This is a genomic window from Candidatus Omnitrophota bacterium (genome assembly GCA_030695905.1).
GTDB lineage: Bacteria > Omnitrophota > Gorgyraeia > 2-01-FULL-45-10 > 2-01-FULL-45-10 > CAZHPY01.
Genome location: JAUYOL010000011.1, coordinates 1 through 57671, shown reverse-complemented (window position 1 = coordinate 57671; position 57671 = coordinate 1). Strand labels below are relative to the sequence as shown.

The following is a 57671-nucleotide window of genomic DNA, read 5'->3' as shown; positions in this document are numbered from 1 at the left end:
GTTTGTCAAAGGCCATAATCTTAAACTGGATAGAGAACCGACATTGACAGAGGTGCTGAAAGCGGTAGGGTCTGATCCGAAAAAGTACAAGGAGATAGTATTTTGTGGCTATGGAGAACCTACGGCAAGGCTCGATATTGTTAAAGCAGTTGCGGATGATTTAAAGGCCAAAGGCGCTGTTATAAGGCTTGTCACAAACGGCCACGGCGACCTTATAAACGGCAGGCCGATAGCGAAAGAACTCGCGGGATTGATAGACAGGGTATCGATAAGCTTAAACACGGATAATGAAAAATTATACAATAAAATCTGTAAACCTGAATTTGGCGAAAAGACATACAAGGCGGTGGTAAAGTTTATCAAAGATTGTGTGGAAAATAAGATCGAGACAGAAATCACATGCCTTAGTCTGCCGGAAGTGGATATAAAAGGGTGCCAGGCCGCTGCCCAGGCGCTTGGAGCGTCTTTTAGAATGAGAACATACGGCGTGACCGGATGAATAAAGTATTAAACTTTGTCAATAAAGAGCGCCTCTATCTGCTTATACTGGTGTTTGTTCTTTTATTTAACGCTATCATGTTCTTAAGCCCCGAAAAGGCGGAGAAGGTTAAAAAGGCTAAGGCCGGGCAGGAGTTAAGCCAGGATCTTTTTGCCCGCAGGCCGGATATAGAAGAATCCCTGCGCAAGAATGGGCCGCTTATGCTTTTGTTCGGCATGGCAACGATGCTGATACTGGCCATGCTGATGCTCGGTACGTCTTTGGATTTTATCATCTTCTCGTCGTTATTGAGTAAAAAGTTTGACATACGCAGTTTAAGCCCGCCCGCCGCGAAATGGACGATATGGGATCTTTGCAAGGTTATCATTCTTTTTTTATTTTTCGGCTATATATTAATCATAGCGGAAGCGTTCTGGGCAAGAATTTTTCCCATATTGAAATCGGATAACATCAGGATGATAATCAATACGACGATCCTTGATATATTGGCCGTAGTCTTTATAATAAATCTTTCTATCGTTCAATATAAGGAGAATTTAGAGGCGTTAGGGCTTTCGGTCAAGAATTTTTTTAAAAATGTGTTTTATGGTATAGTCGGATATATTGCGCTATTGCCGGTTTTAGCGGTAATATTGGCCGTCACCGCGATAATAATCAGCATAACAAAATATGTGCCCGAAAGACAGCCTGTGGTAGAGATGTTTTTAAAAGAAAAAGATGTGGCATTCCTTACGTATTCGAGTTTTTTCGCGGCTGTACTCGGACCCATAGTAGAAGAGCTATTCTTCAGGGGCTTCATGTACAATGCCTTAAAAAAATATACAGGCGTACTATGGTCTGTGGTGATAACGGCGGCTATATTCGCTACACTACACTCGCATGTAGTGGGATTTCTGCCCATAATGGCGCTGGGCATCTTGTTGGCGTTCCTATATGAAAAAACAGGTACACTGGTATCTTCTATGACGGTGCATATAACTCATAACCTGAGTATGGTATTTCTGGTTTTTCTGATAAAACAGGCCGGAGTAGTTTGAGAATGGTAAAAGTAGCGATATCTCGATGCGAAAGTTACGATACTAACAATGTACGTGACGCGGTACAGCGGGCGATAGGCCTTGTAGGCGGCATAGAAGCCTTCATAAAGCCCGGCATGAAGGTATTATTGAAACCAAACCTTCTTTCGCCGCATGTGCCCGAAGACGCGGTTACGACGCATCCGGAAGTTGTGAGAGCGGTTGCCCGGCTCGTTAAGGGCGCGGGCGGTATAGTATCTTTAGGCGACGCGCCGGGAGGTTATGGCCATAATATAGATGAGATATTGGAGACTTCCGGCATCAAGAGTGTCGCGGATCAGGAAGGGATCGAGATAAAAAAATTTACATTATCAAGATCAGTTAACGGGATACCATTATCGCAGCATGTTTTGGACGCGGATTTTATTATATCGATACCGAAATTCAAAACGCACAGCATTACGGTAATAACCGCGGCGGTAAAGAATATGTTTGGGGCTGTTGTCGGGCTGTATAAGGCCCAATGCCATTCGCGCGCGCCGAAAGAAGAGGACTTCTCTAAGATAATGGCAAAAGTGTATTCAGTGGCCAGGCCCGGTCTCACAGTTTTGGATGGAATACTGGCCATGGAGGGGGATGGCCCCTCCGCCGGCACGCCCAGGAAGATGAACCTTGTGATGGCGGGAACGGACGCGGTGGCCATAGATGCCTGTATCGCGAAGACAATAGGGTTAAAATCTTTAGATGTGCTCGTTACAAAGGAAGTTTATAAAATGGAGCTTGGAGAAGCCGATCTTTCGCGCATAGAACTTGTCGGCGACGATATCAACGATTTTATAACTAAAGATTTTAAACTGCCGCAGACAACGCCATTGAAGATATTGCCCAAGAGCGTACTGAACGCGTTGGCGTCGCTTGTAAGATTCAAGCCATACATAGATAAAGACATATGCAGAAGGTGCAATCTGTGTAAAGTTACTTGCCCCGCTGACTGTATAACCATAGAAGAAGGCCATTGCGAAATCGATTATAAAAAGTGTATCAGATGCCTGTGTTGTCACGAGGTATGTCCGTATAAGGCTATATCTATTAAGCGGAATATTTTGACAAAGATGATCTGGGGATAGGGGAGGAAGGATGCCGGTAGAGACGATTACATTTAAGAACGGTAAAATCAGATTTATAGACCAGACGCTATTGCCGCATAAGTTTAAAGTTGTTTCGACAGATGATGTCCGCAGGCTCTGGCGCGCGATAAAGCGCCTGGAGATCCGCGGGGCTCCGGCAATCGGCATAGCGGGGGCATTAGGCGTGATTATCGGAATTAAAGATTCCGGGGCGGGAAATTTTAACGCATTTTTTAAAGAGATGAGAAGACACGTTTTGTATTTGGGCTCCTCGCGTCCGACAGCGGTAAATCTATTTTGGGCGCTTGAGAGGATGGAAAAGGCCGCTTATGAGCACAGAAAAAATACCATTCCGCAGATAAAGAATATATTATTGAAAGAGGCGCTTAAAATTATCGATGAAGATAAGTCAGCCTGCCGGCGCATGGCACGCCATGGCGCGAGCCTTGTAAAGAAGGGCTCGAGAATACTCACGCATTGCAATGCGGGAGGGCTCGCCACGGCGGATTATGGGACAGCTTTGGGAGTGCTCTTTAAGGCGAATAAACAGGGCAAGAATATAAAAGCGTATGTAGATGAGACCAGGCCATTGTTACAGGGAGCGCGTCTTACCACATGGGAATTGATGCGTGAAGGCATAGATACGACATTGATCTGTGACAACATGGCGGCGAGCCTTATGGAGAAGGGCAAGATAGATATGATATTCGTCGGGGCGGACCGCATAGCCGCAAACGGCGACGCGGCAAATAAGATAGGCACATACAGCCTTGCTGTATCAGCCGGTTATCACAAGATCCCTTTCTATGTCGTGGCACCCATATCGACTTTTGATTTTAGGCTGAAGACAGGCAAGGAGATTCCCATAGAAGAGCGAGACGGCAATGAAGTAAGGGGCGTAGTCGGCAAGATGATGGCGCCGCGCAATGTTAAAGTCTATAACCCGGCCTTTGATGTTACACCGGCCAAATTGATAACAGCCATAATAACCGAAAAAGGAATATTTAAAAGATGCGGATCAAAAATATCGGTGAAATAGAACTAATAAAGCGCCTGGCGAAGAATTTTCGTCTCGACAACTCTGTTGTAAAGGGCAGCGGGGACGATACGGCTGTTTTAAAATGGGACAAGAATAATTATCTTCTCTTTACCTGTGACATGACAATTGAGGATGTGCATTTTAAGTTAACTAAGGCAACGCCTTTTCAGATAGGATGGAAGGCGCTCGCGCGCAATATCAGCGACATTGCCGCCATGGGCGGCGTGCCAAAACACGCCGTGGTCTCTCTTGGAATACACTCCGGACTCGATGTGTCAATAGCGGACGGTATATGCAAGGGCCTCAAGGCCGCGGCAGATGGATTCGGCGTAAATATAGTCGGCGGCGATATGTCCGAATCCAAAAAAATAGTTATCGACGTTTCTTTGATAGGGCAGGCTAAGAAGAAAAACCTGGCCTTGCGCAGCGGCGCAAAACCGGGCGATCTTATATTGGTAACGGGCTCGTTTGGCGGCTCAATAAGAGGAAAGCACCTTAATTTTATGCCCCGTGTCCGGGAATCTCAAGACATAGTGAATAATTTTAAGGTGAATTCAATGATAGATGTGTCCGACGGTCTTGCTCTGGATCTTTACAGGATAATGAAAGCAAGCCGCGTGGGCTCGTGCATATATGAAGAGAGTATACCCCTCTCCAGAGACGCGGTGAGTTTAAAGAACGCGCTATACGACGGTGAGGATTATGAATTGTTATTTACGATGGGCGCGAAAGAAGCGGAAAAACTGCTGCGGCGTAATTTCTCGAAGGCGGGAACGCGCATCTCATTGATAGGCGAGATAACGGATAAAAAGTACGGATATAAAATTATCAGGGAGAAGGGCAAAGAGGAAGGCATAAAAGTAAAAGGATATACGCACTTTTGAAGATAATATCCAAAAGTATAGGCCAGACGATCGCGCTTGGCGAAAAATTAGGAGCAAAGCTTAAGAAAGGCTCGGTCGTGGCATTAGTGGGAGATTTAGGATCCGGCAAGACCGTCTTTACAAAAGGCATAGCTCAAGGCCTTGGCGTGAAGAACGCCCGTTATGTGAATAGCCCCACATTTGTTATTATAAAAGAGTATAAAGGAAAGATGCCCTTGTATCACTTCGACCTATACCGGCTTGACCACTATTCTTCATTTGACGCGATGAACTACGAAGAATATTTTTATAGCGACGGCGTGACCGTTATAGAATGGGCTGATAAGATACGGCAGCTTTTGCCAAAAAAATATACTGAAGTGAGATTCTCCGTGGCCGGAGAAGAGAAGCGGAAGATAGAGATATTATGATAATACTTGCTATAGATACATCCACGGATTATTTAAGCCTGGCGGTGCTTAAGGCCGATAAGGTGATAGCGAAATTTCATAAGAAGGCCGATATGAGGCACTCCATTTTACTGGTGCCTACGATAGATAAGCTCTTAAAAAAAGCGAAGATCAGAATAAAAGAGATAGATTGTTTCGCGATAAGCGTAGGCCCGGGTTCGTTTACGGGATTGCGCATAGGAGTTACAGTTGTGAAAGGGCTTGCCTTTGCTTTAAATAAACCTGTAATAGCCGTGCCAACGCTCGATGTTATAGCTATGAACGCCAGGAAGTTTAAAGGCATAATATGCCCCGTGTTGGACGCGCGAAAAAATAAAGTTTATGCCTGCCTGTATAGATCGGACGGGTCTATAATAAAGAGATTATCAAAATATCTGCTTTTGCCGCTCGATGATCTATTGAGAAAATTGGAAAAATATGATAAAGTTTTGTTTTTAGGTGACGCCATTTCCCCTCCCGGAGGGGAAAACCATTTCCCCTCCGGGAGGGGAGGTAAGGTTCTCAAAGATTATCATCCGAAAGCGGAAATTGTGGCGCGTTTGGCGGCAGAAGATTTTAAGAAGAAAAAATTTATTAAGGCACAGGACCTTGAGCCTATGTATATATATTCTAAAGAATGCGATGTGACCGGCCGATGAACGCAATTCCCGTAAAAACAAGAAACGGAGTTACCAGGGCGCGTTATCGTCCCACATGGGCCGATGTAGACTTAGGCGCCATAGAGCATAACTATACGCAGGTAAAACGCCTTGTCGGCAAAGATGTAATGTTAATGGCCGTGGTAAAAGCAAACGCCTATGGGCATGGCACCGTGGAGATTGCCAGGGTGCTTGAGAATATAGGCGTTAATTATTTGGGCGTTGCCACTACGGATGAGGCGGTGCGCATTAGAGACCATGGTATAAAGACGCCCATATTGATATTGGGCTCTATATTGCCCGAGGAAGTAAAGATAGCCAAATACCGCGATATAGCTATAACTCTTTGCAATGACGAAATATTTAATGAAATAAAGAGACTGGCAAAACAGGAAGAGCCTGGCGACCCAAAGATCAAAGTGCACATAAAGGTAGATACGGGCATGGGCCGTATCGGTATATGGCATGAAGACGCGCTTGCATTCGTAAAAGAGATAGCGGCTGAAAAGACCGTAGCGATGGAAGGGATTTACACGCATTTTTCGAGCGCCGGCCGCGACGAATTTTTTACAAGTTACCAGATAGAGTCCTTCGAAAGGCTGCTGGCCTCGATAGAGAAGAGCTGGATAAAGATACCTTTAAAGCACGCGGCCAACTCTATCGCTACAGTCGATTTTAAAAGATCACACCTTAATCTTGTCCGCCCGGGCCTTATCATATACGGCATGTATCCTAAGCACACATTCCCAAAACTCATTAAATTAAAGCCGGCCATGTCTTTAAAGACAAAAATTGTGTTTATAAAAGATATACCTCCCGGACGCTCAATAAGTTATGGCAGGACATTCATCAGCCAGAGGCCCACAAAGGTGGCCACTGTGCCTATAGGCTATGCCGATGGCTATAATAGGGGAGTTTCAAATAAAGCCCAAGTCCTTGTCCGCGGACAATTTGCGCCTGTTGTGGGCAAGGTTACCATGGACCAGACCATGATAGATGTGGGCCATGTAAGAGGCGTTAAGGTAGGTGACGAAGTGGTTTTAATAGGGAAACAGGGCAGGCACGAAATACGCATAGAACAATTGGCCCGTCTTGCCGGCACAATAGCCTATGATTTTATCTGCGGCATATCAAATCGCGTCCCGCGTATCTACTCGGAATAAAGCCATTTTCTTACATTTAATTCATTTGACACCCCATAAAGATATAGTATATAATTTTATGCTTATACGAGGAGAACATACATGAAGAGCGATAAGATAAAAAAGGGTATTGAGAGGGCGGGAGCAAGAAGCCTTTTATACGCCACGGGTATATCCAAAGATGACATGGCTAAGCCGTTTATAGCGGTTGCTACGTCAAAGACAGATATTATCCCCGGCCACATACACATGGACAGGTTAGAGAGGTTTATTGAGCGCGGAATATGCGCGGCAGGCGGCGTTCCTTTCTTCTTCGGTATTCCGGGAATCTGCGATGGTATCGCGATGGGCCACGGAGGCATGAAATACTCCCTTGCTTCGCGAGAGCTCATAGCGGACATGGTCGAGACTATCTGCAAAGCGCACTCTTTTGACGGGCTCGTTTGTCTGACCAATTGCGATAAGATCACTCCCGGTATGCTTATGGGTGTGGGCCGTTTGAATATTCCATCTATTGTTGTTACCGCGGGGCCTATGATGAGCGGAAATTACAGGGGCAGGCGACTATCGCTCGTTAAAGATACTTTTGAAGCGGTAGGCAAGTTCAAAAAAGGCGATATTTCACAGGAAGAGATGTGTAATCTTGAGATGTGCGCGTGCCCAGGGGCGGGCGCGTGCCAGGGGTTGTATACCGCGAATTCGATGTCATGTATAACCGAGGCGCTGGGCATGAGCGTTCCGGGTTGCGCTACGGCTATGGCCGTCTCCGCTAAAAAAGACAGGATAGCGCAGGAGTCCGGCGAGAAGATAGTTAATTTAGTCAGGCGCAATATTTTGCCGCGGACCATAATGAGAAAAGAGGCGTTTGAGAACGCGATAAAGATCGATATGGCGCTTGGCGGGTCAACAAATACAGTTTTACATCTATTGGCAATAGCGCGCGAATTCGATATAAGCCTTAACATAGACGAATTCGATAAGATTTCACGCACCACACCGCATATCACAAACATTCTACCCGGCGGAGAGCATTTCATGGAAGATTTGGAATATGCCGGTGGGATACCCGCTATTATGAAGAGGATGAAGAATGTCCTCAATGATGTTATGACTTGCAGTGGTAAACAGATTAGCCAGATAGCTAATGATGCCCAGGTTCTGGATGAGAATGTGATACGCGATATAAAGAACCCATATCACGCCGAAGGCGGTATAGCCGTCTTAAAAGGCAACTTAGCCCCGGAAGGAGCAGTTGTAAAACAGACCGCGGTGTCGGCGAAGATGATGAATTTTACAGGTAAGGCGCGGGTCTTTGAATCTGAAGAGACGTGTATGCAGGCTATCATGGCCGGTAAGATCAAAAAAGGCGATTGTATAGTCATACGCTATGAAGGGCCCAAGGGCGGCCCCGGCATGAGAGAGATGCTATCTCCGACTGCCGCTATAGTCGGGATGGGTTTAGCGGATGATGTGGCATTGATTACCGACGGAAGATTTTCGGGCGGAACACAGGGGCCGTGCATCGGCCATATTTCACCCGAAGCTCAAATAGGAGGGATTATCGCTATCGTGCAGGACGGCGATGAGATAGTTATAGATATTCCAAAAAGAAAATTGGAGCTAAAATTGAGCGAATCCGAGATAAAATCGCGCATGGCTAAATGGCATGCTCCGGAGATTAAAGAGAAAGAAGGATACCTGGCGCGATACGCTAAATTCGTTTCGTCCGCGTCAGAAGGCGCAATACTTAAGGTTTAAAAAATGAAACTTACAGGCGCAAAAATATTAATAGAGTGTTTGAAGAAAGAGGGCGTCGAGGTATTATTCGGCTACCCCGGCGGACAGGTATTGCCGATATTCGACCAACTATACGACGCGCCGATTAAATTTATCCTGACACGGCATGAGCAGGCGGCAGCGCATGCCGCCGATGGTTACGCGCGAGCTACCGGCAGGGTTGGCGTATGCCTCGCGACGTCGGGCCCGGGCGCGACCAACCTTGTTACGGGAATCGCCACCGCATATATGGACTCTATCCCTATGGTGGCGTTGACAGGGCAGGTCAAAAGCTTTCTTATAGGCAATGACGCGTTTCAGGAAGCCGACATCACCGGTATAACGAGGCCTATAACCAAACACAATTATCTGGTCGAAGATGTTAAGGATCTTGCCAGGACCATAAAAGAGGCATTTCATATCGCTTCTACCGGCAGGCCAGGTCCGGTGCTCGTTGATATACCCAGTGATATACAGATGCAGGAGACGGAGTTTGTCTATCCTGATAAGGTCGATATACGCGGATATAATCCTACATACAAAGGCCATCCGGGGCAGATAAAGAAGATGGCGAAGGCTATCGCCGATTCAAAGAGGCCGGTGCTATATGTGGGCGGCGGCGCGATGTCTTCGGACGCGTCCGAAGAAGTGAGATCTCTCGCTATTAAAAATGAGATACCGGTAACGATGACACTTTTGGGATTGGGCGCGTTCCCGCAGGACCACAAACTTTCATTGGGGATGCCCGGCATGCATGGCACGGCTTACGCTAACCACGCGATAATGGAATCGGACCTTATTGTTGCCATCGGAGCCAGGTTTGACGACAGGGTCACCGGAAAGATAGACGCGTTTGCGCCTCATGCGAAGATAGTGCATATAGACATAGATCCGGCGAGTGTTTCAAAGACCGTCGATGTCGATATACCCGTAGTCGGAGACGCCAAAGAAGTTTTGAAACAGCTCAACAAAATAGTTAAAAAGCCGGATACGAAAGATTGGCTTAAGCAAATAGACGGATGGAAGAAGAATTTTCCGCTCAAGTATAAAAATGACGATAAGTTACGTCCGCAGTATGTTGTAGAGCAGATATATGAAATTACCAAGGGCAAAGCGATAATCGCGACCGAAGTCGGGCAGCATCAGATGTGGGCCGCCCAGTTCTACAAATTTTTACTGCCCAGGACAATACTCTCTTCCGGCGGACTGGGTACTATGGGGTATGGTTTTCCGGCCGCTATAGGCGCGAAGATAGGAAGGCCCGAAATGCCCGTTTTTGATATAGCGGGTGATGGGTCTATACAGATGAATATACAGGAACTCGCGACAGCGGTTATAAACAAAGTGCCGGTTAAGGTCGCGATATTGAATAATTGCTATCTTGGAATGGTCAGGCAGTGGCAGGAGTTATTCTATAAAAAAAGATATTCATATACGACCCTTTGCGGGACGTGCCCTGATTTTGTAAAACTCGCCGAAAGCTACGGCGCTGTCGGCATACGTGTTACCAAAAAAAGCGAAGTCAAATCGGCGATCGAGAAAGCATTAAAGACGGACAATGTAGTCTTTATTGATTTTCGCGTCGAACAGGAAGAGAATGTTTTTCCTATGGTGCCGGCAGGCGAAGCCATAAATAAGATGATAGACGGTGGTTTAGCATGAAGCATACTATTTCAGTGTTGGTTGAGAATAAGTTCGGAGTCCTGGCGCGCGTAGCGGGCTTGTTTAGCGCGCGCGGATTTAATATAAACTCTCTGGCGGTCGGAGAGACGGAAGATCCGAGTATTTCAAGGATGACCATAGTGTCTGAGGGCGATGACAAGACGCTTGAGCAGATAAAAAAGCAGCTGAATAAGCTTATAGATGTAATAAAGGTAGTCGACTTCAAAGAGGGCGAATTCGTGGACAGGGAACTTATGCTGATAAAAGTGTCGGTAAGCCCCAAGACCAGAAGTCAGATACTCGAAGTGGTAGAATCTGTTGACGCGAGGATAGTTAACGCAGGTTCAAAATCTGTAAGCATAGAAGCGACGGGTGATTCAACAAAAATAAAGGGTTTATTGGCGCTGCTGAAGCCGTTTGGGATAATAGAGGTTGTCCGGACGGGCAGGATAGCTATGGATACGACCGAAAAAGGTTTGAGCGGGCTTTCGGGTAAGCCGGAAGTAAATGAGTAAATAAAAGGAGGAAGCAATGGCAAAGATTTATTATGACAACGATGCTGATCTGAATATTCTGAAGGGGAAAAAGATAGCCGTAATAGGATATGGTATCCAGGGCCGTGGACAGAGCCTTAACTTAAGAGATTCGGGGCTTGAGGTAATAGTAAGCGAGCTGCCCGGAACAAAAAATTACGAGCAAGCGAAAGCCGATGGTTTTAATCCCGTATCCGCTAAAGAGGCTTCTGCGGCGGCGGATCTCATCCAGATATTGACAGAAGATCACGTACAGGCAAAGGTTTACAAGGAACAGATCGCCGAGAATATGACAAAAGGCAAGGTATTGATATTTTCGCATGGTTTCAATATAAGGTTTAAACAGATAAAGCCCTCAAAAAAGATAGACGTCGTTATGATAGCCCCTAAAGGGCCGGGCGCTTTAGTAAGAAAGATGTATGAAGAAGGCAAAGGCGTGCCGTGCCTGGTCGCTATTCATCAAGACGCCACCGGCAACGCGCTGAAGGTAGCGCTTGCATACGCTAAAGGCATCGGCGGGACAAAGGCCGGAGTCATCGAGACTACATTTAACGAAGAGACCGAGACGGATCTATTCGGCGAACAGGCCGTTCTTTGCGGCGGAGTGAGTGAACTTATCATGGCCGGCTTTGATACACTTGTCGACGCCGGATACCAGCCGGAGATAGCGTATTTTGAAGTATTGCATGAACTGAAACTTATCACAGACCTTATCCAGGAAAGAGGCGTAAGCGGAATGAGGCGCGGAGTTTCGAACACAGCTTGTTACGGCGATATTACGCGCGGACCGAGAATCATTACCGAGAGAACGCGCAAAGAGATGAAGAAGATTCTTAAAGAGATCACAAGCGGCAAATTTGCCCGCGAATGGATAAATGAGAATGAGACTGGCAGGCCTAATTGGACAGCGCTTTTAAAGAAGGGCGATGAGCACAAGATAGAAAAGGTCGGTCAGGATCTTCGCAAAATGATGCCATGGATGAAAAAATAATAATATTTGATACGACGCTGCGCGATGGGGAGCAGTGTCCGGGCGCCAGCCTGAATATCAACGAGAAGATCGAGATAGCGAGACAGCTCGCTGTTCTCGGCGTCGATGTAATTGAGGCAGGCTTTCCTATTTCCAGCCCCGGAGACTTCGAATCAGTAAAGCGTGTAGCTAAAGAAGTGAAGGGCCCTGTTGTCTGCGGCCTGGCGCGCGCCATAGAAAAAGATATAGATGCGTCTTATAACGCGGTAAAATATTCATCTCATCCGCGCATTCATGTATTTCTCGCGACTTCAAAGATACATATGAAATATAAGCTCAAGAAGGCGGAAGACGAGATACTGCGCCTTGCGGCGGCTGCTGTAAAATATGCCAGAAATAAGTGTAACGACATTGAATTTTCACCCGAGGACGCTTCGCGCACCGATAGAGACTTCCTATATAAGGTAGTCGAGGCTGTTATAAATGCCGGCGCCAAAACTGTAAACATTCCCGATACAGTTGGGTACTCCACGCCATTCGAATTTGCCAGCATAATAAAAGGCATAAAAGAGAACGTACCGAATATCGACAAGGCCGTAATAAGTGTGCATTGCCACAACGACCTTGGTCTTGGCGTAGCGAACTCTTTAGCCGCGGTGCTCAATGGCGCGAGGCAGGTAGAATGCACGATAAATGGGCTGGGTGAGCGCGCGGGTAACGCGTCTTTGGAAGAGATAGTTATGACGATAAGAACTCGTAATGATATATTCAAAAATATAAGCACCGGTATAAACACAAAAGAGATATTCAAGACGAGCCGCCTCGTATCGAAGCTGACCGGCATGCCGGTACAACCAAACAAAGCTATAGTAGGCGCCAATGCCTTCGCGCATGAATCCGGAATACATCAGGATGGAGTGCTTAAGGAGAGGATAACCTACGAAATAATGAAGCCAGAGGATGTAGGTGTCACCGAAACAAAACTCGTCTTAGGGAAACATTCCGGCAGGCACGCATTTAAAGCGAGGCTGTTGAGTCTTGGGTTTACCTTAAAAGAAGATCAGGTTGAAAAGGCTTTTAACCGTTTTAAGGAACTGGCCGATAAGAAGAAAGAGATATTTGACGAAGACCTTGAAACTATAGTAGATGAAGAGATATCAAAGATACCCGAAGCGTTAAGGTTAGAGCATTTCCATATTACCTCGGGTGACAGCATAAAGCCATCCGCGACGATAGAGATTAAATATAAGGGCAAGGCCTTTGAAAGCTCATCCAGTGGCGACGGTCCGGTCGATGCCTGTTATAAGGCCATCGATAAAGTGATCAAGATAGGCGGAAAGCTTCTTGATTATCAGATAAAGTCTGTCACGAGCGGCAAAGACGCTCTTGGTGAAGTATCGGTCAAGATAGGATCAAAAAGCGCTGTTGTCTCCGGCAGAGGCGCGTCTACCGATATCATAGAGGCAAGTATAAAGGCGTATATCAACGCCGTAAATAAGCTTCTACATAAAAAATAATGGCAAAACTCACTTACGGGCTTATCGGTCATCCGGTTGGGCATTCTCTTTCTCCCGCCATGCATAATGCCGCGTTCAAGGCGCTTAAGATCGATGCCGAATATAAATTATTCGATATTCTCCCCGAAGACTTGGAAGCATTCCTAAAAGACCTGTCCAAAAATGGCATATCCGGCGTAAATGTAACTATTCCCCATAAGGTAAAGGCTAAAGGGTACATCGAAAAAAACGGTATTCTGGATGAGCACGCCTCAAGGCTGGGCGCGGTAAATACTATTAAAGTAGACGCGAAAAAATTGCACGGTTTTAATACCGACGGACCGGGTTTTTACAAATCACTGATAGAGGACCTTAAATTTAAGCCGGAAGATAAGACCGTATTTGTGCTTGGCGCCGGAGGCGCGGCCAGGGCGGTGGTGATGTATCTGGGAGAAAAGCCTAAGAAGATATATATTACCGACATAGACAACTATATGACGGGCGAGCTTAAGAAGCATTTCGAAAAATATTATAGCTGGCGTAAGCTTGAAGTGATGAAAAGAGGCGATTTTGAAAAAGATCTTGAGAATGCGGACCTATTCGTCCAGGCCACTCCTATAGGGATGAAGGACGACGATCCGTCTCCTATAGATTCGAATTTTTTACACCCAGACTTATACATCTATGATTTAGTTTATAATAGGCCTGTTACCAAGCTTGTTGGGGAGGCATTGAAAAAGAATCTGAAGGCTACGACTGGATTAGGGATGCTATTATATCAGGGCGCTATAGCATTTGAGTTATGGACAGGCAAGAAAGCGCCTGTCGAGGTGATGAGAAAAGCTTTGCAGGAAGCGATGGAGAATAATGGATAAGGCCTTTGTATTTATTTTTGGCGCGATAGTGGGCAGTTTCTTGAACGTGTGCATATACCGCCTTCCAAAAGGGCGCTCCGTGATCATTCCGGGATCGCATTGCCCTAATTGCGCGGCTAAGATACGCTGGTTTGACAACATACCTATACTGGCCTACATATTTCTGGGTGGTAAAGCAAGATGCTGTAAGGCAAAAATTTCTTTCAGGTATTTTATAGTAGAGGTCATTACCGCGCTGGCGTTTTTGGCGCTTTTCGTATCTTTCGGTATCAGCGCGAAATTTTTCGCGTACATTATCATGGTCTGTGGCCTGGTAATAGCTACATTTGTGGATTTTGAGATACAAGAGATACCCGATGAGATATCCGTGGGCGGCCTCATAGTCGGGTTGGCTCTATCGGCAGCGTTTCCGTCGGTATTGAACGAACCTACAAGGCTGGGTGGAGTCTTAAATTCATTTTTGGGGGCAATGGCAGGCGGCATGATGATCTATGCGATGGGCATGTTGGGCGAGTTTGCTTTTAAAAAAGAGGCGATGGGCGGAGGAGATGTTAAACTGCTTGCGATGATAGGATCTTTTATAGGGTGGAAGCTGACGATATTGACTTTTTTTACAGCGCCGATATTCGGCTCTGTGGTGGGCATAATATTGAAGATAAGAGAAGGTAAGGATATAATTCCCTACGGGCCGTATCTATCTATGGCGGCCGTATCTTCTATTTTTTTCGGAGAAAAAGTTTTAAAATTTCTATTTCAGGGAACTTTTTAAGGAGGGCCATATGCTTCGATACTTGACAGGCGGTGAATCGCACGGAAGATGCATGCTTACTATCATTGACGGTATGCCTGCGGGGGTGTATATCGACAAGACAATAGTGGATGATGAGCTGGCAAAACGCATGCTCGGATACGGCCGCGGCAAGCGTATGCAGATAGAGACAGACAAGGTAGAGATCCTTTCGGGGTTAAGAGCCGGCAAGACGATAGGCAGCCCCATATCACTTCTCGTAAAGAACATAGATCAGTCTATCGACAGGCTTCCAAAAGTTTATGAACCGCGTCCCGGACATGCGGACTTAACCGGAGTGCTGAAATATAATCTCGATGATATCCGCAGCGTCCTTGAAAGAGCCAGCGCCAGAGAAACAGTGGCCAGAGTCGCAGCGGGAGCGGTATCGAAGATATTCTTGGCGCAATTCGGCGTAAAAATAGCAAGCCATGTTGTTGCCATAGGCGCGGCGCAGTCCAGGGCAAAGGGCCTGACTGTCGAAAAGATAGTTTCAATATCAGGCAAGTCTCCGGTAATGTGCGCCGATCCGCACGCGTCGTCACTTATGTGCGAGCAGATAGACAAAGCGGCAAGAGCGGGCGATACATTGGGCGGAGTGTTTGAAGTCGTTATACACGGTGTTGTGCCGGGGCTGGGCAGCTATGTTCAATGGGACAGGAAGATAGACGCGAATCTCGCGAGAGCGATAATGTCCATTCAGGCGATAAAGGGAGTAAGTTTCGGCATGGGTTTCGAAGCCGCCGCGGCAAAAGGTTCGGGAGTCCACGATGAAATATTCCATGCCAAAAAGGACGGATTCTACAGAAAGACCAATAATGCCGGAGGAATAGAGGGCGGCATGACGACAGGCGAAGATATAATTATAAAGGCGGCCATGAAGCCTATATCCACGCTTATAAGGCCGCTATCTACCATAAATATCAGGACGAAGAAGAAAGTTAAGGCCACCGTGGAAAGATCCGATGTGTGCGCCGTTCCCGCGGCCGCAGTAATCGGCGAGGCCGTATCGGCTATAGAGATCGCAAACTCATTTATAGAGAAATTCGGCGGGGATTCCATTACCGAGATGAAGAGAAATTACAGCGGATATTTGGCGCAAATAAGGAAGTTCTAATATTAATGATCAAGAAAAATATTATTCTCGTTGGATTTATGGGAAGCGGTAAGACTACCATAGCGATTAAGCTGTCGCACCGGCTTGGCATGAATTACATCTCTATAGATGACATGATCGAAAAGAGGGAAAAGGCGACGATAAACGAGATCTTTACCAAAAAGGGAGAAGATTATTTCAGGAATGTCGAAAGCGAGGTATTAAGCGAAGCCTGTGCTACTGATAATGCTATCATAGATGCCGGAGGCGGGGCGGTATTGAGGGATGAGAATTGGGCCAATATGAAAGCGAGCGGTGTCACTATATGTTTGATGGCGGACGAAGAGACTATAATGGCGAGAACGAAAAAATATAAACACAGGCCATTGCTTAATGTGGAAGACCCGAAACAGAAGATACGCAGCTTACTCGCTAAGCGCGCACCGTTTTACGCGAAGGCCGATCATTGTATCGATACAGGCATTTTCACAGTGAATCAGGTTGTGGACAAGATAGTTAGCATAGCAGAGTCCGCTAAGGAGAAAAATGCTTAAAAAGGCAAGAGTCTGGGTAGGAGTAACGCTTTTAGCGGTAATAGTGTTCAACTATATTGTTATAGGCCTGCCTTTATACAGAAAGATGGGTTCGCTTGAAAATAAGATAAAAGCGATCATGGTAGAGCAGGTTAAATCCGGACAGATTCTAAAGGATTCTGAAAACAACTACATAATGGATGTGCTAAAAAAAGAGACGATAAAATTGGATAGAGGTATAGTCATATTGAATTGTATCGCGGTAAGCGTATCCATAATCATAATAAGCTGGATCGTATTCGGCCTGATCGTCAGCAGGCAGGACAGGATAAAGCTGTGAGGTTCGCTGCAGCAGTTATCTGAGTGATGCGGCTTTATCTTTAGTGAGGCTATCCTCAAGCTTCTTAAGTCTGTTTTTAATATCTTCCTGTCCGGTTTCTATTTTTTTCAGGCGTGCTTCAACTGCTTTAAATTTTCTGCCGACATACTCATAAATATCTTCCATATATACAGTTTTCCCGTCGGTTGTTACGTCCGCGTCTTCGGCGGAGACTACGGAAAAATTTCCAACCTGTTTCTGGGTCAGGCCGGCTCCCACGGTCAAGCTTCCGGTTTGTGTTTGCATGATGCCCGGTTCAACGCCACTGTCGCCATCATCCTGCGCATACAGTATTCCCGCGCCAATCATTAAAGCAATTATCGGTAAGATCGCGTATCTCATAAGATTAGATTATACACTACATATCAATATAATTCAAATTACCTTGCAAAAGGGATAAAAGTCGGATAAAATTAACTTAAATATACAAATAGGGAGGCGAGCGCAAAATGACTTTATATGACTTATTACGTAAGCAGCCGAGGCCGCTACTCGTAGCGATAGGCCTGATAATTGTAGCCGCCGCCGGCCTTGCCGATCGCATCACGGGTGACAACCTGTCTTTTTTGGTATTCTATCTTATCCCAGTGCATTTTTTTGTATGGTTCACTACCAGAAGACTCGGCGTTATAGCGGCGGTAATATGTGCTTTAATTTGGGTCGTGGAAAGTATAAATGACAGGATGTACTCTTCTCACGCGTCCATATCTTACCTGAATATGTCCATGGAGCTTGTATTCTTCTTTCTCGTGGTTTATCTATTGTGCATACTTAAAGACGCTTTGGGCATAAATGAAGAGCTCTCGAGGACAGACGCGTTAACAGGCGCTATGAATAGAAAAGCTTTTTATGATATTGCCTTCATGGAGATAGAGCGCCTTGGCAGATATAAGCATCCATTTACGGTAGCGTATGTAGATATAGACAGCCTTAAAGTGATAAACTATCGTTTTGGCCACCACACAGGAGACAAGCTTTTGCGCTGTGTCGTGGATACAATAGGGAAAAATTTGCGCAAAATAGATCTTATCTCCAGGTTCGGGGGGGATGAGTTTGCAATATTGCTTCCGGAGACGGGGGCCGAGGCCGCGCAGGTAGTTTTAAGCAGGATCCGCAACGTCCTTTTAAATACGATGGAGAAGAATGAGTGGCCGGTAACTTTTACATTTGGCACCGTGACATTCTTAAAAGCTCCGTCCTCCGTAGAAGAGATGATGAAAAAAGTAGGCAGCGTTATGTACAGCGGAAAAGACAGCGGGATGAATACAATAGAACACGAAGTTGTAAGTGCGTAATGTAAGGCTTAGCATAAGTTATGACGGCACGCGTTACGCCGGCTGGCAGTTTCAAAAGAACGCAAAGTCCATCCAGCAGGTCCTGGAATCTCTCCTCAAAAAAATAATGGGACACACCGTGAAATTAAGAGGCTCCGGCAGGACCGATTCCGGCGTGCATGCCAGGTATCAGGTGGCTAATTTTCGGACAAATTCAAAACTTCCTATAAATAAAATCAAGGCGGCGCTGAATAGCGCTTTGCCCGACGATATATTAGTGAACTCCATAGAACAGGTATCTTCGGGATTTGACGCCCAGAGATGCGCAAAGTCGAAGCACTACCGTTATACCGTAACGACCTCACATTTTGTAGACCCATTTATAAGACATTTTGTCGCGAGGTTTTCCTATCCGCTGAATATAAGCCGCATGAGAAGATCGGCGGCAACGCTTGTGGGCAGGCACGATTTTAAGGCGTTTCAAGCCTCCGGGTCAAAAGAGAAAAATACTATCCGTACGATAAAGAATATTAAAGTTGAAAGATGCGGCGATTTGGTATATATTGATGTATGTGCCGACGGGTTCTTGTACAACATGGTCAGGACAATCTCCGGAACACTATTGGAGATAGGCCGCGGAAAGTTATCCGAATCCATAGTGAATGAAATTTTAAAGACGAAGACCAGGGCTCTTGTAGGGCCGACAGCGCCGGCAAAAGGGCTCTGTTTGATGAAGGTGGAGTACTAAAGCCTGCCTAAGGGCAGGGAAGGAGGGGGAAGATGTATTTAATGAAGGGCGCGTTCATGTTGTTTATGTCGCTCGGTATCGGTTATGTCCTCTGTGTACTTGCCCAAAAGCAAGAAGGGTTATTAAAGACGCTTGGTTATACTCTCGGCATAGCTATTATAGCGTTGAGCCTTATGGCCACCGCCGTTGAGAGCAGTGTAAAATTTGCGTCTCATGGCAAGTCGTTTTGTAATCCAAAGGCAATGAAGTGTTATCACGGAACAAATCTGTCAAAGTAATAATATTTGACTTAGGTAATACCTTAATCAGGTTTGACCACAGGATATCGGCAAAGAAGATAGCGAGTCTTTTTCATTTAGATTCCGAAAAGGTTCGCAGTCTTTTTTTTGACTCAGAAATCACGAGGGACTTTGAAAAAGGCCTTATATCGCCGAAGGTATTTTATTCACGCGTAACAGAGTTTCTTAATATAAAGATACCATTTAATGACTTTGTTTCGATATGGAACGATATATTCTGGGAGGATAAAGAGTCTTGCAATCTGGCAAGGCAGTTGAAGTCAAAATATAAATTGTTTTTGCTTTCCAATGTTAATAGGCTGCATTTTGAGTATATAGAGAAAAAATTTGATATAATAAAGATATTTGACGAGGTTATCCTGTCTTTTGCCGTGGGCGCTATGAAGCCCGAAAAGAAGATATTTGAGGACGCCGTAAGTAAGGCAGGCGGTGATAAGTCGCAGGTTATATATATAGATGACCGCGAGGATCTGATAAGAGAGGCCAGCGATTTTGGCATAGAGTCCATAAGATACGAGGGTGCCGATAAGCTGAAAGAAGACTTAAGTCAGCGGGGCGTTCTTTAATTATATATTTTAGTTGACAATGCATAGTGTGTATGGTATCATTTACCGCCTCTTGAATAATAAGAGGCGGTTCTATTTAATAAGGACAAAGAAGGGGTTATGACGACTTATATAGCGAAAACAAAGGATATACAAAAAGCTTGGTACATTGTCGACGCAAAAGACAAGGTGCTGGGCAGGCTTGCGTCCAAGATAGCCGCTGTATTGATAGGTAAAAACAAAGTTATATATTCACCTCACCAGGATACGGGCGATGAGGTTATCGTAATAAACGCGAGCAAGATCAAAGTTACGGGTAATAAGATCGAAGATAAGATGTATCTGAGATATTCTGCCTATCCAGGCGGTTTGCATAAGGAAAATCTCGCTACTAAGATGAAGAAGCATCCGGACTACGTTATAAGGCACGCGGTTAAGGGGATGCTTCCCAAAAGTAAGCTTGGGGCTAAGTTGCTGAAAAAGCTTAGGGTATATGCAGATGAGAACCATCCGCATAAGGCTCAGATGCCAAAGCCGCTGGCTGTGTAAAGCACTAAGGAGTATATAAGATAATGACAGAGAAAGTCCAATATTTTGCAACCGGAAGACGCAAAGAGGCTACCGCGCGTGTCCGCATGATTCCAGGAAGCGGAAAGATGACGGTAAATAAAAGGCCGTTCAATGACTATTTCATCAGGGAAAGTCATCGCCTTATTATTATGCAGCCGCTCGAACTGGTTAAATTACCGGACCAATACGACATATTTGCGATGGTGGCAGGCGGCGGGGCCAGCGGGCAGGCCGGTGCGATGAAATTAGGCATAGCAAGAGCTCTTGTTAAAATACAGGAGAGCTTAAAGTCTACCCTCAAAAAGGCCAAGTTCCTTACGCGCGACGCGCGCGCCAGGGAGCGCAAAAAGTATGGCCGTAAGCGAGCAAGAAGGAGATTCCAATATACTAAGAGGTAATTAAAAACCTCGACGACAATTTAAAACCTATCTTGTCAACTTCCGACGATATTTTAGTTGACAGGATAGGTTTTTTAATTTAATATAAATACTTTACTCGACGGAAGGGCCTACTTCGCCGTTCAAATATTGAGAATTCAGGTATGGCTTCGTAGGGCCTTACAAGAAATTCCTGCGAAGCCCAACTGGATACTACAAGTTGAAGGGCGAAGCAGAAAAGGAGAGGGATATGTTAAAGGTTGGAGTTGTCGGCGCGACAGGTTACGCCGGCGAAGAAGTCATAAAAATTTTGATCAATCACAAGGGCGTGAAGATAACGGAACTGTCCGCCGTTATTGATAAGGAAGAGCCCATATCTTCGATATTTCCGGCATTCAAAGGAAGATGTGATCTTGTGTGTCATAAGCCGGATGCCGAAAAGATGGCTAAAAATATTGATCTGGTATTTCTGGCGCTTCCTCATAAAATTTCGATGCAGATAGCGCCCGTGTTCCTGAAGGCGGGCAAGATAGTCATAGATTTAAGCGCCGACTATAGGCTTGACGCCGATGTATATAAAACCTGGTATGGCACAGATCATAGCGATAAGGCTAATCTGCCTGTTGCGGTATACGGTTTACCGGAAATCTATTCGGAGAAGATAAAGAAGGCCAAGTTAATAGCGAATCCGGGATGTTATCCCACCAGCGCTATTTTAGGTATTTCGCCAATGGTCAAGGAGAAAGCGATAGACGACGGTTCTGTCATAATAGATTCAAAAAGCGGAGTTACCGGCGCGGGCAGAAAGCCCGATCTCGCGCTATCATTCAGTGAGGTAAATGAGAATCTTAAGGCATACAAGGTCAATGACCACCAGCATAAGCCCGAGATAAACAAGATACTGTCGGAAATCGGAGGCAAAAAGATGGAGGTTGTATTTACACCCCATCTTATACCTATGAATAGAGGCATACTCTCTACTATATATATGAAGCTGACGAAGAAGCTCGACACGGAAAGTGCGATAGATATTTACAAGAAGTTTTACAGCGGCAAGCCTTTTGTAAGGGTATATGATGAAGGGAAGCTGCCGCAGATAAGAGACATAGTCGGTTCGAATTACTGCGATATAGGCTTGAAGGTTACCGGTGATATGCTGATAGCCGTCGCGTGCATAGATAATCTTAAAAAGGGCGCGGCGGGCCAGGCAGTACAGAATATGAATATAATAGCCGGATTCGACGAGACGGAAGGGCTTGTTTAATAGATGAATATTATCAAAGGCGGGGTAACGGCGCCGAAAGGTTTCTTGGCAAGCGGTGTAAAAGCCGGCATAAAGAAGTCGGGGCGGCTTGACTTTGGGCTTCTATATTCCGAAGTGCCCGCTTTCGCCGCGGCGAGTTTTACTAAAAATAGATTTCAGGCGTCTCCGGTAAAGGTAAGCAAGAAATATTTGGGCAATAAGACGCATCAGGCGGTGGTTGTAAATAGCGGGAACGCCAACTGCGCTAACGGTAAAATTGGAGATAAGGACGCGGCCAACATGGCCAAGCTCGTAGGTGAGGGGCTGCTGCTGGGGGATAAAGAGGTTTTAGTCGCGTCAACAGGCATCATAGGCCACTATCTGCCGATAGAAAAGATAGAGTCCGCCGTGCCCGAGCTTGTCGCATGCTTATCCGCGGCAAATGGAAGCATATTCGCTCAGGCGATAATGACGACGGACACGGTTAAAAAAGAATTGGCCGTCAGGGTAAAGCTGGGTTCGGCTACAGTTACTATAGGCGGCGCGTGTAAAGGTGTCGGTATGCTGTATCCCGATATGAAGACACAAATGCACGCTACGATGCTATCATTTATTTCTACCGACGCTTTGATAACTAAAAAGATGCTGGCCCGAAGCCTTGATGAGGCAATAGCCGATTCATTTAATATGGTATCCGTTGACGGGGACATGAGCACGAACGATTCATGCTTTATACTGGCTAACGGCCTTGCGAAGAATAGATGTATAAAGTCTAACGGCAAAGACTATGATAAATTTACCACGGCTCTGAAATATTTATGCAAAGAACTTGCTAAGTTGCTTGCCGTGGACGGAGAAGGGGCTACAAAATTTATTGAGATACGGGTTGTGGGAGCGAAGAGCGTGGATGACGCGCGAAAGATAGCGAGAAAAATATCCACATCGAACCTGTTAAAATGCGCTGTATGCGGAGAGGATCCTAACTGGGGCAGGGTGGTGGCGGCGGCCGGCGCCGGCGGAGTAGATTTTGATCCGGATAAAGCTGATGTATATCTTGGAAATATGAAAGCGCTTTTAAACGGCCAGAGTATAAAGAATTTCGATAGGGCAAAAGCGCAAAAGATATTTCAGAAGAAGAAGGTTTATATAACGGTAGATCTGAAAAGCGGCAAAGCAGGCGCGACGGCATGGACCTGCGACTTTTCCAAAGAATACGTAGTCATAAACTCGGAGTATAGCACATAAATACACCGCCCCGGTGTGGCGGAGTAAACCACATGTCACCGGGGCGATGAAATAGGTGAAATACATATGAAAGAGGCAATTAAAAAGAGCGAAGTATTGATTGAGGCGCTTCCTTATATAAAAAATTTCTTTGAGAAAGTCGTCGTGATCAAGTATGGCGGTGCCGCCGTGGACGAGAAGGGTATCGATCCGTCGGTGCTCGAGGATATCGTATTCATGAACTACGCCGGTATGAGGCCGATACTTGTGCACGGCGGAGGTCCTCTTATATCGAAGTTTATGAAGAAGGCGGGCATAGAGCCGAAATTTATATGCGGCAGACGTGTTACCGATAAGGAGTCGATATACATTATCGATAAGGCGCTGCATACTATAAATAAGCAGATTGTAAATACGCTCAAAGGCCTTGGTACTAAAGCTTTTGGTTTGAGCGGGCGGGAGAATGACCTTATTAAAGTGAAGAAACTCAAATCCCAAATCGATCTTGGTTTTGTAGGAGAAGTTACTTCGGTCGATACCACTGTAGTTAAGCAGCTGATAGAAGACAATATAATACCCGTCATATATCCTCTGGGAACCGGACGGGATAGAAATTTGTATAACGTGAATGCCGATGATGTGGCCAGCGAGATAGCAGTTGCTTTAAAAGCTGAGAAATTTGTACTTTTGACAAATGTGCGGGGCGTCATGAAAGACAAGGACGACCCAAGAACGTTATATAATACGCTTACTGTGAAAGAGATTAACAGTTTGATGAAGAAGAATATCATATATGGCGGCATGATTCCAAAGGTGGCATCATGTGTAAATGCCATTAAGGGCGGAGTAAAGAAGGCTCATATACTCGACGCCAGTATTCCGCATGCTCTTTTATTAGAGATGTTTACCGATAAAGGTATCGGTACTCAGATCGTAAAATAGGAGAATTTTTATGTGCGGTACATGCGGTTGCCAGAAGAAGAAGCCTAAGAAATAGTGAAGGACGAAAGAAACAGATGAATAAGACTGATAAGGTGGTAGAGATGTACGATAAGTACGTCATGTGCACTTATAAAAGGGTGCCATTTTGCCTTGAGAAGGCAAAGGGTAGCAAGGTTTGGGATATAGATGGCAGGGAATACCTGGATTTTTTTCCGGGATGGGCGGTATCGGGCATAGGACATTGCCATCCGATGGTTTCGAATGCGGTGGCAAAACAGGCTAAAAAACTGATGCATGTGTCGAATAATTATTATTCACAACTGCAGGGACTTTTGGCAAAGAGAATAATAGAAGAGTCTTTTTCGGGTAAGGTATTTTTCGCGAATTCCGGCGCGGAAGCGAACGAGGGCGCTGTAAAGCTTGCGAGAAAGTATGGCCACGACAATGGCAGGTACCAGATCATCACGATGACGAAGTCTTTCCACGGGAGAACTCTTGGGATGATATCGGCTACGGGCCAGGATAAGGTTAAAAAGGGATTCGAGCCGCTTATAAAAGGCTTTATCCATATTCCTTTTAATGATATAGAAGCATTGAAAGAAGCGATAAACGAAAAGACTATCGCCGTGATGTTTGAACCTATACAATGTGAGGGCGGTATAAATATAGCCAGCAAAGAATATATGCAGGCAGTCAGAAAGCTCTGCGATGAAAAAGATATCGTAATGATACTCGACGAAGTTCAGACAGGCATGGGCAGGACCGGCAAATTCTTCTGCTATCAGCAGTATGGTATCGAGCCTGACATTATGACTCTCGCGAAGTCTTTAGGCGGCGGAGTGCCTATAGGAGCTTGCGTGGCGAGAGGGAAGTTCGCTAGTGTGCTCACTCCGGGGACGCATGCGTCTACATTCGGCGGCTCACCCATTGTTTGCGCGGCGGCACTTGCGGTATTTGAGGCGATAAAAAAAGAGAAGTTATTGCAAAATACGAATAAGATGGGCGCCTACCTGGTAAAGAAGCTTAAGGCCCTGAAGAAGAAGTATCATTTTATAAGCCAGATTAGATCGGTGGGGTTAGTTATAGGCGTGGAGTTAAATATTAAAGGCGAGGATATTTATCAGAAGTGTCTCGAAGCGGGTCTTCTGTTAAATTGCACGCAGGATACGGTATTGAGGATAATGCCGCCTATGACAGTTAGCGCGAAGGAGATCGATAAAGCGGTTTCTATATTAGATAAAGTCCTGGCAAAATTGTAGAAAAAAGGTGATCGAAATGAAGAAGAACCTGTTATCGGTAACTGACCTTTCGGTTGAAGAGATTATTGATATACTGGATACCGGCAAGGCCTTAAAAAAATATAAGGCCAAATATGCCGATGCGCTTAAAGGCAAATCGATAGGGCTTATATTTCAGAAACCGTCGAATAGAACGAGGGTTTCTTTCGAGATAGGCATGGTGCAGCTGGGAGGATACGCAATATATCTTGGCCCTTCGGAGATAGGTATGGGCGGAAGGGAATCGGTCAAAGATGTCGCCAAAGTCTTATCAAGATATCTCGATGGCCTTGTAGCGAGAACATATAAACATGAGGACGCCGAGGACCTGGCTAAATATGCCACCGTACCCGTAGTGAATGGTTTAAGCGACTTCGCGCATCCTTGCCAGGCGCTTAGCGATATATTCACCATAAAAGAGAAATTCGGCACATTCAAAGGCATAACCCTGTCCTATATAGGGGATGCCAATAATGTATTAAATTCTCTTATGTGCGCCGCGGCCAAGGTAGGGCTTAATATTAAGATAGCGACTCCGAAAGGTTATGAGCCGTTAAAGAAAGCGGTCGATACGGCTAAAAAGTGCGCTTTAGAATCACAGTCTACGATAGAATTTACGCACGACCCGAAAGTTGCGGCCAAGGGGGCCGATATAGTCTATACGGATGTATGGGTAAGCATGGGCCAGGAGAAAGAAGCCGATAAGAGAATGAAAGATTTTGAGGGATTTCAGATTAACGACGGCATAATGAAACTGACTAATAAAAATTGCCTGGTAATGCATTGTCTGCCAGCGCATAGAGGCGACGAGATAACAGATTCCGTGATAGACTCAAAGAATTCCGTAGTCTATGATCAAGCGGAGAACAGAATGCATATACAAAAGGCGATTCTTTTGAAACTATTAGGATAACGGGAGAACTTTTATGGGCAAAAAAGTAGTATTAGCGTATTCAGGCGGGCTTGATACATCGGTTGCCATAACATGGCTAAAAAATAAGGGCTATGAAGTTATCGCTTATATGGCTGACGTTGGGCAAGGGTCTGATTTTCAGACTTATAAGGCCAGAGCCTTAAAGACCGGCGCTATAAAAGCTATTGTTGGTGATCTTAAGAGTGAATTTGTTGACGATTTTGTGTTTAAAGCGTTGAAGGCAAACGCTATATACGAAGGTTCGTACCTGCTGGCAACGGCGCTTTCAAGGCCGGTTATAGCGAAGGGCCTGGTCGAGACGGCCCAGAAGGAAGGCGCGCAATATGTAGCGCACGGATGCACAGGAAAAGGTAATGACCAGGTAAGATTTGAAGTTACTACGATGGCGCTCGATCCTAAATTGAAGATAATAGCGCCTGTAAGAGAATGGGAATTAAAGACAAGAAGCGAAGAGATAGAATATGCGAAGAATCATAATATCCCCATCGACACAACAAAAAAGAAGCCTTACTCGATTGATGTTAATCTTTGGGGAATATCGATTGAAAGTGGGAAGCTGGAAGATCCTTATTACGAGCCTGACGAAGATATCTATTGTCTTACGAAAGGAGTAGATAAGGCAAAGGCGCAGCCTTGTTATGTAGGGGTGGAGTTTAAAAAAGGCATTCCCGTAAAGCTTGATGGCAAAACTATGGACGGCGTGAGCCTTATCATAAAACTGGGAAAGATCGCGGGCGATGCCGGCGTCGGCAGAAGCGATATGATCGAAAATAGGCTCGTCGGGATAAAGTCCAGAGAGATATATGAGGCTCCGGCGGGATGGGTTTTATATACCGCGCACAAAGCTCTCGAAAGTCTTGTGCTCGATAGAGAGCTTATGCACTTTAAGGATATCGTATCCTTAAAGTATTCAGAGCTTGTTTATTACGGGCTCTGGTATTCGCCTTTGAGAGAGGCGCTTGATAAATTTGTGGATGACACTCAAAAATATGTCAATGGCACAGTAAGACTCAAACTTCATAAAGGCAACTGCTCGGTAGTGGGCAGAAAATCTCCCGACTCTTTATACAAGAAGGAGCTTGCCACTTATGAGGAGGGCGATAAGTTCGATCAATCTCTTGCCAAAGGCTTTATCGAGCTCTGGGGATTGCCATACAAAGGAAGAGGCAAATAATGGCTAAAAAATTATGGGGTGGAAGATTCTCAAAACCGACGGACCAGTCAGTGGAAGAATTCACCAAATCCATACAGTATGACTATAAGCTGGCGAAATACGATATCTTGGGCTCTATGGTCCATGTTGAAGTTCTGGGTAAGGCCGGATATCTGAAGCCGCAGGAAGCGTCGAGGCTCCAGGCGGCCCTTTTGAAGATAGGCAATGGTAAATTTTCACCGGACCTATCCTATGAGGATGTACACAGCCAGATACAGGATATGCTTTCAGAGCAGATTGGCGACCTTGCTCTTAAGCTGCACACTGCCCGGTCGAGAAACGACCAGGTTGTATTTGCCACAAAAGTATATTGCAAAGACAAGCTGGCCCAAGTCGTTATGTTATGCGCAGGCGTTATAGACGCGTTAAAATCTTTAGCTAAGGCCAATAACGATGTTATAATTCCGGGCTTTACGCATATGCAACACGCTCAACCCATATACCTAAAAGACTATATTGGTGCTTATATTATGATGCTTGAAGCCGGCCTTGATAAAGTGAAGATCGCCTCTTCAGATATAAAGCTAACTATGGGCTCGGGCGCAGTTGCCGGAACACCGATAGAGGCTAAGCATTACAACGTTTCTATAGATAAATATGCCAAAAAGCTTGGCATAGGTTTAGCAGGGCTGAAATTAGAGCCGACGAAAAATTCAGTATACACTGTAAGCGACAGAAGTTTTGTGGCGGAGGCTTTAAACGTTACGGCCATTATAGCGACGCATCTATCCAGATTTGCCGAAGATCTTATAATATGGTCGACTAAAGAGTTCGATTTTGTCGATATAGACGAAGCGTTCTGCACAGGAAGTTCCCTGATGCCACAGAAGAAGAATGCGGACGCTCTTGAGCTTATAAGAGGAAGTGCCGGTAGATTATATGGCAATCGCATAGGTTTCTTGGCTGTCATCAAAGGCCTGCCGCTATCTTATAATAGAGATATGCAGCTCGACAAGGAGCCTCTTTTTGATTCATTTGAAACGCTCATAAAAGAGCTAAAAGTTTTAAGAGGGCTTGTAAATACGCTCAAGTTTAATAAAGATAAGATAGAATCGCAGTTGGACGACGAGTCTTTATATGCGACAGATATAGTATATTATCTCGTGAATAAAGGTGTCGCGTTCAAAACAGCTCACACGGTAGTGGGGGAACTTGTAAAATATTCGATAGACAATTCTATCGAGATAAAGACGATGACTCAGCACGAATTAAGCAGATTTTCAGATAAGTTTATTAAAAAAGAGATCGTTAAATTATTTAATCCGGTCGTCTCGGTAAAATCAAAGAAGTCGATAAAAAGGTAATTTATGCACGAATTTACATTTAAGGATAACGAGCTTTATTGCGAGGATGTGGCGGTTGCCGATATCGCTAAGAAGATCCCTACGCCATTCTACCTATACAGCTATCAGACACTGATAGACCATTTTAGGAAACTTGAATCCGCCTTTAGTTCTGTAAAGCCGCTTATATGTTTCTCTGTGAAGAGTAATTCAAATATCGCGGTACTGCGCGCCCTCGTAAAGAACGGCGCGGGGCTCGATATCGTCTCCGGCGGAGAGCTGTATAGAGCGCGTCTTGCCCGCGCCGCGGCGAAAAACATAGTTTACGCCGGAGTGGGTAAGAGGCGTGACGAGATAGCCGACGCGATTAAATTTGGAATCCTGTTATTTAATGTGGAGTCCAAAGAAGAGCTTGATCAGATCCAGTCTGTGGCTGGGGAGTTAAAGAAAAAGGTTAATATAGCCTTAAGGATAAATCCGGATGTTACGGCCAAAACGCACGCGCATATAGTTACCGGCAAGGGCGATACAAAGTTCGGCCTTGATTTCGGTACCGTACGGAATATATTTAATTCGCACAAAGAATATCCTAATCTCAATATCAGGGGCGTTCACATACATATAGGTTCGCAGATATTGGACGGCGAACCGTTTGTTGACGCTATAAAGAAGGTGTTGGAGTTTTTGAAGAGGTCCCGCATAAAGGTGGACTATTTCAATATAGGCGGCGGCCTGGGTATCATGTATTCGATAGAGAACCCGCAGACCGCAAAGAGCTTTGCGCAGAAAGTCCTGCCGATGCTGAAAAGTTCCGGGCTTAAGATAGTGCTTGAACCCGGCCGGTTTATTTCCGGGAACAGCGGAATACTTGTTACGAAGGTTTTATACACAAAAGAGACTCCGCATAATAAGTTTGTAATCGTAGATAGCGGTATGAGCGACCTCATAAGGCCGAGCTTATACACCGCGTATCATAAGATAGTGCCTGTGAAGGTTGCTATTGACAGCGCCGATACGAGCGAAAAGGTGGATGTGGTCGGACCGATATGCGAATCCGGGGATTTTCTCGGCAAGGATAGATTCTTGCCTCAAATGCATAAGGGCGACTTATTGGCGGTGATGGGCGCCGGAGCTTACGGTTTTACTATGTCCAGCAACTATAACTCACGTCCTCGTGCGGCAGAAGTGATGGTTATAGAAGGCAAGATTTATGTTGTTAGGAAGCAGGAGGCATACAGGGACCTGGTCCGCGGCGAAGTCATACCAAAGGTTTTGAGATGATTAAATTTACAAAGGCAGTCGCTACAGGAAACGATTTTATCATTATAGACAATCGCAATGGTCAATTAGGTAGCGGTTTTTCAAAAACCGCCAAAGAGCTATGCGACAGGAAATACGGAGTCGGGGCCGACGGAGTCCTGCTTTTAGAAAAGTCCGACAAGGCTGATTTTAAGATGCGCATATTCAATCCTGACGGCAGCGAAGCCGAGATGTGCGGTAACGGCTCGCGCTGCATCGCTCTTTATGCAAGCATGAAAAAGATCGCATCCGATAATATGAAGATCGAGACCTTGGCGGGTGTATTGGATGCCGGCGTAAAAGGCCAGGAGATAAAAGTTAAGCTTACAGAGCCTAAAGATATTCACTGGAACCTGTGCCTTATGATAAATGAGTGCCCGTATAAAGTTAATTTTACAAATACGGGCGTTCCTCATGTTATTCATTTCGTTGAAGATATCGAGAATATAGGCGTTAAAGAACTTGGCTCTAAAATGAGGTACCATGCTGATTTTTCTCCAGAGGGCGCAAATGTCGATTTTGTAAAAATAGTCGATCAGCCTAATAGTAAAATTTCTGTAAGGACCTATGAAAGAGGCGTTGAGGATGAGACGCTTGCCTGCGGCACCGGTGCGGTGGCCAGCGCTATAATAGCTGCGGAATCTGAGCATCTCTTCTCTCCGGTAACTGTCGAAACAAAAAGCAAGGAGACGCTGAAAGTCTATTTTGATGTGGTTGAAGGAAGTTTTAAGAATGTATATTTAGAAGGCAAGGCAAAACTCGTATATGAGGGGGATATAGAAAATGTTTAAAGGCTCGATGGTCGCGTTAGTTACACCTTTTAAGAATGGATCTGTAGACGAGAAAGCGCTGAAAGAGCTGGTAGAGTTTCATATAAAGAACGGCACCAGCGCCCTTGTTCCTTGCGGCACTACCGGTGAATCCGCGACGCTTTCGTACGACGAACATGACAAAGTTATAGAGCTGACGATACAGTTTGTAAAGGGCAGGATACCGGTTATCGCGGGAACCGGCTCAAACTCAACGGACGAAGCGATAGCTCTTACTAAGCACGCCAAGAAGGCCGGCGCGCAAGCGTCGCTGCAAGTCAGCCCATATTATAATCGTCCGACGCAGAAAGGGCTATATCTTCATTTTAAGACGATAGCCGAGGCGGTAGATATACCGATAATACTCTACAACATCGCCTCGAGGACCGGTGTAAATATCGAACCGGAAACTTTCGCTAAACTTGCCGAAATAAAGAATATAATAGGCGTAAAAGAAGCGAGTGGGTCCTTAGAGCAGATGGCCAGGATAAGAAACATATGTCCGAAAAATTTCCTGCTCATATCGGGTGATGACGCGTTGACGCTGCCGGTCTTATCGATAGGTGGGGTAGGTATCATATCTGTCGTCGCGAATATTATACCGCGTGATATCGCTGATATGTGCGCCGCTTTTGAAAAAGGCGACATTAAAAAGGCCGAGCAATTGCATTACAAGACGCTGAATCTCGTAAAGGCCATGTTTATCGAAACAAACCCGATCCCGGTAAAAACAGCGATGGGGCTTATGAAGATGATCGATCCGGCAATGAGGCTGCCTTTGTGTGAAATGCTCCCGGAGAATAAAGAGAAGCTTGTAAAGGCCCTTAAGGATTACAAGTTAATATAGGAAGGAGTTTTTGTAATGGTTAAAATCTGTGTAAGCGGTTCAAATGGAAAGATGGGGTCGAGGATAATCGACCTGGCGAAGGAAGACCCTGAATTAAATGTGGCAGGCCAATTTGATGTCGATGGGAACGCGGAAGAGGCGATAGCCGGATGCGACTGTCTGATAGATTTTACCGCGCCGAAGGCGACGATGAAGCACCTTGCGATATGTGAAAAAAACAAAAAAGCTATTGTAATAGGTACTACGGGATTATCGGAAGAAGAAAAGAATAAGATAGGGGAAGCGTCCGCCAATATTCCGGTTGTGTTATCTCCCAATATGTCGGTCGGCGTGAATCTTTTATTTAAACTTGTCGAAGACGCGTCTAAGATATTAAGCAGTGAGTATGAGATAAGTATTCTTGAGGCGCACCATGCTGAAAAGAAGGACGCGCCCAGCGGGACTGCGAAAGAGATAGAGAGAATAGTAAAAGGCATAAAAGGAAAAGATAGCGACGTAGCTATCAGTTCCATACGCGAAGGCGAGATAGTCGGCGAACATACTATAACATTCGAAAGTGATGTGGATCTGATAGAGATAACGCATAGCGCGAAGACACGCGATATATTCGCTAAGGGCGCGCTTCAGGCCGCGAAATTCGTTGCCGGTAAAAAGAACGGCCTATTCGCAATGAAGGACGTATTGGCTTTATAAAGGAGCGAAGAGTGAATTTTGAGAAGTCGGATAGGTTGAAGAGGCTGCCGCCGTATCTATTTGTAGAGATAGACAAGGCGAAGAAGAAGGCTCGTGAAGAAGGGCGTGATATTATCGATTTGGGTGTAGGGGATCCGGATATTCCCACGCCAAAATTTGTTATAAACGCGCTCAATAAGGCTGTGCGCGATCCCTCGACGCATAGATACTCGCTCGACCAGGGCATACCTGAATTCAGAAATTCCGCGGCGAAGTGGCTGAAGAAAAGATTCGGCATAACCATGGACGCCGATAAGGAAGTCTATCCTCTTATAGGCTCGAAAGAAGGTATCGCTCATATACCGCTTGCCTTTATCAATCCCGGCGACGCCGTATTGGTACCGGATCCATGTTACCCTCCGTATAGGTCAGGGACGATATTTGCCGGCGGCGAAGTTATATATATGCCGCTATTAGAAAAGAATAAGTTTCTTCCTGACTTAAGAGCGATAAATCATCACCAGCTGCATAAAGTAAAGATGATCTTTATAAATTACCCGAATAATCCCACATCGGCTGTATGCGATAAAAGTTTCTTAAAAGACGTTGTAGAATTTGCCGCAAAGCACAACATTATAATATGCTGCGACGCAGCGTATTCGGAAATGACATTTGATGGCTATAGGGCCCCAAGCATATTTGAGATAGACGGCGCCAAAGATGTCGCGGTGGAGTTCCATTCACTTTCCAAGACATTTAATATGACAGGCTGGCGCATAGGTTTCGCGTGCGGTAACGCCCAAATCATAGAAGGCCTCGCTAAAGTGAAGTCGAACATCGATTCCGGAATATTCTCCGCTATACAGCGCGCGGGAGCCGCGGCTTTAGATAATTACGATAAGCACATAAAGAGAGCGGTAAAGATATATCAGGACAGGCGCGATATTCTCGTCGAAGGCCTTAACTCCATAGGGCTTAAAGTAGAGAAGCCCAAGGCAACATTCTATGTATGGACGAAAGTTCCGCCGCGTTATACATCGGCCACTTTCGCGAAAGCTCTTTTAGAAAATTGCGATATTATAGCGACGCCCGGAAATGGTTTCGGCGATCATGGCGAAGGATATGTCAGATTCGCGGTAACTGTCGATAAGAAGCGCATCAGGGAAGCGGTAGATCGCATAAAGAAAAAACTTATTTAATGGTTAAATGCTACATAGCGGTTGGCTCAAATCTTGGCGATAGGCTTAAATACATTACAAAAGCCATTGAAGCGTTAAAGGATAATGAATCGATAAGAGTATTAAGAAGCTCGACGATATATGAGACTGCCCCTGTCAGCGATATCCCGCAGGGTAAATTTTTAAACGGCGTGATAGAGGTAGATACAATTCTTGGGGCAAGGCCTTTATTAAGAGTGTTAAATAGCATAGAAGAAAAGTTGGGCCGCAAAAGGATAGCTAAGAATACGCCACGCACGATAGATCTGGATATTCTCTATTACGGCGATGAAAATATCAGCGAAGAGGGGCTCACGGTACCACATCCTCGGATAAAAGAGCGTGAGTTTGTTTTGAGGGGATTAAGAGAATTAGGTAAAGCTTAGAATGAAGACTATAGAAAATATTTCGCGAATGTCCACATTCGTGAAGATGATGAAGAAAGAAGGCAAGTCTATCGGTTTTGTCCCCACCATGGGATATCTTCACGAAGGCCACACCAGCCTTGTAAAAGCCGCTAAAAAACATACCGATGTAGTTGTGATGAGTATATTCATAAACCCCATGCAGTTTGGCCCAAAAGAAGATTTTGAAAAATATCCGAGAGACTTAAGGCATGATGAAGGGTTGGCCCGAGACGCGGGTGTAGATGTAATATTTTACCCCTCATTAAAAGATATGTATCCCGAAGGTTATGCCACCTATGTTACCGTAGAGAAATTGACCGACACTCTATGCGGCGAGTCAAGGCCGGGACATTTTAAAGGCGTAGCGACCGTTGTCACAAAATTATTTAACATAGTCAGGCCGGATGTCGCTTATTTCGGCCAGAAAGATATGCAGCAGGCGCTGATGATAAAGAAGATGGCTTCGGATCTCAATATGGGTGTAGACGTTAAGATAATGCCTATAGTAAGAGAAAAAGACGGCCTCGCGATGAGTTCAAGGAATATGTATCTATCCGTTACGGAGAGAAAGGACGCTATAGTGCTGCACCAATCACTTAAACAGGTCGAGAACCTTGTAAAGCAGGGCGAGAGAGATCCAAAAAAGATCATCAGGGTTATCGAAGATATGATAACGCAAAAATCGGCCGCGAAGATAGATTATATAAAAGCCGTTGATACTAAAGAGCTTAAGGATTTAAAAGTAATTTCAGGCGAGATAATGGTAGCTCTTGCCGTCTTTTTCGGACAGACAAGGCTGATAGATAACGCTATAATAACGGTAAAATAGATGCCCACACAATATCAGGATCACGACGACATAAAGTATAACCAGGACCTCAAAGAGAAGATAGCGAAGCTGAAGAAGGATAGGAACGCCGTCATAATAGCCCACAACTATCAGCGCGATGAGATCCAGGAGATAGCCGATATAAGCGGTGATTCGCTGGCGCTTGCCCAGGCGGCGGTAAGGACCGACGCGGAAGTGATAGTCTTTTGCGGTGTGCATTTTATGGCGGAAAGCGCGGCTATATTGAATCCGGGCAAGAAGGTCCTGATACCGGTCCTAGAAGCGGGATGTCCTCTCGCCGATATGATAACCCCGGAAAAATTGCGCGCGAAGAGAAAACAATATCCGGATGCGGCCGTAGTTTGTTATGTTAATACAAGTGCTGAAGTAAAAGCCGAAAGCGATATTGCCTGCACGTCAAGTAACGCGGTAGAAGTTGTTAAATCGCTTAAAGAGAAACAGATAATATTTGTTCCGGACAAAAATCTCGGCCGCTACGTCCAGAGCCAGGTTCCGGAAAAAGATATAATATTATGGGAAGGCTTCTGCCCGACGCATATGAGACTCCAGGAGGAAGATGTAATAAGAACAAAGAAGGAGCATCCCGCGGCGGAGGTTATCGCTCATCCCGAATGTAATCCCGAAGTCCTGGCATTATCTGACCATATATGCTCTACGGGCGGGATGTTCAAGTATGTCAGGCAATCAAAATCAGAAGAATTTATTATAGCCACCGAATCCGGTATGTTGTATAAACTGCAGAAAGAGAACCCGGATAAGAAATTTTACTTGCCGACGCAGAATCTCGTCTGCGCTAATATGAAACTTATAACATTGGGATGGGTCGCGCACAGCCTCGAAAAACTCGTGTACGAGGTTAAAGTATCGGATGAAATAAGAGATAAGGCGCTGAAAACTCTCGACAGGATGTTGCGTGTTACCGGAGAACATAAGGGCGCGGCGATAGCGGGATATTAAGGCCATAAGCTTTAAACTATAAAAAATATGAATAAAATAAAAGTTGGGATAGTCGGATGCGGAACAATAGGAAGCGAATTGGCTTTCGCTTGCCAATCCGCGCTTAAGAACAGCTTAAGTCTTGTAGGAATATGTGATAAGGACGGCAAAAAATCCGCTTCGTTAAAAAAATCACTAAAAGGCAATATTCCTGTTCTTGAACTCGACGGAATTATCAAGAAGGCGGATCTCGTAGTTGAGGCGGCAAGCGCGTCGGTCTCCGCAGATATATTGAAAAAAACAATAAAACACGGCAAGGATATATTGATAATGAGCGTAGGCGGGCTTCTTGGCAATGAAGGTTTATTGGTAAGCGCGGCCAAGGCGGGTATAAAGGTATATTTGCCCAGCGGAGCCTTAAGCGGCATAGACGGGTTGAAATCCGCTTCGGCGGGAAAATTGGAATCCGTCGTACTGACTACGCGAAAGCCCGTTAAAGGGCTTGAGGGCGCCCCATACCTTAGAGAGAAAAATATAAAGCTATCCGATATAAAAAATGAAACAGTAATATTCGACGGCAACGCAAATGAAGCGATAAAGGGTTTCCCGCAGAACGTTAACGTATGCGCTGTGTTGAGCCTTGCCGGTATCGGCGCGGATAAGACGCGCGTGCGCATAGTGACATCGCCCGATTATACAAAAAATGTTCATGAAGTTGAGATAACCGGTGATTTTGGGAAAATCTCGACGAGAACAGAGAGCGTACCGTCGAAATCTAATCCTAAAACAAGTTATCTCGCGGCGCTCTCGGCCATTGCAACGCTGGGAGGAGTCGCTAAAAGCGTGCAGGTTGGAACTTAAATAATGAGAAATTTAACAAAGACAGGCGCATACATATCCAACAGAATAGGCAGGGCGATCGCCGATTACAACCTGATAGAAGACAAAGATAGGATACTTGTGGCCGTATCGGGAGGTAAAGACAGCTTATCGATGCTGAAGCTATTGAATGAAAGGCGAAAGTGGGCACCTGTAGATTATAAGTTATTTGCGGCGCACATAGAAACTGATTTCAGATGCGCGGGATGTGTGCATACCCAGGAATTAAAGAAGTTATTCGAAAGCTATGACATCCCTTATCGTTTTGAGAAGATAAAAGTTAAAGATAAGAAGAAAGCCACCTCATGTTTTTGGTGCTCATGGAACAGGCGCAAGGCGCTCTTTACGCTCGCCGAGAAGACCGGCTGCACAAAGATAGCTTTTGGTCATCATCAGGACGACATAATAGAGACGCTTCTCTTAAATATGTTTTATCACGGCGAGTTCTCCGCGATGAATCCAAGGCAGGAATTATTTAAAGGTAAGATAGTGATAATAAGGCCGCTGTGCTATGTAGGAGAGGATGTAATAAAAAAGTTTGCCAAAGAATCAAAATTTCCCAGCCAGCTATGCAGATGTCCGAACGCGCAGACATCTAAAAGGCGCGTGATGAAAGATTTTATAAGTAAGATTGAAAAAGATTGTACTTACGCGAAGCTGAACTTATTCAAGACCATAGGACGTGTTAACAAAGAGTATATACAGATAAAGGAAGTTAAATAAAAATATATATGTGAAGGGAGGTGAAAGAAAAATGGCACAGAAAGTCGCGAAGGTAGGCATAAAGAGAAAGAAGGGTTATCTCTATTACGTCGATAAGAAGGGCAATGTCGTCGAGACGAAGATGGCAAGAGGAAAGTCGAAAGGCGGCGGCGGTAAAGTTGTCGCTAAGCCCGAAGTGAAGAAGCAGAAGGGCTACCTCTATTTCATCGATAAAGCCGGTGACGTATCATGCGCTAAGATGCTTAGAGGCAGGAAGTAATAGAATACAGTATAGTTTAATAAAAACAAGGGGATCGCCGTAAGGCGTCCCCTTGTTTTTATTAAGTATATATGTTAATATTATCACCTATAAGGCGGCATAATGATAAAAGATTCCATAGTAATAAAAGGCGCGAAAGAGCACAATCTAAAGAATATAGACCTCGAAATTCCTCGCCAAAAACTGGTCGTCATCACCGGCCTGTCGGGCTCCGGCAAATCCAGTCTCGCGTTCGATACCATATATGCCGAAGGGCAGCGCAGATATGTTGAGAGCCTGTCAAGTTACGCAAGGCAATTCCTCGAGCAGCTCCAAAAGCCGGATGTTGAATATATAGAAGGCTTGTCCCCGGCAATAAGTATTGAGCAGAGGACAGCGGGCTCAAATCCTCGTTCTACCGTTGGAACCCAGACAGAGATATATGACTACCTAAGGCTGCTCTATGCCCGCATAGGAGTCGCGCATTGTCCCAAATGTAAAAAGCCGATAACCAGACAGACTTCCCAGGAGATAGTGGATCATATATTGAAATTACCCGAGGGCACAAAGACGCTTGTGTTGGCACCGCTGGTAAGAGGTAGAAAGGGCGAACACAAGGACTTATTCCAAAAAGCAAAGAAAGACGGATTTATAAGGGTCAGGGTCGATGGCGACGTAATGGAGCTCGAAGACAAGATCTCGCTCGACAAGAAGAGGGCGCATACAATAGAGATAGTAGTGGACCGGCTTGTATTAAAAGGCGATATCCGTAAACGCCTTACCGATTCCGTGGAAACGGCGCTCGAGGTAGGAAAAGACCTGGCAATTGTAAGCGTAGAGTCGGCCGACAAAAAGAAGGATATCCTTTTCAGCGGACTTTATGCCTGTGTAGATTGCGGTATAAGCTTAGGAGAGATAGCTCCAAGGATATTCTCATTTAATTCTCCGTATGGGGCATGTCCTGTCTGTGACGGCCTCGGCAATAAGATGGAGATAGATCCAGAACTTGTCATATCGGACAAGTCGAAGCCTGTCATAAGCGCGGTCGACGCCTGGAGGCGCGGCGGCAAGGGGCTTTATCTATACTACAGAAGGCGCTTACGCTCTCTTGCCCATAAATATGGATTCGATGTGGAAACTCCGTTTAAAGACCTGCCGAAAGATATTAAAAAATTGGTGTTATTCGGCCAGCCGGGTGGAGAATGGGGATCATTCGAAGGTGTCGTACCTAATCTTGAGCGGCGTTTCCGTGAGACCGAAAGCGAATTTATAAAAACCGAAATAAATAAATATATGTCTGTTCAGCCCTGTCCCGAATGCAACGGCATGCGGCTTAAAAAAGAGAGTCTCGCGGTCACCATACAAAATAAAAATATCGCCGAGGTCTCGGATCTGTCGATAAAAGAGCTGAAGAAATTTCTGGTAGGGTTAGAATTGAATGAAACCCAGAAAATAATAGCTCATCAGGTTTTAAAAGAGATAACCGCGCGTTTACAATTTATGATAAATGTTGGATTAGATTATCTTACGCTCGACAGGCGCAGCTTCACGCTTTCCGGAGGAGAAGCGCAGCGCATAAGGCTCGCTACGCAAATAGGTTCCGGGCTTGTGGGGGTGGTATATATTTTGGATGAACCGAGTATAGGGCTGCATCAAAAGGATAATTCAAAATTACTCGATACACTTATCACGCTAAGAGATCTTGGTAATACCCTGATAGTCGTGGAGCATGATGAGGCTACCATGCGGAAAGCCGATCACATAATAGACTTGGGGCCGGGAGCCGGTGAGCACGGGGGCAGGGTGCTGGTAAGCGGGACTTTGGAAGACGTTCTCGAGTCAAAAGAATCGCTGACGGGGCAATATTTGAGAGGGCAGCTGAAGATAGGGATACCCGACAAAAGAAGATCGTATGCTAAAGCCAAAAGATTAAAGATAATAGGCGCCACGGAGCACAATCTCAAAGATATAGACGTCGAAATACCTCTCGGGTTGTTTGTATGTATTACGGGCGTGTCCGGTTCAGGCAAGAGCACGCTTGTGGACGATATATTATACAGATCGCTTGCAAAAAAATTCTACAGAGCCAAGGAAAAGCCGGGCGCGCATAAAAAGATAGAGGGTATCGATTCCATAGACAAGGTCATTGTGATAGACCAGTCGCCTATAGGAAGAACGCCGCGCTCCAATCCCGCGACATATACGGGGGCCTTTTCTCCGATAAGGGATCTATTCTCCAGGATTCCCGACGCTAAAGTACGCGGTTATAAGCCCGGCAGGTTCAGTTTTAATGTGAAGGGCGGGCGCTGTGAGGCCTGTATGGGTGACGGCATAAAGAAGATAGAGATGCATTTTTTACCGGATATATATGTACAATGCGAAGTGTGCAAAGGAAAAAGATTTAATGACGCGACGTTAAATGTAAAATACAAGGGCAGGTCCATAGCCGACGCGCTTGGTATGTCTATAGAAGAGGCGTTGGAATTGTTCGCGAATATCCCTTCGGTAAGGAATAAGTTAAAGACGCTTTACGATGTCGGCTTAGGATATGTGAGATTGGGACAGTCGGCAACGACTCTTTCAGGAGGAGAGGCACAGAGGATAAAACTCGCGGCAGAGCTTTCAAAAACTTCTACCGGAAGGACTTTCTATATACTCGATGAACCTACGACAGGACTGCACTTCGCAGATATAGATAAACTCTTAAATGTTCTGCATGCTCTTGTAAAACAGGGCAATACAGTGCTCGTTATAGAGCATAATCTGGATGTCATAAAGACCGCGGACTACATAATAGATCTTGGGCCGGAGGGCGGAGATGAAGGCGGCGAAATCGTGGCTGAAGGCACACCTGAAGATATTGTAGCGAATAAAAGATCTTATACGGGACAGTATTTGAAAGAGGCATTAGCGTGATAGGGGTTAGATGTCCGGTGTCCGGCGTTCGGGGTTTAATGGTAATAATGCTGTTTTTATTAGTTTCATCTTTCTGCTTTGCCCAGGGTGGGGAAGAGGCGGAATTTATATTCGCCAAGAAAGCGTTTAGCGACGGATTTTACGCTCTTGCGCAGGAAAACATAGAAGATTTTCTTGATAAATATCCTGAAACGCCGCGCGTATATGAAGTGCGGCTTCTTTTGGGGCGTTGCTTTTATTATCAGAATAATTTCAGGAGAGCCTCTTATGAATTTAATATTGTCCTGGATTCTCCTTCTGCCATCGCGTTGCAAGACGGCGCTTTGTACTGGATAGGCGACATATACTATAGAGGCGGTGATTATAAAAAGGCTCTTGAATATTATCAGAAGATATTGGATGAATATCCGATGTCGAAATATTTGCCATATGCTTTGTATTCCAAAGGGTGGTCTTATTACAGATTAGGATTTTTAGAAGACTCAACATCCATATTCGGCGATGTTGTATCGCTTTATCCTCTGGACAGAGTGGCCGTAGACTCGCTATTCAAGATAGGGGAAAATGAATACCTCTCGGGAAGGCTTGAAGACGCCCAAAACTATTTAAACAGTCTTATTGATAAATATCCTTTATCGGAGAAGACGGCTGACAGCTATTATCTGCTCGGTGATATAAGTTTAAAGCAGAAAAAATATGCCGATTCTTTGGTATTCTTAAAACGCGCCATCTCTATTTCACCCAATGCGAAATGGGCAGATCTCGCGTTATTCAGGACTGCCCAGGCCTATTTTAGTCTTGGAGATTTCGATGAAAGCATTAAAAGATTTGGGATATGCGCGAACCGATCATCAAGCTCCTTGATAGCAAGCAACTCATTGTTGTGGCTTGCGTACTGCTACGAAAAGAAGTCGATGGCGGAAGAGGCATTGAAATTATGCGATAGTATAAATATTAAATTTCCCAGGACGGCTGTAGCGGCGGAAAGCCGCTATGTTAAGGCCAGGATATTATGCGAAAATAGTAAGTTGGCCCAGGCCGAAGATGTTTGCTTAGCAAGCATAGATAAATTTTTATCTGCGGCGGACACAGGGAAACTTCATTACCAGTTAGGCTGGATATATCTTAAAGAGAATAAGGCCAAAGACGCGCTCGCAGAATTTAAGATAGCGGTCAAAAATCTCGAGAGCGCCGTATTTACCTCAAGCGCTTTATGCAAAATAGGCGATATATACCTCGATGGCGGCGACTATGACAATGCGGCAAACTCCTTCGATGATTCTTTGAGGGAGTATCCCGACAGCCCATATGCGGACTATGCCCAATATCGTCTCGGCGATATATTTTTAACCACAAAAAAATACGACCTCGCTATATTGGCCTATCAGAGCTTATTGGTGAATTTTCCCCAGACGGCGCTGAAAGATAAAGCTATGCTAAAATTGGGAGTCGCTTATTTAAAAAATGGACTTTTCGCGCAGGCCATGGCCGAATTTGACAGGGTGGTAAAATTATCGCCTAAATGGAAAGACGACACGGCTTATAAATTTTATATGGCAAATATTCTATACAATACCGGTAAATATGACGAAGCGCTTGAAATTTTTAAGACGCTGTCCAGGGGTGCCGCCAACGGCGATATTTCACTAAAGTCCCAGTATCAGATCGGCTGGTGTTATTATAGAATGAATAAAGATATGGAAGCAGTGGATTCTTTCAGCGTTTTTTCCAAAAAATATCCGGGCTCTGAGTTAAGTCCTGACGCGCTGGACCAGGGCGCGTCGATATTGCTGAATGCCGCAGAGAATTTCGAGAAATGGAAGATGCCGGACGATGCGGCAAGAATGTATAAGAAACTAAAAGAACTGAAACAGTAAAAATATTACAGGAGGAAATATGTGGGATATGATACAAAAAGGCGGCCCGGTGATGTATCTGATAATAATCTTATCCATAATAGCTTTCGGGGTAATAATCGAAAGGATATATAGTTTCAACAGGGCAAGGGTGGATGCCCAGAAATTTATGGATGAGATACTGAAGCACCTTAAGCGCAATAAGATTATTGAAGCCATAGAAATGTGCAATCAGACGCCGGGGCCCATAGCGCATATAATAAAGGCAGGCATATTAAAACATGACCGGTCGAAGCCGGAGATAAAAGAGGCTATAGATGAAGCGGCGCAGCTTGAAATACCGCGTCTTGAAAAACACCTTCCGATAATAGCTACAATAGCCCACATCACTCCGCTTTTAGGATTATTGGGAACCGTGAGCGGCATGATAAAGGCATTTCAGGCCATTCAGTTCAAGGCGCTTACGATGACGCCTGTGAATCCAGGTGATCTTTCCGGCGGTATATGGGAAGCGCTCCTCGCGACGTTGGCCGGGCTGGCGGTAGCCATACCGACTTATGTGGCTTACAACTATCTCGTTAATCAGGCCGATAACCTTGTGTACGATATGGAGAGGAGCGCTACGGATCTGGTAAATCTGCTATCTTCGCGAAGGGATACGTATGAAGTTTAAGCGCCGCGTGAAGCTGGAAAAAGGCATGCTTGATCTTACTCCTATGGTGAATATATTTTTTCTTCTTTTTGTGTTTTTTCTATTCACATCAAGTTTTATATTCCAGCCGGGAATAAGTGTGAGCCTTCCAAAAGCGGTAACAAGTGAGGTAGTGCAGCAGGATAATGTCGTGGTTACCATAACAAAAGACGACAAGATGTATCTCGAAGACAGGGAAATTTCCGAAGATGAGCTTGTTTCGCGCCTTAAGATCCTTACAAAGGAAAAAGTGGGGCTGCTCATAAAAGCTGATTCGCGCGCGCCACTGGGCCGCGTAGTGAGCATATGGGACGCATGCCGCAGAGAAGGCGTGTCTCAAATAAATATAGCGACAAACCAATAGAACAGGGGCAAGGGGCATGGGGCAAGGGGCAAGAATAAAATTTGGGATAAATTTGCTTAAAGGCAAAGTTCTTGTGCTCGCGATATTACTTTCCGCGGCGTGGCATCTATTTTGGCTTTCGGCGTTTACCGTTGTCGTTGTGCCAAAAGTTAATAAAAGCGTGAAATTTTCCAATGTGTCATTTTTGGGGCCGATATTGGAAAGAAGTGTGTTAAACGTGAGCCCATCAACGCAAGAACGGACAGCGCTTGAGCAAAAATTTCTTATGTCTATTGATGCCCGGTCAGCCATAGTAGGGGAGCGTGCCGCGGGCGACGAATATGTCCTTTCGGGCTTTGACGCGGAGCTTTTTGAGAGCGATAAAGAATTTATTACATTGACCGCTGCCAGGGTAGATAGCGATAAAATAGAGCCGTAAAAAATATTTGTATTTCCCATATTATATGGTAATATTATGATAAGAATAGATATTGGAACGCTTATATTCATTTATATCCTGTTTTCTGTAGTTGCGATACTTGCCGTATGGGCAATACTGGGATATAAAAAACTTAGGAGTGTCACCCCAGACCAAAAGCATGTCGAGAACGCCTGGAAGTGTTCCATATGCTTTCATACGTATATAGACAGCTTACATGATGATATCTCTATCTGCCCTCTTTGCGGCAGTTATAACAAGAGGGAGCAAGCCATCTAATTAGGAGGTGCAAAAATGATTACGGAAATAGGGATTACGGCAGGTGATATATGGCACTACCTTGATACGCACGGAAAAAGTTCCCTAAAAGAGATAATAAATGGCATCAGCACCGAAAGAGACAGAGTCCTTATGAGCATAGGCTGGCTCGCCAGAGAGGGACATGTTGTAGTAGAGAAGACAGGTTCTGATTATCAGGTATCCTTAAGAAGATAGAAAGGGGGATAGGGGTATGCCCGAGCCAAAAAATATACGCGAAGAAGAGCAAGTACCGATAGTCGCGCCATTAAAGGTACTTGATCATAAGACGATAAATAAGCGTTTCGGCTGGTGGTCGGCGGTAGTCCTGCTTGAAAGCTACGGAAGAAAACAGGTATGTTTCTACCTGTGGCAGAAGAGGCCGGAGGGCGGATGGAAAAGAAAGCAGAAATTCGCCATACATAATCAGCAGGACTGGGCGCTGGTCCAGGATGCTGTCGGCACTATGATCGGTACTCTTACGTAATATTACGTTTTTTATATCGAATCCCGCAGATTCCCCATTCCAAAACATAAAATTACAAAATATGAATAATAGTTTTATCTCAATAACGGTAAGCTGCGCGTCGCGTCAGGAAGCGCGTAAGATCGTGAACCGTTTATTAGCAAAGAAGCTCGTCGCATGCGCTAATATCGTCTCCGGCATAGAATCTAAATTCTGGTGGAAGGCCAAGATTGACAGCGCAAAAGAGGTTCTTATCGTGATGAAGACCAGGCGGTCAAATTTTAAAAAAATAGAAACTGAAGTAAAAAAAATGCATAGTTATGAGGTGCCTGAAATCATAGCGATACCGATCATTGCCGGCAGCAAGGATTACCTTGACTGGATAAGCCGGACTGTTGTATAGTATTCCCAAAATGGGGCCTTAGTAAAGTGGAATTACGCAGCGTTCGCAACGCTGAGTCACGGGTTCGACTCCCGTAGGCTCCACCATGTACCACTCGCGAAAACTAGAGATAGCCATCGCTCGGGTACATGGCACGGCCATAATGTGTAGTGGTACATGCCCTGTACCGGAGGCTATCGTTTAACGGTTAGCCGACTGGTGCAGGGCATTTTGTTAAGGCATAAAAAAGTAAGAGAATCCGACTTGAATTGATATTATTATCGTGTAAACTCATATGTATATGGTAATACCATTAAGGCGACATATAATTTGCAAAATAATGGCTTTGGCCGTATGCTTCACCTTTATCCTGCAATCAATAGGGCCGTTAGGTGAAGCTCAAGGCATAGGCAGGCCTTTGTCTTCTGAATCCCTATTAGCTCATAATAAGATGAATATAGGGGACATTAAGGTCCCTATAAACTTAGGCGAAATTGCCTACACCTTCAAAGGCACACTCGACAAGACCATCATACACATCCAGGACGCCCACTGCAACTATTCTGCCCAGCAGTCCATTGCCTCGATCATATCGTATATGCGCGATAAATATGGCGTAGACTTAATAGCGCTTGAAGGCGGTGCTGGTGATTACGACCTTACGCCTTTTACTAACATAGCCGACGCTAAGATCAGGCAGGATGTCGCGGATTATTTTGTGAAAGAAGGCGAAGTTAATGGCTCGGAGTTCTATGCCATAAATAATCCGCAGGCGGTAACCCTGTACGGCATAGAGGACCCGGCATATTATATCGAGAATTTAAAAACCTACCGGGATTCTCTGGGCTTCAAAGAAGACGCGGACAAATGCGTTAATCTATTAAACCACGCCATCACAAATCTTAAATCCAGGATCTACTCAAAAGAGCTTATGGCCCTGGATGAAAAGGCTTCACAGTATAGCGAAGGCAAGCTCGATGTTAAAGAGTATATGCCCAGCCTCGTGAGCACCGCGAAAATGCGCAATGTTGACATATCTTCATTTAAGGATGTCCTTGAACTTGCCAAAATAATAGAGGATGAAAATAGTATAGATTTCAAAGTAGCTGAAAGAGAGCGCAATGTTCTGATAGATAAACTTAATAAGAGGCTCTCTAAAAAATATCTTGAAGAAATGGTGGCAAAAACAGTTGCGTTTCACGCAGGCGAAATACCTCAAGAGGAATTTTATTCATATTTATTCGCAAAGGCGAAACTTTGCGGTTTCGATATCAGCGAGTCCCCGAATTTAATGAGATATTCAGAGTACGTAAGCCGCTTTGAGTCCATCAATAAGAGGGAATTTTCGCGCCAGCTTAAGTCCATTGAAGAAAAGATATTTGAATCCAGTTTCGTTAATGATGACGAGAAGGCTTTGCATATATTGTCCAGGCGGCTTGATATCACAAAGAATATCTTGTCGGTAAGCCTTGTCAAAGAAGACTGGGACTATTACCTCGGGCATAAGGATGATTTTGCCGCACGGAACTTTATATCTTTTCTATCCGCTAAATGCCCGCTATACGGATTCGATTTTAAGGTAGATGAAGGCTTGGCGCGCCTTGATAAGTACAGGGAAAATATGGAGAAGTTCTACTCTCTTTCCCTGAAGAGAGATAGCGCGTTCATTAAAAATATAACCCATAAGATGAAGATAGGTCGATCCGACGCGGTTATTCTCGTTACCGGTGGTTTTCACAAAGATAATTTAAAAGAGATATTCAAGAAAAAAGGTTATTCATATATAGAGATTTTACCAAAAATGGAAAAATCAGAAGGTGACTGTCCATACTTCAGGCTACTTTCGGGCGGAGTTGATCCTATCACAAAGACGATTAGTGAAAGACAGTCGTCATTGCAGATAGCGTCATACCTAAACGTGTTAGGCCATAATGATGCTTTTGATGAAGCCATTAAAGTGGTGACAGGGCTTATCAATGGCGGTTCATTCACGAACGGAACTAGCGTTATATTTTCCTTATCGCAATTTGAGAACTCAGAACCGCTTATCGTTAATGGAGAACCGGTTAACATAGGTGACCGGAAGGTATTTGTACCGTCTTACCCACCCGGAGGGGAGAAGGTTATACGGCCGCAAACTACGACGCAAGCGCCAGCCGCAGTGCAGGCCAGTGCTGCAATCTCAGGCGGTAGTGTAAGCTGGGTATCGATTTGGAGGAATATCGCGGATGGCTTCAGAAGATTGTTTATTATAAGCATTGCGTGCTTTTTGATAGGAGTGGCCGCTAATATCTTTGCGCCGGCGTACGCTGTTTCACCGACTTCAATGCCTGCCCAGATAGCCATAGCTCCATCATTCAATTTGGATGCGATTAAAGAAAAAATAAAAGACCCGGATTATGAAGTAAGGATCCGCGTTATTAGCTCAATTGGTGAATATGTACAGAGAAAATATATGAAGCCGGAAGAGGCAGTATCGCTTTTAATACAAGAGAACCAGGGGATAAATGATAGTGCTAGTAGGGTCACTGGCTTGGCCATCAAAGTTTTGTTAGGAATCGACCTGGAAAAAGCAAAGGAACTCCTGATTGATGAAAATGAATTTATTCGCGAACATACCATCGAAATTTTGATAGAAATAGATTTTGAAAAAGCAAAAGAGCTTCTAACGCAATATAAAGATATCGGCTTGAAAGACCCTTCTGTTGTTATTCGAAACAAGGTTATTAGGTTAATTGTTGAATGGGTGGAAAATAAACATATGACTCAGGAAAAGGCAATATCGCTTTTAACGCAAAAGGGCCAGGGAATATATGATAAAGATGAATATGTAGTTGAACAGGCCACCAAAATTTTGCCAGAAATCAACCCGGAAAAAGCAATAGAGCTTCTAACGCAAAAGGAAGGCGTTGGATTTAAAAGTCCTTCTTCCTATATCCGGGGTTATGTTATTGGGTTAATTGGTAAATGGGTAGAGAATAAATATATGAGGCCCCAAGAGGCAATATCGCTTTTAACGCAAGAGAACCAGGGAATATATGATAAAGATGGAAAGGCTTGTTGTGAAGCGGCGGTAGCCTTAATCCAAATATTTCAAAATAACCCACAGTTGGCATCCGGAAAGTTTTTTGAAAGAATACTCGAATTAATTCATGATGAACATGTAAGAATAGAACTGGCAAAAAATGTAGCTGGAAAAAAATTATTATTCCAAGAAATAGTTGGCAAAAAAATCGCGGATATTAAACAGAAAAAAGTTATAGATTATAGAGATTTTAATTTAATGATGTTTGCTATTTCAAGCAAAGCGGTAGATCTTGATAAAAAAGCTGAAATCTGTGACGTAATATATACTTCTATTATGAGCAAAGAAGTTCCTTCGAGGAGAAATATGTATCTTCAGTGCCTTGCCGTTACGTTAAGCACAATTAATAAAAATGATCATACCTTTTTAAATGGCAAAAACCCTGGCTTGGTAAAAAGTGTCGAATCAATTTTTACGCCTCAATCCGCCCCACCCTACGAAGAGATATTTGATAAAAAGCAGAACCCGGGTCAGGAGCTCAATATAAGGCTCTATGCCCCGACTTCGCCGGATTATTTTAATAGTATGTTCGTGGCGGCAGGTTATTCAAGGGAGGAAAAAGCGCGGTTGGTTATATATAGAAGGGAGCTCAATGGTAAAAAGGTCACCGTGTATTGTGATCCCACGGGGGACCCGAAAAATTATAAAGGAGAGGTATTTAGCTATATTGGTGATCCACAAATTCATATGATAGTTTATTCAGGGCATTCCGGCATGGGAGCATCGCTTGCCCTCGCTCTCGAAAAGGCTCCGCAAGGAAACATTTTGCAATTTGGAACTAAAATAATCGCTATCTTGTCGTGCGATAGCACGCGGTGCTATTCAGGTCCAATTCGTTTGCGTTATCCGCACAGTCAGTTTATCGGAACAACCACCGCATCGATACTCAAACATAACATTCAAGCTTTAACGATCATGATAGAAGGTATAACAAGAGAAGAGCCCTGGGATAATATTGAAAGAAGAGTTTCATCGCAAGTCAAATCATCTAAAAGAGAAGAAACAGACACTAAGTACAGATTCCCCAATTCGAGGATAATCGATGGCTTAGACTACAAAGACGGGTTTGTGCTGCCTGAGAATGTGGTGCCTTTACAAGATAACGATAGCTTTGACTTTGTCATAAAGAATATTAATGCGGCAAATATAAGGACAGAAAAAGCGCGGGAAGCGGTATCGCTTGTTTCCTATTTCTTTGGGTTCAACGATTATTTAAAGGATGTTAAAGAGTTAATAAGGCCGATTGGCTTTAGCATTTCTTATAATGATAGTCAGGATGCTTGTCTCGTTTCGGATGCGAAAACGATGGATGGCAAGGCTGTATATATTGTTTCACTAAATGCGGGTTATGTAGATTCTTCCAAAGCAACGCTCTGTATGATGGCATTATATGAATTAAATCTTTATTTTACAAAAATGAAAAAGGGCGAGATTACGGAATTTGACAAACTCAGGGGGCTTCAATTTGCCGCCGAGTTCGCAAAATACTACCATAGAGAAGACCTATTTCCGGATTTCCTACGTAAATATGGATATGACGCGTCTATCTCTTATGAAAAAATATTGAGAACATTGGAATTGGAAGATGTCGATGAGAATAATAGAGTTACCGCAATAAATGAGATCCTGAAGTTGCTTGGCGCTAAAGTCGAAAAAGATAAGGGAGTATTAAAAAAAGAAGGACTCCTTTCTTATAATATACCTCTCCAACTGTATGGAGAAATTTTTGATAGATTGATGAGCCCATCCATCAATACTGCTATTGCAAGTGCAGGTATGGGAACAGGTGAAGTCATTGTGGCGGGCAATTTCGCGCCTACGCAAGCCACGCCCGAAGGCGGCGGTGCCTGGCTTGACAATGAAACTTACGTGCGCTGGGTGGCTCCGTGGTTAGAATCATTAGTTGGTATCGGGGTTGGCGCTATCATATTTTTTCTAATTCCTCATGGAAATGAGATTGCCGCATCATTCGCCGCAGGGACGGTATTCTGGCTGCCGCACATATTGCGTGGCAGAACAGTCCTATGGAAACGTGACATATTAGGCTTTAGCTTAGGAACAGGATTGGCGGCGTACTTCATCTTCACGTTAGGATTTTTAGATCCTTTTGTTATAGCAATAATCAGTAGCTTAACTGCTATACATTTTGTAATAAATGGCTCGAATACAGTAGCGCAAAATGGAAGAGGAGGGCTGAATGTAAGATATTTGCTTCGCGCATTGGTCATCGCTGGGTTTACGGTAATTTTGGCATATGCAGCAGTAAATTTTATGAAAGAAATAAGCCCTAAGATGAAAGTAGATAGAATTGAAGCGTTGACTAAGGCCGGCAAAGGTATTAGTGATATGGATGCAAAAGTAAGGGCTTCTGCAGTTTGGTCTCTTGGCGAACTTGCCAAAGCATCTCCTGAGTTAGATAAAAATATACTCGCTCTTCTTACACAATCCGGCCAAGGCATTAATGATGCGGATGCAGAAGTAAAATTTTGTGCTGATCAGGCTCTTATTAAAATTGCCAAAGCATCTCCTGAGTTAGATAAAAATATACTCGCTCTTCTTACACAATCCGGCAAAGGCATTAATGATACGGATGTAGAAATACGAAGGCATGCAACTCGGGTTCTTGGTGAACTTGCCAAAGCATCTCCTAGGATAGGTGAAAATATATCTACTCTTCTTACACAATCCGGCAATGGCATTAATGATGCGGATGCAGAAGTAAGATTTTGTGCGGCTCATGCTATTGGCAATGCATCAATCGGCCTTACGGATGCGTTATCAAAGAATCTTTTACGTCTTTTTAGCGATAGAAAATACGATATCAAGGCGCAAGGTTTTTCTCCGCAAAATATCATGGTGATATATAAGAATCATGATTTTCGTTCTCAGACAGAGGCGCTGATGAGAACGGGGCAAATGGAGGAACCAAATCAATTCTCGATAGCTCGAGGGATTGAGGCAATATTGGTTCGTTATGGCACAGAAGTTGATGACGCAAATGTGTCAAAAGTGCTGCCATTTATTTTGGATGAATGGCTTGAGCAAGGGAAGCAGATAGCTATAGATAAGAATTCACGTGTTGTGGCAAGCTTTCATGAAGAGAAGAGGTTTGACCCTAAGAAAGTCACAGCTTTATTTAAAGATTTTGGTGTAAATGCAAAAGATCCAGAAACTTTCGTAAGTTATAAAGGAACGGTTGATCCATATGAAAAGGTTAAGGTAAAGGATAGTTTACGTAGTTCGATACACGATCCGAATTTTAATCTCCTTTATTTTAGTCATCACGGGGGCACGCGGCATCTATGGCTTAACTCTGGTCAGCCCGGCAAAGAGGAGTCAGATAATTTTTATAATCCAGATGCCTATAGTTACAAGGAATTTGCAGAGGACCTGTTGATCCGGGCAAAGAATAATCAGGGAAAACTATCAGATCTAACCATTATTATCTTTGCATGTTACTCAGCTGACTTTGCAGTGAATACTTTAAATGCGCTCACGCCAGCCTTAGAGAACGGCCAGATAAAAGACCTGCCGAGAATAAGAACCTCCACCAATCGCGGTACGTTAGGATATGAAATCATAACTAACTTTCAGAAAGTAGCACAAGGAAAAAAAGAATTACGTGGATACGACTTTAATAAGCTTGAAGTATTGGAATGGAATAAGCAGGACATGGCGTTTTTTCTCCCTATTTCAAAAGAGAAGTTAGTGCAGTTAAAAAAGGCGCTTGGAATTATAGGAGAAATAAAAGTACCTGCAACGAATAAGGGGGAGAGTGGAATTAAAAAGGATTCTAAGCTACCTGAGGGAGTGCTTCCGTTAGGTTCACCACGTGATCCTGGTGTGGGAGAGATAATACCGCTTGATCAGGATGCGCCTATCTTAAATGTGAAGGTAACGCCTCGTAATAAGGTGCCACAGTATACCCCAGAAATAATCTATTTACAGCAGTTATTAGGTTATTCCCAAGAAGAGGCAATAGCTACTGTAATGGTAGGAAAGGACGCCGTTGGTCAAGCCATAGCAGGATACAAAACCAGCGTGCCTACCGCCTCCTTTGCTCAAGCCACGAAACCCGAAGGCGGCGGTGCCTGGTTCGGAAGTGAGAGATGGATGCGCAACGCGTGGTGGTCGGAAACAGCCATATCATTTAGCGCAGGTGCACTGGTATACGGATTTTTTACATTACTAGGCCTGCATGATTACGCATCTTTGGCAGGGCTTGCCCTGGCGCCTCCGATTATATTTAAAGCAGGTCATGTATTTAATTCCGCCCACGACAGAAACATAGTTGCAAAACTTACCGCAGCAAAACTCGCCATAGGCGTTGTTGCCATTGCCATTGGTTTATGGAATATCTGGTTCGCGCCCGCGGCATTCGTTTTGGCAATCCCACTCATGTTCTACCATAAGAACTTAAATCAGTCGGCATTAGTAGGACCGTTTTACCCACCCGGAGGGGAGAAGGTTGCACAGCCGCAAGCTGCGACACCAGTGCAAATTCCTGGTCGCTCTTTGATTGGCAAACCTATGCAGTTCGTTCTAGGCGCAGGTATAATTCTTGTTGGTGACCCGTCAGGCTTTTCAATAAGTATTGGCAACATAGCCATAGGATTGATTCCGGCGGCATTAATCGTCGGCACTGTGTTCGGAATAAAAACATGGAATAAGCTAAGAACAATATTTCAGCATAGTGTTTTGAAATTTGCTAAAGTTACCGCATTGGTAGCGACATTATTATTTATTGATTCAGCTCAAAAGACAACCGACTATCAGCAGACAGGTAATACCACAGTGGTTATTGGTGCGCAGAAGACCGCGAATATCAGCCCAAAAAATACCGATACGGACAAATTAGGGATGCTCACAGTCGGGGATCTTACCGATATTATTCAAAAATCAGGATGGAAAATCCATATTCTGTCTTTATCGGAATGGGGACTGAATACGGATCTTGCAGGTATAGAGTACCATAGCGGCGGAGCTGTTGTGGTTCCCGGTGCCAAGACATTATATTACGGAGGTTTTATTCCTTCCGTCTCGCATCTTTTGCATGAATATATCCACATTCTGCAAGACCCTCTCCATATTCAACCGATCATCATAGATAGTTATGACAAATTGGAAAAATTACTGGAAGCGGATGAGGAAGCGCTGAATAGCTTCCACCGACTTCGCGATATTTACAGCTCGTCCTATAACCCAAATAGTAGAGATGAAATCAATAATTCAAACGAACTTAATTCTGATGAAAAACAGTTAGCTTTGAAGTTAATAGCGGCAAACGAAACGTTCGCGCTTTTATCCGGCAACCTGGCGGCTCAAAAGGAAAGCGCTGAAAAGGCAGAGTACGCTTCTTGTAACCTGAATCAAGTTATGATCGCAAAAATTATCGCGGCTATATCAAAATATCCAGCGGTAAAAGAACATCTTTTAAAGTACTATATAAAATTGGGAGTAGATCCGTCTGTGTTGGAACGGATGCTAACCACGCCCGAAGGCGGCGGTGCCTGGTTCGGAAATGAAAGATGGATGCGCAACGCGTGGTGGTCGGAAACAGCCATATCATTTAGCGCAGGTGCACTGGTATACGGATTTTTTACATTACTAGGCCTGCACGATTACACATCTTTGGCAGGCCTTGCCCTCGCGCCTCCGATTTTATTTACAGCAGGTCACATATTTAATATCGACCACGACAGAGACATAGTCGCAAAGCTTACCGCAGCAAAACTCGTAATAGGCGTTGTTGCCATTGCCATTGGTTTATGGAATGTCTGGTTCGCGCCCGCGGCATTCGTTTTGGCAATCCCACTCATGTTCTACCATAAGAACTTAAATCAGTCGGCATTAGCAGAACCGTCTTACCCACCCGGAGGGGAGAAGGTTGCACGGCCATCCTTCGGCAAAATGATGCAGGCCCTGAAACAGCCTCTGCCCGTCAGGCCAACGTCATTCGTTTTGGCGGCAGGCATAATTCTTATTGGTGACCCTTCAGGTTTTTCTATAGGTATTGGCAATATAGCCATAGGATTGATCCCGGGTGCGATAGTTGCCGGTATTATGCTTGGAATATGGATAAAAAATAAGATGAAGGCGCGAGCCGAAATAAAACCTGAAAACGTGCCTTTTGATGGCGGTTACTCCGCAAACTATATTGTGCAACTTGCCGACAATGTGCTTAACGGTAAACTTGCAGTGGATGAGCTTGCGCGTACTATCGCTATGGAAAGCCGTTATATTCGTGATGCGCATCTTAGCCTAATACAAAAGATCCTGGGTGGTGAGAAATGGGATGAATTCAGGAATAGCCTCTCCGCCGCAGAGTTAGAGGGTCTTCTTAAAACCGAGTATGGAACCGCAATCCCCAGGGTTGGTATCAAATCATCGGGTGAGATAATAAAGATACTTGATGAAGGTAAGGCTGTGGCGTTGGATTTAAGCAGTTTTGACGGCAGGTATGATCTGATAAACGGGGAACTTGTCCTTTTGGCCAACATCCTGGCAAGCAGGTTCGCCGGCGAATACGGCGCACCCTACATTGCGGAAATTTTAAGGAATGCCTTTATCCATGGTAATCACGGCGACTTTAAAGAGCCAATATATCTGCATGTTAGAGAAGTAGATGGAGATCTCTTGTTGGAGGTCTTTGACATAGCGTCAAAAGTTGAGAATAAAAATGTCATGCGGCTGGCAAGGAGCCTGCGCCTTTATGGGCAAAAATTAGGAGAGCTATTTTTAGGCGCCGTTAACGGCGAAGACTATATCAGGAGGTCGCTGAAGGATGGTTACGGAAACAGAGTAGGCACACTTGCCGCCATTAATCTTAGTTTTAATATCGCGAAGAAACGCATTGTGTCCCTGCGCAATGTGGTCGCAAGTAGTGGAGTAGCTGTAATAATTCTATTTTTCATGTCAGCAGGTTTTTTTATCCAGGACCCCTCGATCGCCCATATTACACTTTTACCCGCGCTCCTTGGAATGAGCATCGTGCCCAAATTATTCGGTTATTTAACGAGGAAAGCTCCCGGACCCAGCATTGCCCAGTCGCCAGCGTTGCCTGTCGTCCAACCGTCCTTCGGCAGAAGCTCAGGACGTGCCCTGAGCGGAGTCGAAGGGCCGCAAGCGCCGCCTATAGGTATGGGTGGGATCAGCGCTGAAGAGCAGAAGGATATATTGAAAAGGCTCGCTAAGGCAGACGGACCGATAGTATTGGATGCGGCTTTGATTGATGCGATTCTCTCCCGCGTAGCGGATACAGATAAAGAGACACATGATAATATATCAGCCGTCTTGTCTAAAATTATAGATGCGGATAAAGAAAGATTGCTTAAAGAAGTAACCGGTAACCCGCTCTTTAAGAATAATGAGCAAGCGCTTAAATTAGCCATTGGAGAGGCCGTGGCACCCACCATATCAAATTTAGCTCAACAGATTCATCCTTCCGCTTCAATACTCGATCCTGACAAAGCAGGGACGATGAAACAGGTGATGGAGGGTTTGATACCCATCGATGAAATCAAAAAAGTCACAGGTAATGACATTTCAGTCGAGGTTTATGCGCCGGCCGAGGCTCCCTTGGTAGCAAAGGGAGAACTTGAGGCAAGGCCCGCATGGACCGTCGTGGTAAAGGGATTAGATGCCGACAAACAGGTTTATGCGCTTTTGGCAATACGCGATAGAAGAAAGGATAATGATAATTCGCTTGTTATTGAAAGACTTGTGTTGAGGGAACCCGGGAATCAAAGGCCGGGAATGCCGCCGCGCGTTATTATGTCGATAATGAACAGATTGAAGGAATTTGCGTCGCAGGCCGCCTACGATAAGATGCTTATCGAAATATCGCTGACAGATCCGGCTATGGGCGGCTATCATCTTATTGAATTATATAAATTGGGCGGATTCAGAATTTCGGATGAATATAGGGGTTATGTCGATATGGGACTGGCCCCTGTTTTTGAAAAAGCCAAAGGACAGGGATTGGCAGCAGCTGACAAGGCCATAGCGGATAATTGGAGGGCTGGGCAGCCCCAGGTAGTTACTATGGAACTGTCGTTGACAGCATCCACCACCCAGCCGCAAGCAGCAAAACTGTCTTACCCACCCGGAGGGGAGACGGTTACACAGCCGCAAGCGCTACCTATAGGTATGGGTGGAATAAGCGCTGAAGAGCAGAAGGATATATTGAAAAGGCTCGCTAAGGCAGATGGTCTGATACCATTGAATTTGGGTTTAATTGAGTCTATTCTCTCCCGCGTAGCGGATACAGATAAAGAGACGCATGATAACATACTAACCGTCTTGTCTAAAATTACAGATGCAGATAAACAAACTTTGCTTAAAGAAGTAACCGGTAATCTACTTTTTAGAAACAGCGAGGGGGCACTAAGATTGGCCGTAGAAGAGTCCGCGGCGCCAATAGCATCGGCTGTGATGCCCGAACAAGTTTATATGATAATACCAAAAGAGTATTTCCCTATCGTAACCACGCTACCATCTGCTACATCACATATTCCATGGGATTTTACTGCGCATATAAAAGGCGCTAAAATCGATGATTTGATTTTGGTGTACAAAAACAATGGGTGTATCAAGCGCGTTAATGAAAAAGGTGAATCCATAGATTACAATATTGACAAAAAACCGGAGCTATTGCGGGTTATTTATCAGGGTCGTGGTTATTTATTGGAAGAATTTCGCGAGATATCACAGAATGCATTTGGGGAGTTATTAGAAACATGGCCATTGGTAGCTTACCAGGGGCAATATCTATACAGGGCGATAGACGAAAGAGAGTGGGAGAGTATCAAAGAAACGGGACATTTTACAATAAATATCAGGACCAATTTTGAAAGAGAAATAGGAAGTCAGGTTCGGCATTTTGCCGAAGCTAAAGGTTATGCCGGTATTATCATCAGAATTCCTGTCAATGGCCCGTATTTTAGGCATGCGCTGTATCGGGTAGAATCTTTTGTTCCGCATTTTGTTAAGCCGGAAGTTCTTGTTTCAAAATTGGAAGAGGCGGAAAAATGGGTTTCTATGGAAGACTATTTGAAATTAACCGCCGCCCAGCCGTCTTACCCACCCGGAGGGGAGACGGTTACACAGCCGTCCTTCGACAAAGCAGAGGAAGAGGCGGCGAAGATATTTTTGGCTGAACGAATAGATATTCAGATGCTTGAGAAAGAATTCAGCGAAGTCATAAAAGCGTATGGATATACTCCATTTAAAGAATTGTATGTAGCCTCTGGTAAAAACGCACCATATCTGTTCCGAGACACCCTGCCAGCATTAAAGGAGCTCTTCACCCCTGAAGAATTCAAGCTATACTGGCCTGACCTTGTACGTTTAGGCATAGCCTCTGGTGAAAGTGCATCATATCTGTTCCAAAACACCCTGCCAGTATTAAAAAAGCTCTTCACCCCTGAAGAATTCAAGCTATACTGGCCTGACCTTGTACGTTTAGGCATAGCCTCTGGTGAAAGTGCA

General features: G+C 44.7%; 53 protein-coding genes and 1 tRNA gene (1 of these 54 running past the window's edge). 53 read left to right on the top strand and 1 reads right to left on the bottom strand.

Features of this window, described 5'->3' with window-relative positions:
• The 18 genes from Q8R38_02255 to Q8R38_02170 form a co-directional block, all read left to right on the top strand.
• Nucleotides 1-499, top strand: partial view of a YchF/TatD family DNA exonuclease gene (locus tag Q8R38_02255; GenBank protein ID MDP3790846.1) — the end only. The gene continues 872 nt to the left of window position 1, outside the view; 499 of the gene's 1371 nt are visible here — the last part of the coding sequence; its start codon lies off the left edge, out of view; its stop codon occupies nucleotides 497-499.
• On the top strand, nucleotides 496-1536 hold the full coding sequence (locus Q8R38_02250) for a type II CAAX endopeptidase family protein (protein MDP3790845.1): 1041 nt from the start codon (nucleotides 496-498) through the stop codon (nucleotides 1534-1536). The genes Q8R38_02255 and Q8R38_02250 overlap by 4 nt, the downstream gene beginning before the upstream one ends.
• A 2-nt stretch (nucleotides 1537-1538) precedes the next feature.
• A complete protein-coding gene (locus Q8R38_02245; GenBank protein ID MDP3790844.1) occupies nucleotides 1539-2642 on the top strand; it encodes a DUF362 domain-containing protein in 1104 nt (367 codons plus the stop codon).
• Between the two features lie 10 nt (nucleotides 2643-2652).
• Nucleotides 2653-3681, top strand: a complete 1029-nt coding sequence (gene mtnA, locus Q8R38_02240) for an S-methyl-5-thioribose-1-phosphate isomerase (GenBank protein MDP3790843.1) — start codon at nucleotides 2653-2655, stop codon at nucleotides 3679-3681.
• Nucleotides 3654-4565: a thiamine-phosphate kinase gene (locus Q8R38_02235; protein MDP3790842.1), complete on the top strand. Its 912-nt coding sequence runs from the start codon at nucleotides 3654-3656 to the stop codon at nucleotides 4563-4565. Before mtnA ends, Q8R38_02235 begins: the two co-directional genes overlap by 28 nt.
• Nucleotides 4562-4975, top strand: a complete 414-nt coding sequence (tsaE, locus tag Q8R38_02230; GenBank protein MDP3790841.1) for a tRNA (adenosine(37)-N6)-threonylcarbamoyltransferase complex ATPase subunit type 1 TsaE — start codon at nucleotides 4562-4564, stop codon at nucleotides 4973-4975. Before Q8R38_02235 ends, tsaE begins: the two co-directional genes overlap by 4 nt.
• Complete coding sequence (gene tsaB / locus Q8R38_02225) at nucleotides 4972-5652, top strand: tRNA (adenosine(37)-N6)-threonylcarbamoyltransferase complex dimerization subunit type 1 TsaB (protein ID MDP3790840.1); 681 nt, start codon at nucleotides 4972-4974, stop codon at nucleotides 5650-5652. Before tsaE ends, tsaB begins: the two co-directional genes overlap by 4 nt.
• Nucleotides 5649-6815: an alanine racemase gene (gene alr, locus Q8R38_02220; GenBank protein ID MDP3790839.1), complete on the top strand. Its 1167-nt coding sequence runs from the start codon at nucleotides 5649-5651 to the stop codon at nucleotides 6813-6815. The genes tsaB and alr overlap by 4 nt, the downstream gene beginning before the upstream one ends.
• 81 nt (nucleotides 6816-6896) lie before the next feature.
• A complete protein-coding gene (gene ilvD / locus Q8R38_02215; protein ID MDP3790838.1) occupies nucleotides 6897-8552 on the top strand; it encodes a dihydroxy-acid dehydratase in 1656 nt (551 codons plus the stop codon).
• Nucleotides 8553-8555: 3 nt separating this feature from the next.
• Nucleotides 8556-10232, top strand: a complete 1677-nt coding sequence (gene ilvB, locus Q8R38_02210; GenBank protein MDP3790837.1) for a biosynthetic-type acetolactate synthase large subunit — start codon at nucleotides 8556-8558, stop codon at nucleotides 10230-10232.
• Nucleotides 10229-10747, top strand: coding sequence for an acetolactate synthase small subunit (gene ilvN / locus Q8R38_02205; protein ID MDP3790836.1), 519 nt, complete (start codon nucleotides 10229-10231; stop codon nucleotides 10745-10747). The genes ilvB and ilvN overlap by 4 nt, the downstream gene beginning before the upstream one ends.
• A gap of 16 nt (nucleotides 10748-10763) precedes the next feature.
• A complete protein-coding gene (ilvC, locus tag Q8R38_02200; GenBank protein MDP3790835.1) occupies nucleotides 10764-11756 on the top strand; it encodes a ketol-acid reductoisomerase in 993 nt (330 codons plus the stop codon).
• The gene (locus Q8R38_02195; protein ID MDP3790834.1) at nucleotides 11741-13252 is read left to right on the top strand and encodes a 2-isopropylmalate synthase; all 1512 of its coding nucleotides are present in this window, start codon (nucleotides 11741-11743) and stop codon (nucleotides 13250-13252) included. Before ilvC ends, Q8R38_02195 begins: the two co-directional genes overlap by 16 nt.
• The gene (gene aroE, locus Q8R38_02190; GenBank protein ID MDP3790833.1) at nucleotides 13252-14106 is read left to right on the top strand and encodes a shikimate dehydrogenase; all 855 of its coding nucleotides are present in this window, start codon (nucleotides 13252-13254) and stop codon (nucleotides 14104-14106) included. Before Q8R38_02195 ends, aroE begins: the two co-directional genes overlap by 1 nt.
• On the top strand, nucleotides 14099-14875 hold the full coding sequence (locus tag Q8R38_02185; protein MDP3790832.1) for a prepilin peptidase: 777 nt from the start codon (nucleotides 14099-14101) through the stop codon (nucleotides 14873-14875). The genes aroE and Q8R38_02185 overlap by 8 nt, the downstream gene beginning before the upstream one ends.
• A gap of 10 nt (nucleotides 14876-14885) precedes the next feature.
• Nucleotides 14886-16010: a chorismate synthase gene (aroC, locus tag Q8R38_02180; GenBank protein MDP3790831.1), complete on the top strand. Its 1125-nt coding sequence runs from the start codon at nucleotides 14886-14888 to the stop codon at nucleotides 16008-16010.
• A gap of 5 nt (nucleotides 16011-16015) precedes the next feature.
• Nucleotides 16016-16543, top strand: coding sequence for a shikimate kinase (locus Q8R38_02175; GenBank protein MDP3790830.1), 528 nt, complete (start codon nucleotides 16016-16018; stop codon nucleotides 16541-16543).
• The gene (locus tag Q8R38_02170; GenBank protein MDP3790829.1) at nucleotides 16536-16862 is read left to right on the top strand and encodes a hypothetical protein; all 327 of its coding nucleotides are present in this window, start codon (nucleotides 16536-16538) and stop codon (nucleotides 16860-16862) included. Before Q8R38_02175 ends, Q8R38_02170 begins: the two co-directional genes overlap by 8 nt.
• A 15-nt stretch (nucleotides 16863-16877) precedes the next feature.
• Here Q8R38_02170 and Q8R38_02165 read toward each other — a convergent pair whose 3' ends face one another.
• A complete protein-coding gene (locus Q8R38_02165; GenBank protein ID MDP3790828.1) occupies nucleotides 16878-17243 on the bottom strand; it encodes a hypothetical protein in 366 nt (121 codons plus the stop codon).
• A 107-nt stretch (nucleotides 17244-17350) separates the two neighbouring features.
• Between Q8R38_02165 and Q8R38_02160 the strand changes: the two genes are divergently transcribed.
• The 35 genes from Q8R38_02160 to Q8R38_01990 all read left to right on the top strand — a co-directional run.
• Complete coding sequence (locus tag Q8R38_02160; GenBank protein MDP3790827.1) at nucleotides 17351-18196, top strand: GGDEF domain-containing protein; 846 nt, start codon at nucleotides 17351-17353, stop codon at nucleotides 18194-18196.
• Nucleotides 18189-18923, top strand: coding sequence for a tRNA pseudouridine(38-40) synthase TruA (truA, locus tag Q8R38_02155; GenBank protein MDP3790826.1), 735 nt, complete (start codon nucleotides 18189-18191; stop codon nucleotides 18921-18923). The genes Q8R38_02160 and truA overlap by 8 nt, the downstream gene beginning before the upstream one ends.
• A 32-nt stretch (nucleotides 18924-18955) precedes the next feature.
• Nucleotides 18956-19201, top strand: coding sequence for a hypothetical protein (locus Q8R38_02150; GenBank protein MDP3790825.1), 246 nt, complete (start codon nucleotides 18956-18958; stop codon nucleotides 19199-19201).
• Nucleotides 19171-19788, top strand: a complete 618-nt coding sequence (locus Q8R38_02145) for an HAD hydrolase-like protein (protein ID MDP3790824.1) — start codon at nucleotides 19171-19173, stop codon at nucleotides 19786-19788. Before Q8R38_02150 ends, Q8R38_02145 begins: the two co-directional genes overlap by 31 nt.
• Nucleotides 19789-19887: 99 nt before the next feature.
• Nucleotides 19888-20316 carry a 50S ribosomal protein L13 gene (gene rplM, locus Q8R38_02140; protein ID MDP3790823.1) on the top strand — a complete coding sequence of 143 codons (429 nt, stop codon included), beginning with the start codon at nucleotides 19888-19890 and terminating at the stop codon, nucleotides 20314-20316.
• Nucleotides 20317-20339: 23 nt separating this feature from the next.
• Nucleotides 20340-20735 carry a 30S ribosomal protein S9 gene (gene rpsI, locus Q8R38_02135; protein MDP3790822.1) on the top strand — a complete coding sequence of 132 codons (396 nt, stop codon included), beginning with the start codon at nucleotides 20340-20342 and terminating at the stop codon, nucleotides 20733-20735.
• Nucleotides 20736-20964: 229 nt separating this feature from the next.
• Entirely contained in the window at nucleotides 20965-21978 is a 1014-nt protein-coding gene (gene argC, locus Q8R38_02130; protein MDP3790821.1) for an N-acetyl-gamma-glutamyl-phosphate reductase, read from the top strand.
• A gap of 3 nt (nucleotides 21979-21981) precedes the next feature.
• Nucleotides 21982-23202: a bifunctional glutamate N-acetyltransferase/amino-acid acetyltransferase ArgJ gene (gene argJ, locus Q8R38_02125; GenBank protein MDP3790820.1), complete on the top strand. Its 1221-nt coding sequence runs from the start codon at nucleotides 21982-21984 to the stop codon at nucleotides 23200-23202.
• Between the two features lie 66 nt (nucleotides 23203-23268).
• Nucleotides 23269-24123, top strand: coding sequence for an acetylglutamate kinase (argB, locus tag Q8R38_02120; protein ID MDP3790819.1), 855 nt, complete (start codon nucleotides 23269-23271; stop codon nucleotides 24121-24123).
• 74 nt (nucleotides 24124-24197) lie between these two features.
• Nucleotides 24198-25382: an aspartate aminotransferase family protein gene (locus Q8R38_02115; GenBank protein ID MDP3790818.1), complete on the top strand. Its 1185-nt coding sequence runs from the start codon at nucleotides 24198-24200 to the stop codon at nucleotides 25380-25382.
• A 16-nt stretch (nucleotides 25383-25398) separates the two neighbouring features.
• Nucleotides 25399-26313, top strand: a complete 915-nt coding sequence (gene argF, locus Q8R38_02110; GenBank protein ID MDP3790817.1) for an ornithine carbamoyltransferase — start codon at nucleotides 25399-25401, stop codon at nucleotides 26311-26313.
• A gap of 13 nt (nucleotides 26314-26326) precedes the next feature.
• Entirely contained in the window at nucleotides 26327-27508 is a 1182-nt protein-coding gene (locus tag Q8R38_02105) for an argininosuccinate synthase (protein MDP3790816.1), read from the top strand.
• The gene (gene argH, locus Q8R38_02100; GenBank protein ID MDP3790815.1) at nucleotides 27508-28851 is read left to right on the top strand and encodes an argininosuccinate lyase; all 1344 of its coding nucleotides are present in this window, start codon (nucleotides 27508-27510) and stop codon (nucleotides 28849-28851) included. The genes Q8R38_02105 and argH overlap by 1 nt, the downstream gene beginning before the upstream one ends.
• Before the next feature lie 3 nt (nucleotides 28852-28854).
• Nucleotides 28855-30111, top strand: coding sequence for a diaminopimelate decarboxylase (lysA, locus tag Q8R38_02095; protein MDP3790814.1), 1257 nt, complete (start codon nucleotides 28855-28857; stop codon nucleotides 30109-30111).
• Nucleotides 30108-30920: a diaminopimelate epimerase gene (dapF, locus tag Q8R38_02090; GenBank protein ID MDP3790813.1), complete on the top strand. Its 813-nt coding sequence runs from the start codon at nucleotides 30108-30110 to the stop codon at nucleotides 30918-30920. The genes lysA and dapF overlap by 4 nt, the downstream gene beginning before the upstream one ends.
• Nucleotides 30913-31785: a 4-hydroxy-tetrahydrodipicolinate synthase gene (gene dapA / locus Q8R38_02085; protein MDP3790812.1), complete on the top strand. Its 873-nt coding sequence runs from the start codon at nucleotides 30913-30915 to the stop codon at nucleotides 31783-31785. The genes dapF and dapA overlap by 8 nt, the downstream gene beginning before the upstream one ends.
• 15 nt (nucleotides 31786-31800) lie before the next feature.
• Entirely contained in the window at nucleotides 31801-32478 is a 678-nt protein-coding gene (gene dapB / locus Q8R38_02080) for a 4-hydroxy-tetrahydrodipicolinate reductase (protein MDP3790811.1), read from the top strand.
• Between the two features lie 11 nt (nucleotides 32479-32489).
• Nucleotides 32490-33656, top strand: coding sequence for an LL-diaminopimelate aminotransferase (locus Q8R38_02075; GenBank protein ID MDP3790810.1), 1167 nt, complete (start codon nucleotides 32490-32492; stop codon nucleotides 33654-33656).
• Nucleotides 33656-34060 carry a 2-amino-4-hydroxy-6-hydroxymethyldihydropteridine diphosphokinase gene (gene folK, locus Q8R38_02070; GenBank protein ID MDP3790809.1) on the top strand — a complete coding sequence of 135 codons (405 nt, stop codon included), beginning with the start codon at nucleotides 33656-33658 and terminating at the stop codon, nucleotides 34058-34060. The genes Q8R38_02075 and folK overlap by 1 nt, the downstream gene beginning before the upstream one ends.
• Before the next feature lies 1 nt (nucleotide 34061).
• Entirely contained in the window at nucleotides 34062-34910 is an 849-nt protein-coding gene (panC, locus tag Q8R38_02065) for a pantoate--beta-alanine ligase (protein ID MDP3790808.1), read from the top strand.
• Entirely contained in the window at nucleotides 34911-35888 is a 978-nt protein-coding gene (nadA, locus tag Q8R38_02060) for a quinolinate synthase NadA (protein ID MDP3790807.1), read from the top strand.
• Nucleotides 35889-35915: 27 nt separating this feature from the next.
• Nucleotides 35916-36728 carry an aspartate dehydrogenase gene (locus Q8R38_02055; GenBank protein MDP3790806.1) on the top strand — a complete coding sequence of 271 codons (813 nt, stop codon included), beginning with the start codon at nucleotides 35916-35918 and terminating at the stop codon, nucleotides 36726-36728.
• Nucleotides 36729-36731: 3 nt separating this feature from the next.
• Nucleotides 36732-37469: an ATP-binding protein gene (locus tag Q8R38_02050; GenBank protein MDP3790805.1), complete on the top strand. Its 738-nt coding sequence runs from the start codon at nucleotides 36732-36734 to the stop codon at nucleotides 37467-37469.
• 31 nt (nucleotides 37470-37500) lie between these two features.
• The gene (locus Q8R38_02045) at nucleotides 37501-37728 is read left to right on the top strand and encodes a hypothetical protein (GenBank protein ID MDP3790804.1); all 228 of its coding nucleotides are present in this window, start codon (nucleotides 37501-37503) and stop codon (nucleotides 37726-37728) included.
• Nucleotides 37729-37830: 102 nt separating this feature from the next.
• Entirely contained in the window at nucleotides 37831-40623 is a 2793-nt protein-coding gene (gene uvrA / locus Q8R38_02040) for an excinuclease ABC subunit UvrA (protein MDP3790803.1), read from the top strand.
• 38 nt (nucleotides 40624-40661) lie between these two features.
• Complete coding sequence (locus Q8R38_02035) at nucleotides 40662-42500, top strand: tetratricopeptide repeat protein (protein ID MDP3790802.1); 1839 nt, start codon at nucleotides 40662-40664, stop codon at nucleotides 42498-42500.
• Nucleotides 42501-42519: 19 nt separating this feature from the next.
• Nucleotides 42520-43152, top strand: a complete 633-nt coding sequence (locus Q8R38_02030) for a MotA/TolQ/ExbB proton channel family protein (GenBank protein MDP3790801.1) — start codon at nucleotides 42520-42522, stop codon at nucleotides 43150-43152.
• Nucleotides 43142-43534, top strand: a complete 393-nt coding sequence (locus tag Q8R38_02025) for a biopolymer transporter ExbD (protein ID MDP3790800.1) — start codon at nucleotides 43142-43144, stop codon at nucleotides 43532-43534. Before Q8R38_02030 ends, Q8R38_02025 begins: the two co-directional genes overlap by 11 nt.
• A 16-nt stretch (nucleotides 43535-43550) precedes the next feature.
• The gene (locus Q8R38_02020; protein ID MDP3790799.1) at nucleotides 43551-43952 is read left to right on the top strand and encodes a hypothetical protein; all 402 of its coding nucleotides are present in this window, start codon (nucleotides 43551-43553) and stop codon (nucleotides 43950-43952) included.
• Nucleotides 43953-43988: 36 nt separating this feature from the next.
• Nucleotides 43989-44231, top strand: a complete 243-nt coding sequence (locus tag Q8R38_02015) for a hypothetical protein (GenBank protein ID MDP3790798.1) — start codon at nucleotides 43989-43991, stop codon at nucleotides 44229-44231.
• Nucleotides 44232-44246: 15 nt separating this feature from the next.
• Complete coding sequence (locus tag Q8R38_02010; GenBank protein ID MDP3790797.1) at nucleotides 44247-44447, top strand: winged helix-turn-helix domain-containing protein; 201 nt, start codon at nucleotides 44247-44249, stop codon at nucleotides 44445-44447.
• 16 nt (nucleotides 44448-44463) lie between these two features.
• Nucleotides 44464-44736, top strand: a complete 273-nt coding sequence (locus Q8R38_02005; protein MDP3790796.1) for a hypothetical protein — start codon at nucleotides 44464-44466, stop codon at nucleotides 44734-44736.
• A 61-nt stretch (nucleotides 44737-44797) separates the two neighbouring features.
• Nucleotides 44798-45118 carry a divalent-cation tolerance protein CutA gene (gene cutA / locus Q8R38_02000; GenBank protein ID MDP3790795.1) on the top strand — a complete coding sequence of 107 codons (321 nt, stop codon included), beginning with the start codon at nucleotides 44798-44800 and terminating at the stop codon, nucleotides 45116-45118.
• A 12-nt stretch (nucleotides 45119-45130) separates the two neighbouring features.
• Nucleotides 45131-45204, top strand: a tRNA-Ala gene (locus Q8R38_01995).
• Between the two features lie 233 nt (nucleotides 45205-45437).
• Nucleotides 45438-57671, top strand: a 12234-nt coding sequence (locus tag Q8R38_01990; protein ID MDP3790794.1) for a hypothetical protein, incomplete at its 3' end; no start/stop codon positions are given.

Coding starts and splice junctions, on each gene's coding strand:
- Q8R38_02185 (MDP3790832.1), top strand. CDS start 14,099: ATGGATAAGGCCTTTGTATTTATTTTTGGCGCGATAGTGGGCAGTTTC.
- argB (MDP3790819.1), top strand. CDS start 23,269: ATGAAAGAGGCAATTAAAAAGAGCGAAGTATTGATTGAGGCGCTTCCT.
- alr (MDP3790839.1), top strand. CDS start 5,649: ATGAACGCAATTCCCGTAAAAACAAGAAACGGAGTTACCAGGGCGCGT.
- Q8R38_02115 (MDP3790818.1), top strand. CDS start 24,198: ATGAATAAGACTGATAAGGTGGTAGAGATGTACGATAAGTACGTCATG.
- Q8R38_02050 (MDP3790805.1), top strand. CDS start 36,732: ATGAGAAATTTAACAAAGACAGGCGCATACATATCCAACAGAATAGGC.
- Q8R38_02035 (MDP3790802.1), top strand. CDS start 40,662: ATGGTAATAATGCTGTTTTTATTAGTTTCATCTTTCTGCTTTGCCCAG.
- Q8R38_02010 (MDP3790797.1), top strand. CDS start 44,247: ATGATTACGGAAATAGGGATTACGGCAGGTGATATATGGCACTACCTT.
- dapB (MDP3790811.1), top strand. CDS start 31,801: ATGGTTAAAATCTGTGTAAGCGGTTCAAATGGAAAGATGGGGTCGAGG.
- argJ (MDP3790820.1), top strand. CDS start 21,982: ATGAATATTATCAAAGGCGGGGTAACGGCGCCGAAAGGTTTCTTGGCA.
- ilvN (MDP3790836.1), top strand. CDS start 10,229: ATGAAGCATACTATTTCAGTGTTGGTTGAGAATAAGTTCGGAGTCCTG.
- nadA (MDP3790807.1), top strand. CDS start 34,911: ATGCCCACACAATATCAGGATCACGACGACATAAAGTATAACCAGGAC.
- argC (MDP3790821.1), top strand. CDS start 20,965: ATGTTAAAGGTTGGAGTTGTCGGCGCGACAGGTTACGCCGGCGAAGAA.
- aroC (MDP3790831.1), top strand. CDS start 14,886: ATGCTTCGATACTTGACAGGCGGTGAATCGCACGGAAGATGCATGCTT.
- Q8R38_02235 (MDP3790842.1), top strand. CDS start 3,654: ATGCGGATCAAAAATATCGGTGAAATAGAACTAATAAAGCGCCTGGCG.
- Q8R38_02055 (MDP3790806.1), top strand. CDS start 35,916: ATGAATAAAATAAAAGTTGGGATAGTCGGATGCGGAACAATAGGAAGC.
- folK (MDP3790809.1), top strand. CDS start 33,656: ATGGTTAAATGCTACATAGCGGTTGGCTCAAATCTTGGCGATAGGCTT.
- Q8R38_02020 (MDP3790799.1), top strand. CDS start 43,551: ATGGGGCAAGGGGCAAGAATAAAATTTGGGATAAATTTGCTTAAAGGC.
- mtnA (MDP3790843.1), top strand. CDS start 2,653: ATGCCGGTAGAGACGATTACATTTAAGAACGGTAAAATCAGATTTATA.
- ilvC (MDP3790835.1), top strand. CDS start 10,764: ATGGCAAAGATTTATTATGACAACGATGCTGATCTGAATATTCTGAAG.
- argF (MDP3790817.1), top strand. CDS start 25,399: ATGAAGAAGAACCTGTTATCGGTAACTGACCTTTCGGTTGAAGAGATT.
- Q8R38_02165 (MDP3790828.1), bottom strand. CDS start 17,243: ATGAGATACGCGATCTTACCGATAATTGCTTTAATGATTGGCGCGGGA.
- aroE (MDP3790833.1), top strand. CDS start 13,252: ATGGCAAAACTCACTTACGGGCTTATCGGTCATCCGGTTGGGCATTCT.
- uvrA (MDP3790803.1), top strand. CDS start 37,831: ATGATAAAAGATTCCATAGTAATAAAAGGCGCGAAAGAGCACAATCTA.
- Q8R38_02030 (MDP3790801.1), top strand. CDS start 42,520: ATGTGGGATATGATACAAAAAGGCGGCCCGGTGATGTATCTGATAATA.
- Q8R38_02045 (MDP3790804.1), top strand. CDS start 37,501: ATGGCACAGAAAGTCGCGAAGGTAGGCATAAAGAGAAAGAAGGGTTAT.
- dapF (MDP3790813.1), top strand. CDS start 30,108: ATGATTAAATTTACAAAGGCAGTCGCTACAGGAAACGATTTTATCATT.
- rpsI (MDP3790822.1), top strand. CDS start 20,340: ATGACAGAGAAAGTCCAATATTTTGCAACCGGAAGACGCAAAGAGGCT.
- Q8R38_02175 (MDP3790830.1), top strand. CDS start 16,016: ATGATCAAGAAAAATATTATTCTCGTTGGATTTATGGGAAGCGGTAAG.
- Q8R38_02025 (MDP3790800.1), top strand. CDS start 43,142: ATGAAGTTTAAGCGCCGCGTGAAGCTGGAAAAAGGCATGCTTGATCTT.
- lysA (MDP3790814.1), top strand. CDS start 28,855: ATGCACGAATTTACATTTAAGGATAACGAGCTTTATTGCGAGGATGTG.
- Q8R38_02105 (MDP3790816.1), top strand. CDS start 26,327: ATGGGCAAAAAAGTAGTATTAGCGTATTCAGGCGGGCTTGATACATCG.
- ilvD (MDP3790838.1), top strand. CDS start 6,897: ATGAAGAGCGATAAGATAAAAAAGGGTATTGAGAGGGCGGGAGCAAGA.
- Q8R38_02015 (MDP3790798.1), top strand. CDS start 43,989: ATGATAAGAATAGATATTGGAACGCTTATATTCATTTATATCCTGTTT.
- rplM (MDP3790823.1), top strand. CDS start 19,888: ATGACGACTTATATAGCGAAAACAAAGGATATACAAAAAGCTTGGTAC.
- Q8R38_02170 (MDP3790829.1), top strand. CDS start 16,536: ATGCTTAAAAAGGCAAGAGTCTGGGTAGGAGTAACGCTTTTAGCGGTA.
- Q8R38_02005 (MDP3790796.1), top strand. CDS start 44,464: ATGCCCGAGCCAAAAAATATACGCGAAGAAGAGCAAGTACCGATAGTC.
- cutA (MDP3790795.1), top strand. CDS start 44,798: ATGAATAATAGTTTTATCTCAATAACGGTAAGCTGCGCGTCGCGTCAG.
- Q8R38_02245 (MDP3790844.1), top strand. CDS start 1,539: ATGGTAAAAGTAGCGATATCTCGATGCGAAAGTTACGATACTAACAAT.
- ilvB (MDP3790837.1), top strand. CDS start 8,556: ATGAAACTTACAGGCGCAAAAATATTAATAGAGTGTTTGAAGAAAGAG.
- Q8R38_02150 (MDP3790825.1), top strand. CDS start 18,956: ATGTATTTAATGAAGGGCGCGTTCATGTTGTTTATGTCGCTCGGTATC.
- Q8R38_02160 (MDP3790827.1), top strand. CDS start 17,351: ATGACTTTATATGACTTATTACGTAAGCAGCCGAGGCCGCTACTCGTA.
- tsaB (MDP3790840.1), top strand. CDS start 4,972: ATGATAATACTTGCTATAGATACATCCACGGATTATTTAAGCCTGGCG.
- Q8R38_02250 (MDP3790845.1), top strand. CDS start 496: ATGAATAAAGTATTAAACTTTGTCAATAAAGAGCGCCTCTATCTGCTT.
- panC (MDP3790808.1), top strand. CDS start 34,062: ATGAAGACTATAGAAAATATTTCGCGAATGTCCACATTCGTGAAGATG.
- Q8R38_02195 (MDP3790834.1), top strand. CDS start 11,741: ATGGATGAAAAAATAATAATATTTGATACGACGCTGCGCGATGGGGAG.
- argH (MDP3790815.1), top strand. CDS start 27,508: ATGGCTAAAAAATTATGGGGTGGAAGATTCTCAAAACCGACGGACCAG.
- dapA (MDP3790812.1), top strand. CDS start 30,913: ATGTTTAAAGGCTCGATGGTCGCGTTAGTTACACCTTTTAAGAATGGA.